At 66.7% G+C, this 57,671-nt stretch carries 39 protein-coding genes and 10 pseudogenes (1 of these 49 running past the window's edge); 24 read left to right on the top strand and 25 right to left on the bottom strand.

All coding sequences use genetic code 11. The features are described 5' to 3' along the window. The 4 genes and pseudogenes from AB0E02_RS31655 to AB0E02_RS31640 all read right to left on the bottom strand — a co-directional run. On the bottom strand, positions 1-651 hold part of the coding region annotated (locus AB0E02_RS31655) for a condensation domain-containing protein (protein WP_362145669.1) (this coding region is incomplete at its 3' end). Its footprint begins 1,581 nt before the window's first position; 651 of 2,232 annotated nt are visible. A gap of 14 nt (positions 652-665) precedes the next feature. Continuing rightward, positions 666-3,998 carry an amino acid adenylation domain-containing protein gene (locus tag AB0E02_RS31650; RefSeq protein ID WP_362145666.1) on the bottom strand — a complete coding sequence of 1,111 codons (3,333 nt, stop codon included), beginning with the start codon at positions 3,996-3,998 and terminating at the stop codon, positions 666-668. Positions 3,999-4,109: 111 nt separating this feature from the next. Further along, positions 4,110-4,334: an MbtH family NRPS accessory protein gene (locus AB0E02_RS31645; RefSeq protein WP_362145663.1), complete on the bottom strand. Its 225-nt coding sequence runs from the start codon at positions 4,332-4,334 to the stop codon at positions 4,110-4,112. Between the two features lie 296 nt (positions 4,335-4,630). Next, positions 4,631-5,105, bottom strand: a pseudogene (locus tag AB0E02_RS31640) (ATP-binding protein); the annotation flags it as partial. Between the two features lie 41 nt (positions 5,106-5,146). Between AB0E02_RS31640 and AB0E02_RS31635 the strand changes: the two are divergent. The 3 genes and pseudogenes from AB0E02_RS31635 to AB0E02_RS31625 form a co-directional block, all read left to right on the top strand. Continuing rightward, positions 5,147-5,341, top strand: a complete 195-nt coding sequence (locus AB0E02_RS31635) for a DUF6228 family protein (protein ID WP_362145660.1) — start codon at positions 5,147-5,149, stop codon at positions 5,339-5,341. Positions 5,342-5,354: 13 nt separating this feature from the next. Further along, positions 5,355-5,729, top strand: a complete 375-nt coding sequence (locus tag AB0E02_RS31630; RefSeq protein ID WP_362145682.1) for a VOC family protein — start codon at positions 5,355-5,357, stop codon at positions 5,727-5,729. A gap of 125 nt (positions 5,730-5,854) precedes the next feature. Beyond that, positions 5,855-5,989: pseudogene (locus tag AB0E02_RS31625) on the top strand (IS701 family transposase); the annotation flags it as partial. Between the two features lie 1,441 nt (positions 5,990-7,430). Here AB0E02_RS31625 and AB0E02_RS31620 read toward each other — a convergent pair. Then, positions 7,431-8,003 (bottom strand): hypothetical protein, encoded by a 573-nt coding sequence (locus AB0E02_RS31620; protein ID WP_362145657.1) that lies wholly within the window; start codon positions 8,001-8,003, stop codon positions 7,431-7,433. 823 nt (positions 8,004-8,826) lie between these two features. Between AB0E02_RS31620 and AB0E02_RS31615 the strand changes: the two are divergent. Further along, positions 8,827-9,783: pseudogene (locus AB0E02_RS31615) on the top strand (phosphotransferase). Positions 9,784-9,867: 84 nt separating this feature from the next. Here AB0E02_RS31615 and AB0E02_RS31610 read toward each other — a convergent pair. Together AB0E02_RS31610 and AB0E02_RS31605 are read right to left on the bottom strand one after the other, a co-directional pair. Then, positions 9,868-9,960: pseudogene (locus AB0E02_RS31610) on the bottom strand (type I-E CRISPR-associated protein Cas7/Cse4/CasC); the annotation flags it as partial. 289 nt (positions 9,961-10,249) lie between these two features. Beyond that, positions 10,250-10,494: pseudogene (locus AB0E02_RS31605) on the bottom strand (DUF4913 domain-containing protein); the annotation flags it as partial. 216 nt (positions 10,495-10,710) lie between these two features. Between AB0E02_RS31605 and AB0E02_RS31600 the strand changes: the two are divergent. After that, positions 10,711-11,274 carry a hypothetical protein gene (locus AB0E02_RS31600; protein WP_362145654.1) on the top strand — a complete coding sequence of 188 codons (564 nt, stop codon included), beginning with the start codon at positions 10,711-10,713 and terminating at the stop codon, positions 11,272-11,274. A 797-nt stretch (positions 11,275-12,071) separates the two neighbouring features. Continuing rightward, entirely contained in the window at positions 12,072-12,662 is a 591-nt protein-coding gene (locus AB0E02_RS31595; RefSeq protein ID WP_362145651.1) for a hypothetical protein, read from the top strand. A 1,480-nt stretch (positions 12,663-14,142) separates the two neighbouring features. On the opposite strand, the gene AB0E02_RS31590 is transcribed toward AB0E02_RS31595, so the two are convergent. The 3 genes from AB0E02_RS31590 to AB0E02_RS31580 all read right to left on the bottom strand — a co-directional run bounded on the left by AB0E02_RS31590 (position 14,143) and on the right by AB0E02_RS31580 (position 16,532). After that, positions 14,143-15,033 carry an acetylhydrolase gene (locus AB0E02_RS31590; protein WP_362145648.1) on the bottom strand — a complete coding sequence of 297 codons (891 nt, stop codon included), beginning with the start codon at positions 15,031-15,033 and terminating at the stop codon, positions 14,143-14,145. A gap of 417 nt (positions 15,034-15,450) precedes the next feature. Continuing rightward, positions 15,451-15,789, bottom strand: a complete 339-nt coding sequence (locus tag AB0E02_RS31585) for a transcriptional regulator (RefSeq protein WP_362145646.1) — start codon at positions 15,787-15,789, stop codon at positions 15,451-15,453. Beyond that, positions 15,786-16,532 carry a hypothetical protein gene (locus AB0E02_RS31580; RefSeq protein WP_362145644.1) on the bottom strand — a complete coding sequence of 249 codons (747 nt, stop codon included), beginning with the start codon at positions 16,530-16,532 and terminating at the stop codon, positions 15,786-15,788. The genes AB0E02_RS31585 and AB0E02_RS31580 overlap by 4 nt, the downstream gene beginning before the upstream one ends. Positions 16,533-17,082: 550 nt before the next feature. Here AB0E02_RS31580 and AB0E02_RS31575 point away from each other — a divergent pair. The 7 genes and pseudogenes from AB0E02_RS31575 to AB0E02_RS31545 form a co-directional block, all read left to right on the top strand. Continuing rightward, positions 17,083-17,631, top strand: a pseudogene (locus AB0E02_RS31575) (transposase family protein); the annotation flags it as partial. 378 nt (positions 17,632-18,009) lie between these two features. Beyond that, entirely contained in the window at positions 18,010-18,138 is a 129-nt protein-coding gene (locus tag AB0E02_RS31570; protein ID WP_362145641.1) for a hypothetical protein, read from the top strand. Between the two features lie 504 nt (positions 18,139-18,642). Continuing rightward, positions 18,643-19,008 (top strand): annotated as a pseudogene (locus tag AB0E02_RS31565) (histidine phosphatase family protein); the annotation flags it as partial. A 13-nt stretch (positions 19,009-19,021) separates the two neighbouring features. Further along, positions 19,022-19,306: a hypothetical protein gene (locus tag AB0E02_RS31560; protein WP_362145685.1), complete on the top strand. Its 285-nt coding sequence runs from the start codon at positions 19,022-19,024 to the stop codon at positions 19,304-19,306. Between the two features lie 13 nt (positions 19,307-19,319). Then, complete coding sequence (locus AB0E02_RS31555; protein WP_362145638.1) at positions 19,320-20,498, top strand: hypothetical protein; 1,179 nt, start codon at positions 19,320-19,322, stop codon at positions 20,496-20,498. Between the two features lie 169 nt (positions 20,499-20,667). Then, positions 20,668-21,090 (top strand): MarR family transcriptional regulator, encoded by a 423-nt coding sequence (locus AB0E02_RS31550; RefSeq protein WP_362145635.1) that lies wholly within the window; start codon positions 20,668-20,670, stop codon positions 21,088-21,090. Next, positions 21,087-22,379, top strand: a complete 1,293-nt coding sequence (locus AB0E02_RS31545; RefSeq protein WP_362145630.1) for an MFS transporter — start codon at positions 21,087-21,089, stop codon at positions 22,377-22,379. Before AB0E02_RS31550 ends, AB0E02_RS31545 begins: the two co-directional genes overlap by 4 nt. Positions 22,380-22,451: 72 nt before the next feature. Here AB0E02_RS31545 and AB0E02_RS31540 read toward each other — a convergent pair. Together AB0E02_RS31540 and AB0E02_RS31535 are read right to left on the bottom strand one after the other, a co-directional pair. Beyond that, positions 22,452-22,655, bottom strand: a pseudogene (locus AB0E02_RS31540) (Tn3 family transposase); the annotation flags it as partial. A 304-nt stretch (positions 22,656-22,959) separates the two neighbouring features. Further along, on the bottom strand, positions 22,960-25,338 hold the full coding sequence (locus tag AB0E02_RS31535; RefSeq protein WP_362145626.1) for a hypothetical protein: 2,379 nt from the start codon (positions 25,336-25,338) through the stop codon (positions 22,960-22,962). Positions 25,339-25,457: 119 nt separating this feature from the next. On the opposite strand from AB0E02_RS31535, the gene AB0E02_RS31530 reads away from it, so the two are divergent. Continuing rightward, positions 25,458-26,450 (top strand): hypothetical protein, encoded by a 993-nt coding sequence (locus AB0E02_RS31530; RefSeq protein ID WP_362145623.1) that lies wholly within the window; start codon positions 25,458-25,460, stop codon positions 26,448-26,450. A 1,329-nt stretch (positions 26,451-27,779) separates the two neighbouring features. Here the strand turns inward: AB0E02_RS31530 and AB0E02_RS31525 are convergent. The 4 genes and pseudogenes from AB0E02_RS31525 to AB0E02_RS31510 all read right to left on the bottom strand — a co-directional run bounded on the left by AB0E02_RS31525 (position 27,780) and on the right by AB0E02_RS31510 (position 30,995). Then, positions 27,780-28,412, bottom strand: a complete 633-nt coding sequence (locus AB0E02_RS31525; protein WP_362145680.1) for a DUF1963 domain-containing protein — start codon at positions 28,410-28,412, stop codon at positions 27,780-27,782. Between the two features lie 408 nt (positions 28,413-28,820). Then, positions 28,821-30,104: a hypothetical protein gene (locus tag AB0E02_RS31520; protein ID WP_362145620.1), complete on the bottom strand. Its 1,284-nt coding sequence runs from the start codon at positions 30,102-30,104 to the stop codon at positions 28,821-28,823. Positions 30,105-30,341: 237 nt separating this feature from the next. After that, positions 30,342-30,619: pseudogene (locus AB0E02_RS31515) on the bottom strand (HAD-IA family hydrolase); the annotation flags it as partial. A gap of 172 nt (positions 30,620-30,791) precedes the next feature. Then, positions 30,792-30,995: a hypothetical protein gene (locus AB0E02_RS31510; RefSeq protein WP_362145617.1), complete on the bottom strand. Its 204-nt coding sequence runs from the start codon at positions 30,993-30,995 to the stop codon at positions 30,792-30,794. A 1,287-nt stretch (positions 30,996-32,282) separates the two neighbouring features. Between AB0E02_RS31510 and AB0E02_RS31505 the strand changes: the two genes are divergently transcribed. Then, on the top strand, positions 32,283-33,500 hold the full coding sequence (locus AB0E02_RS31505; protein ID WP_362145614.1) for a ParA family protein: 1,218 nt from the start codon (positions 32,283-32,285) through the stop codon (positions 33,498-33,500). Further along, positions 33,497-34,585 carry a ParB/RepB/Spo0J family partition protein gene (locus tag AB0E02_RS31500; protein ID WP_362145611.1) on the top strand — a complete coding sequence of 363 codons (1,089 nt, stop codon included), beginning with the start codon at positions 33,497-33,499 and terminating at the stop codon, positions 34,583-34,585. Before AB0E02_RS31505 ends, AB0E02_RS31500 begins: the two co-directional genes overlap by 4 nt. A gap of 111 nt (positions 34,586-34,696) precedes the next feature. Here AB0E02_RS31500 and AB0E02_RS31495 read toward each other — a convergent pair whose 3' ends face one another. The 4 genes and pseudogenes from AB0E02_RS31495 to AB0E02_RS31480 all read right to left on the bottom strand — a co-directional run bounded on the left by AB0E02_RS31495 (position 34,697) and on the right by AB0E02_RS31480 (position 38,988). After that, positions 34,697-35,152: a DUF6193 family natural product biosynthesis protein gene (locus AB0E02_RS31495; RefSeq protein WP_362145608.1), complete on the bottom strand. Its 456-nt coding sequence runs from the start codon at positions 35,150-35,152 to the stop codon at positions 34,697-34,699. Between the two features lie 981 nt (positions 35,153-36,133). Then, entirely contained in the window at positions 36,134-36,406 is a 273-nt protein-coding gene (locus tag AB0E02_RS31490) for a hypothetical protein (RefSeq protein WP_362145605.1), read from the bottom strand. Positions 36,407-36,711: 305 nt separating this feature from the next. Beyond that, positions 36,712-36,960 carry a hypothetical protein gene (locus tag AB0E02_RS31485; RefSeq protein WP_362145602.1) on the bottom strand — a complete coding sequence of 83 codons (249 nt, stop codon included), beginning with the start codon at positions 36,958-36,960 and terminating at the stop codon, positions 36,712-36,714. 1,114 nt (positions 36,961-38,074) lie between these two features. Further along, positions 38,075-38,988, bottom strand: a pseudogene (locus AB0E02_RS31480) (IS982 family transposase). A gap of 67 nt (positions 38,989-39,055) precedes the next feature. On the opposite strand from AB0E02_RS31480, the gene AB0E02_RS31475 reads away from it, so the two are divergent. Further along, positions 39,056-39,445 carry a hypothetical protein gene (locus tag AB0E02_RS31475; protein ID WP_362145600.1) on the top strand — a complete coding sequence of 130 codons (390 nt, stop codon included), beginning with the start codon at positions 39,056-39,058 and terminating at the stop codon, positions 39,443-39,445. A gap of 137 nt (positions 39,446-39,582) precedes the next feature. Here AB0E02_RS31475 and AB0E02_RS31470 read toward each other — a convergent pair whose 3' ends face one another. After that, positions 39,583-41,283 (bottom strand): DUF2637 domain-containing protein, encoded by a 1,701-nt coding sequence (locus AB0E02_RS31470; RefSeq protein ID WP_362145677.1) that lies wholly within the window; start codon positions 41,281-41,283, stop codon positions 39,583-39,585. Between the two features lie 870 nt (positions 41,284-42,153). Here AB0E02_RS31470 and AB0E02_RS31465 point away from each other — a divergent pair. Further along, on the top strand, positions 42,154-42,513 hold the full coding sequence (locus tag AB0E02_RS31465; RefSeq protein ID WP_362145597.1) for a hypothetical protein: 360 nt from the start codon (positions 42,154-42,156) through the stop codon (positions 42,511-42,513). A 208-nt stretch (positions 42,514-42,721) separates the two neighbouring features. Here the strand turns inward: AB0E02_RS31465 and AB0E02_RS31460 are convergent, their stop codons facing one another. Both AB0E02_RS31460 and AB0E02_RS31455 read right to left on the bottom strand, forming a co-directional pair. After that, positions 42,722-43,930, bottom strand: coding sequence for an ATP-binding protein (locus tag AB0E02_RS31460; RefSeq protein WP_362145675.1), 1,209 nt, complete (start codon positions 43,928-43,930; stop codon positions 42,722-42,724). Between the two features lie 595 nt (positions 43,931-44,525). Next, positions 44,526-45,179 (bottom strand): hypothetical protein, encoded by a 654-nt coding sequence (locus AB0E02_RS31455; protein WP_362145594.1) that lies wholly within the window; start codon positions 45,177-45,179, stop codon positions 44,526-44,528. Between the two features lie 568 nt (positions 45,180-45,747). Between AB0E02_RS31455 and AB0E02_RS31450 the strand changes: the two genes are divergently transcribed. Continuing rightward, the gene (locus AB0E02_RS31450; RefSeq protein ID WP_362145591.1) at positions 45,748-46,566 is read left to right on the top strand and encodes a phosphotransferase; all 819 of its coding nucleotides are present in this window, start codon (positions 45,748-45,750) and stop codon (positions 46,564-46,566) included. Between the two features lie 188 nt (positions 46,567-46,754). On the opposite strand, the gene AB0E02_RS31445 is transcribed toward AB0E02_RS31450, so the two are convergent. Further along, positions 46,755-47,612, bottom strand: a complete 858-nt coding sequence (locus tag AB0E02_RS31445; RefSeq protein ID WP_362145588.1) for an SMI1/KNR4 family protein — start codon at positions 47,610-47,612, stop codon at positions 46,755-46,757. A gap of 1,245 nt (positions 47,613-48,857) precedes the next feature. Between AB0E02_RS31445 and AB0E02_RS31440 the strand changes: the two genes are divergently transcribed. The 5 genes from AB0E02_RS31440 (at position 48,858) to AB0E02_RS31420 (ending at position 56,941) form a co-directional block, all read left to right on the top strand. Continuing rightward, on the top strand, positions 48,858-49,910 hold the full coding sequence (locus AB0E02_RS31440; protein WP_362145585.1) for a bifunctional DNA primase/polymerase: 1,053 nt from the start codon (positions 48,858-48,860) through the stop codon (positions 49,908-49,910). Continuing rightward, the gene (locus AB0E02_RS31435; RefSeq protein WP_362145582.1) at positions 49,907-51,415 is read left to right on the top strand and encodes a phage/plasmid primase, P4 family; all 1,509 of its coding nucleotides are present in this window, start codon (positions 49,907-49,909) and stop codon (positions 51,413-51,415) included. Before AB0E02_RS31440 ends, AB0E02_RS31435 begins: the two co-directional genes overlap by 4 nt. Further along, complete coding sequence (locus AB0E02_RS31430) at positions 51,412-51,816, top strand: DUF6009 family protein (RefSeq protein WP_362145579.1); 405 nt, start codon at positions 51,412-51,414, stop codon at positions 51,814-51,816. Before AB0E02_RS31435 ends, AB0E02_RS31430 begins: the two co-directional genes overlap by 4 nt. A 1,097-nt stretch (positions 51,817-52,913) precedes the next feature. Then, positions 52,914-54,362 (top strand): hypothetical protein, encoded by a 1,449-nt coding sequence (locus AB0E02_RS31425; RefSeq protein WP_362145576.1) that lies wholly within the window; start codon positions 52,914-52,916, stop codon positions 54,360-54,362. Between the two features lie 1,886 nt (positions 54,363-56,248). Further along, positions 56,249-56,941, top strand: a complete 693-nt coding sequence (locus AB0E02_RS31420) for a DUF4232 domain-containing protein (RefSeq protein WP_362145573.1) — start codon at positions 56,249-56,251, stop codon at positions 56,939-56,941. A gap of 630 nt (positions 56,942-57,571) precedes the next feature. Here the strand turns inward: AB0E02_RS31420 and AB0E02_RS31415 are convergent. After that, the gene (locus AB0E02_RS31415) at positions 57,572-57,655 is read right to left on the bottom strand and encodes a hypothetical protein (RefSeq protein ID WP_362145672.1); all 84 of its coding nucleotides are present in this window, start codon (positions 57,653-57,655) and stop codon (positions 57,572-57,574) included. Between the last annotated feature and the right edge of the window lie 16 nt (positions 57,656-57,671).

Below are 57,671 nucleotides of genomic sequence, written 5' to 3'. Positions count from 1 at the left end.
GCCGACCCCTGCGAGGTAGGTGGGCCCCTCCAGGCCCTCCATGACGGCACGCCAGGCGTCCCGAGCGGCGGGGCGGTCCTGGTCCGCCAGCCATGCCAGGTAGGAGCGGTACGGGAGCGCCGCCGGCAGGCCGGTGTTGTCGCCGTCGTGCGGCTGGGACTGGAACAGCTCCCGCAGGAGCAGGGTCATGGACCAGCCGTCCAGTACGAGGTGGTGGTGAGTCACCAGGAGCCGGTGCCGTCGCGGATTCTGCCGGATCAAGGTGAATCGCAGCAGGGACGGCGCCTCGATGTCGACGCCTTGGGCCCAGTCTTCGCCGGTCAGTTCCGCGCAACGGGCCTCGGCTGCCGTCGGTGCAAGGTTGGTGAGATCGTATTCGTGCCACTGGAGCGGCGCGTCGCGCCGGATCACCTGGATCGGCTCGCCGGACTTCCGGCTCCGGAAGCTCGCGCGCAGATTTGCGTGCCGGCTCAGCAGACCGGCCGCGGCGGCGCGTAGCGCCTCAGCGTTCACCGTCCCGCTCAGCTCGATGGCGTACTGGGCGACGTACAGGTTCTTGGCCGAGCTCTCAAGCCGTGCGTGGAACAGCAATCCCTCTTGCAGCGGGGAAAGCGGCAGGATGTCCTCGATGATCGAGGGGGTCTTCGTCATGCTGTGCTAACTCCCTACCGGCCGTTCAGCTCGGCTTCGAGATCGTCGATCTCGCTCTGGCTAATGGAGGACAAGGCAACGTCGGACGGCGTGAGCCCGATAGTTCGCGGTCGGTTCGCGTGAGCGGCGAGAGCGCTGAGCATGCCCAGCCACGCCTCGGCCAATTCGGGTACCTCAGCTGCGGCCGGTGTGCCGTCCGCCCAGGTCAGGGTGGTGGACAGCGCTGCTGCGCCGCCGTGTTCCATGGGGCGGTCCCAGGCCACCGCATGGGCCTCGACGTGGTGGGTCATGGGCAAACCGTCGGCTGTGTCCGGCCCGATGCCGTACGCGGGATCGACCGGCCATGTCCTGCCCTGGCCGTGGGGGAAGTGCCCGAGGTAGCTGAACTTCAGCAATGGGCGGGGAAATGCCGCCAATTCCGCGCCTGTTCGCGCATTCAAATGCCGAAGGAGGCCGTAGCCGAAGCCGTGGTCAGTGATACGCCGCAGCTGCTGCCGTATCTGCCGCAGTGCCCGGTCCGCCGCGGCACCGCCACGGTGGATGCCACCCCAGTCAAGGTGCTCCAGGGGGAAGGACACGGGGTACGGGGCCGCGAACCGGCCGAGGGTACGGGCAGGGTCCGCGCCGCTCCGGAGGACGGTACGGCCGTCGCCTTCGAGATCGACGGCGACGGTTTCGCCGCCCGCTGCCTTACGGCGCTGTTGCCGTTCCGTGACCGCGAGTACCAGTGCCGCCAGCAACAGGTCACCGGTCTCCATGCCGAGTGCGGCGGGCACCGTGGTCAGCAGCGCCTGGGAGAGATCGGCGGGCAGTATGACCCGGTGTTCCCCGCCCCGGACCAGGTCCTGCCGCTGGGCCGGCGTCCCGGACTCTGCGGCTGTGGTCCCGGCCGCCGCACGTGTCCAGGCCGCCAGCTCGGCGGTCCGCTGCGGCTCTGATGCCTCCGTCGCGAGCAGCTGCGACCAGTTCCGGTAGGAGAGGCGGCCTACGGCGGGACGCGGCAGGGCACCCCCTGCGGCCAGCGCGTTCCACATCGTGCGCAGGTCAGCAAGGAGAATGCGCCATGATTCGCCGTCGATGGCCAATTGGTTCACGACGAGCGCCAGGCGGCCGGTGCGCTGTGCGCCCCGGTCGAACCACACCGCCTGAACGACCACTCCGTCCTTGAGGGACAGCCGGCTTCTGGCAGCGGCAATGCCCTGCGCGACGAGCTGCGCCAGATCCGCATCGTCGGCGCCTCGCACGTCGACCGGAGTGAGGCAGACGTCCGCGGCAGCGGCGCCGACCGGCAGAACAGTCGGATGCCACGGCTCGGCGTCGCTGGTCTCCACGCGCAGCCGGAGCGTGTCATGGCTGTCCACCAAGGCCTGTAACAGGTCCAGGAGAGCGGCCCGGGTGAGTCCGGCTGGCGCGCGCAACACGAGCGATTCGCTGTGCCGGTCGAGGGAATCGGCACAGCCGCGCATCTCCTCCATACCCGGCGTTGGGCGAAGGCGTCCCCCGAGGTCCGCTTCGCCGTACTCCTCCGGAGCCGTGTCCAGCAGCGACGAGAGGGCGGCCAGTCCGGCCAGGCTGCGCTGCTGGAGCACATCACGGGTGGAGAGTGACAGACCGGCCTGGCGCGCCAGGCCCACCAGTCGCACCGCGGCGATGCTGTCGCCGCCGAGGCTGACGAAGCCGTGCTCGGTTCCCACCATCGGTACGTCGAGCAGTTCCGCTACCAGTCGGCAGAGGATCTCCTCCTGCCGGGTGCGGGGGGCTTGGCCGGTGGCGACGCGACTCAGGTCGGGCGCGGGCAGCGCGCGCCGGTCCAGCTTCCCGTTCGCCGTCAGGGGAAAGGCATCCAGGGGGATGAACGCTGCGGGCACCATGTGCTCCGGCAGGCTCTTGCCCAGGTACGCGCGCCAGCCATGGGGGTCGGCGGTGCACTGCCCCCTCGGCCCCGCCGACATGACGACGTAGGCGACCAGGCCCGTGTTACCGGAGCTGGTTTCCCATGGCAACACGACCGCCTGGTCGACGTCTGGATGACGGGTCAGCGCGGCTTCGATCTCGCCGGGTTCGACACGGAAGCCGCGTATCTGGACCTGAGCGTCGGCACGGCCCACGAACTCCAGCTGTCCGGCGGCGGTCCGGCAAGCGAGATCGCCGGTCCGGTACATCCGCTGGCCCGGCTCGAAAGGAGAGGCCACGAAGCGGCCTGCGGTCAGGCCGGGGCGGCCCAGATATCCGCGCGCCAGCCCCGGTCCTGTCACATACATCTCGCCCACGGTCCCGATAGGAAGGCGTTCGAGGCGGGGGCCCAGGACATGGATGGTGAGGTCTTTCAGAGCGGTCCCGATGGGACTGCGGTCGACCGAGCCGGGTGTACGGCTGTCCAGTTCGGCATGCGTGGCGTGTACGGCGGCCTCGGTGATGCCGTACATGTTCACCAGCACCGGGGCGTCGTCCGAATGCCGTACATACCATTCGGCGAGTCGCCGCATGTCCAGCGTCTCACCGTCGAACACCACAAGGCGCAAGCTGAGTTCACGCGCTCTTTCCGACTGTTCCCGCTCCGCCTGCATCAGCTGGTAGAAGGCGGATGGTGTCTGGCTCAGCACTGTGACCCGTTCCGCCTCGAGCAGGTCGAGGAATTCCCAGGGCGAGCGGGTGACTTCGTGGCTGACGACAACCAGGCGTCCGCCGTACAGCAGCGGTCCCCACATTTCCCACACCGAGAAGTCAAAGGAGTAGGAGTGGAACATCGTCCAGACGTCGTCGGGCCCGAATGCGAACCGGCTCTCAGTTGTGGAGAACAGCCGCACCGCACCGTGGTGTGACATCACCACGCCTTTGGGCTTACCGGTGGAACCCGAGGTGTAGATCACATACGCCGGGTGGGCCGGCGACGCCGGCCATTTGCGGTCGGCGTCGGTGGGGTCCGTGTCGGGCTGCCGGTTCAGGGCTGCGGCCGTCGTTGGCGCACCGAGGTCCAGACATAGCGCCTTGCCCACCCGTACCTCGCTGCCGGTACTCCCGGTCACCAGCACCGCGGTGGGCCGGGCGTCGCTGAGCAGGTAGTCGATCCGGTCGGCCGGATAGGTCGGATCGACGGGCAGGTAAGCGGCCCCGGCCTTGACCACGGCAACGATCGCCACGACCATTTCCAGTGAGCGCGGCAGGACGATGGCGACGATGTCCTCCGCGCCGAGGCCCAAGCCGATCAGGTGGTGCGCGAGGCGGTTCGCCGCACGGTTGAGCTCGTCGTAGGTCAGGCGTTCGCCGTCGTGGACCACCGCCACGTTGTCCGGCGCACGGTTCGCATGGATCTCGAATAAATGCGGAAGGGCGTGCTGCGCAGTCATATATCCCCCGTAGCAACAAATGCCCCCGAAGTATCGGGTGTGCGTGAGACCGAGTCCCCGTTTCAGGCAAGCTCATTCAGAGCTGGCCTCAGTGACGTCTGGACTCGGGCGCTAGGCGCCGCTGTTCTCACTCATAGCGTTTTGCAGACTGACCGGCCGCATATCGCTCCAGTGTGTCTCGACATAGTCGAGACAGTCCTGACGGCTCGTATTCTCCAGCACGACCTTCCATCCCTCCGGGACGTCGATCGAAATGGGCCACAGAGAATGCTGACCTTCATCATTGATCAGTACCGAATAGTTCTCGTCAGGATTCTCGAAAGGGTTGGATGCCACGAAAATACCCCCCAGGGTCGCTTCTCCCGGAACGTCTAAAAGGCCCGGGAGAACAAAGGCTGTCGAGCCTTCCCGTAACACTTTCCGAAAACGGGAGGCTACTAAGAGTCCAAGAGGCGACAGACCACACTCCCGGCGGATGCGGGCATGTGGACGCAGCCTCATCTAATGCATGAACCCGTGCGTTGGCGCTCAGCGGGAACACTAGTCGAACATCAACTCGCTATGCAATGACGAACGTTGACTGAGCACTCGGTATCCCGACACGTTCCCGCCCCGCCCCCGCGAAGCCCGCTCCATTCACTGAAGGTCTTGTTCGAGGTCAGGATGATCGAGCCATTTTCGTAGCTCTTGGAGATCACCTGGAAGACGAGGTTGACTTCGGCTTGCTTCAGTGGTTGGTAGCTGAATTTATCAACTACACAGGGACTCGAAGCCGCAGGTAGGTATGAGGTTTGCTGTTGAGACGGCCGACTTCGGCGGCCCCGAGTGGGCGGGCCATGTCGTCGGGGTCGTGAAGTAGATGGAGGACCCAGCCCGGCAGGCGGCGACCGACAGCGCGACGGCGGCGCGGGTCTTGCCGACCCCGGGCGGCCTCGGTAAAGCCCCCGCGTTGGCCCTGGTCTCGATGAAGGCGAGGGTAGCCAGGTCTTTGATCTTTCGGGGGTCAAGTTCAGGCTGGAAGGTGAAGTCACGGGTCCAAGACCATATTCAGCCGCCCTCCACCAGCCTGACCCAGGCCAGCAGCAGGCCGCCCCACCGTTGGTCTTCAACTCGTCAGAAAGTGGGCCTTCATCCGTACGTGACTGTGCATGTTCGCGAGCACGCCGTCAGGTGGCCATGTTCATCTGACGTGGAGCATCCACGACCGACCGCCCGCCGAGGAGTGGCACTTCGAAACGATGATGGTGCACGCGGCAGGCCAGGACATGCAGCATCTTGCCGCTGAGATCATGCACTTCTTCCCAGCTAGTACTCCAGCCGTAGATCGTGATCAGACGTCGTGAGACGCTGCCCTTCGTGATCGCCAATCTGTGGTGTGTGGTGTTGGACTGTGCCGATGTCCTTGAGCTGTCCCGGTTCTACCAGTCGCTCCTCGGCGGCGTAGTGAACCAGCCGGATCCGAGGTGGTCGCTCGGCGACGGCTGGGCGACGCTCCACACCGACGGGCTCGTGCTTGCCTTCCAGCGGGTGGAAGACCATCAGCCACCACGGTGGCCGGACCCCGCTCGGCCCCAGCAGTTCCACCTCGACCTGGGTGTCAAGGACCTGGAACGAGCCCAGGAAGACGTCCTCAACCGGGGTGCCACACTGCTCGACGAGGGTGACGGAAAACGGAGTTGGCGCATCTTTGCCGACCCGGCGGGTCACCCGTTCTGCCTCGTCCGGGACTGACAGGGAGCCACCGAAGGGGTACTGCCACCGGTGATCATCGTGAGTTGTGTGGACTGACGACGAGACGGTGGCCGCAGGCCACAGCATAGAACCCGCCCGATTGGCGGGAGGCGTTCGAGGTGGCCATGAGCCGGATCGCGGGCCGGTTCAGCCGTGACGAACCCCGCCTGCGGGCCGGGCGGTTGGTGCTGGGCCGGCTGTCGGACCTGCCACGCAAACACTGCCGGACGATCGCGGAGTGGGCCGGGGAGGCCAGCCCGCACGGCATTGTCAACGGGTTGGGGCCGCACCCATCGTTGATCTAGATATCCAGCGGCGTTGGTCTTTCCCTCATCGTCCCCATGGTGCTTCCAGCCGCCAGGGGGGATCGGACGAGGACTTGAGGGAGGGCTCCAACGGGCTGTGGATTCCTGGTTCAGAACCTCGGCGAGAAGGCCTCGACCAAGAAGACCGCCGCGAAGAAGGCACCGGGGAAGAAGAGCTCTGGTTAAGCGCCCTGCATCGCCTCCCTGCCTGGCACCTCCGCGCTTCTCCTGCAGGCGGCTCTTCCCCACAACTCCAAGGACCGGCTGGAATGGTGGCGCGACCGTCGCCGCCACCGCGAACGACTCGCCCGCACCCGCCAGGTGCTCTCTGCGGTGCCCGAGAGGAACGCGAGTCGCGGGGGCTGTCGTCGAGGACCTGGGGGTGCACCGCGGGCGCGGCCAGCTGCGGGTTCGGGTCGTCGGCTGCGGACACCGGCCGCCTGGACGTCGCCCCCGACGCCCCTCGCCACCGCGGCCCACTGAAGCAGCAACTGCAAGGATCACGGCCCTCAGCTGACAGGGCCACTGTGAACGCCCTCGAGGACTTCCGTGCCGTAGCGACACGGTTCGACTACGTGCTTATGTCTTCCAGAACATGGTCGCCGTCGCGGCATCCGGCTCTGGCTCCGCTCGTATGGAGCCCCGCCCCGGGCCAAGACTGCCGATTGCCGGCAGTCGCTGCGCCGGGGCGCAGCACGAGGAAGCCCCGCGGCGAGTGAGCGGCGCCGCCGACCCTCCAGCGCACCCATCCACCGACCACAACGCCACCAACTCCCTGATCGTCGTAGAGGGTGTATAGGAGGGTTGTCGGGGTTTTACCGTGCTTACCACCGCAGGTCACCACGACATCCCAGAAGTGTTGCGCAAGGCCTGTGACAAGGCCCGATGCAAGGACCGGTGAAGGCACTGCGCAAGGCTCCTCGCGTGGTCGAATGCCAAGCACAGGGTCCCTTAGCGGGCCCTTCTACGGGGCCCTCTACTGGGCGCTGCAGCGGGCCTCGTAGGGGGTCCTGTTGCGTGTGCTGGGGGAGCGAGCGGAAGACGGCACCTCAACACCGATACTGCTGGCCCGCTCCCGCCACGCCTTTCGTACGGTCCCTTGAGCGGTACGCGCGGCCCGGTGTTGGCGCGGTGGCCCAGCACGTCGCCGAACGCGACCCAGCCACGCGTCGTCGACGCTGACTCCCTGTGGCGTTCGGCGCCGTGGTCCAACTCATCGTGCTGGAGCCGGGTCACCACAGGCTCCAGCGAGTCGGACCGGATACCCGGAGGCGACGTCGAGCATGTCGGCGTCGACGGCCGGGGCCGGCCGCCGTGGTGGCCATTCGCCGCGGCGGTGCAGACCGATCAAGGAGCCGCTCGTGGATGAACTCCCGCTCGACCTCCGCCATCGCGGTCAGTGCAGGCGCTGTATCTGAGCGAGCAGCCGTGCCTGTTCGCGCTTCAGGGACTCGAACGAGCTCCGTAGGTAGGTGTCCAACTCCTCACGCGGGAAGTTGCCAGCAATCGACACGTGATCGTCGAGCTGGGCGGAGTCGAACCCGTCTTCCTGCCAGCGGGCGATGATGGGTTCATAGCAGGCCACATGCGCGCACAGCTCCTTCAGAGGCTCGGGGATGGTGTCCTCGCGCAGCAGATCAGCATGGGAGACGATCGTTTCGACCATGCGCCGGTTGAGCGGCATGAAGACCGTTAACATCCATAAGCGCCAGGTGGCAGCCTGCTCCGCCGTGGCAGGGGCCGACAACGTCCACATGGTCCCGTGCCTGGCGGCAAACGCGCGCCAGGCACGGTCCCCGGCCTCCGACTGCGCATAGAGCGGACCGTAAAGCTCGCTGAGCTGGCGGTTGACCCGATCCAGGTGATCCTTGCGACGTGCCAGACGCAGATTCGTCAGGTAGGTCGCCCCGTAACCGGTGGCCGCCAGGAACACTGTGACCACCAAAGGGACCACAACACTCAGCTGCATGAGCCACAAGCTACGCATGGTGGAACAGCTGTGCACGCGAAACCTTGACCTTGCACGGTTATCGCCGCGACCTCTGTTCCGGCTCGGACGTCGGGAGGACCAGGACAACGGCCATCACCCGCTTTGGAATCGCAAGGCGCAACAGGGACAGCTGCCTCCCACGGGAGAACGATGATCAGACCGGGTACCCGCGCGCCGCCCGGCCGCCGGCCCTATCCCCGGCCTCACCTCAACCCGTTACTCGGCACGGAATCGGCCGTGGTGGCCCCCGCCTACCCGGGTAGACCGTTCCGCCGGAACGCTCCTGGATTCGCCCACCGCTCCCCGGTGGCCTCCTGGTGAACGCCGCGCCGCACATCTCCTTGCTCCTGAGTTGGGACAGAACCGGCCCCTCGGCGCCGGACCTCCACCCGCGCTGAGCTGGGGGAAGAGCCGCAGCCTGCCGACATGCCCCCGCGCATCATCTTCCACACTGCGGCCTGCCGTCGTGCCAACCGAGGGGCGTGGCTCTGCCGGCAACGTCATGCCGAAAACGCAGTCCACCATCGGACACCGCGCCGGCCAGGAAGCCCGATAGGGCGCCAAGTACGCCAGCGCCCTGCACAAGCACACCGCGGGGCCTGTCCGCCTCGAGGCCAGGTCCTCCAATTCCTCGCCCGCCACCTGGACGAGCGCATCTTGGATTTCTACGCGAGAACTGGAGTCCTTCATCGACGGCTTCAGGAGTCACTGCAACCTGTCCTCCTGATCAATGTCGATGAGTTCAGGCGTCGCCGTCACGGCCCGGTTTCGCGCGCCGTCGTCCGGATGATGAGGTGGCACGGTGACTAACCACGATGCAGCCTCGGCTGTCCGCCCTTTGACACTGGCTTGGGTGAGCCGGCACCTGGAGGCCGGCGAACGGATCGTCAGAGCTGAGGCGCTGCACGGCGGCATCACTGCCGAAATGCGGAGGCTGGTCATCGGCACGCCAGGCGGAGGCACCCGTGACCTGGTGCTGCGGAGTTTTGTCGATCCGTTCTACGTGGGCCACGCTGAAGATTAGCTGAGCAGGGAGGCTGGCGCTCTGAACGTGCTCGCGGGGACCGGCGTGCCGGCTCCGGAAGTGGTCGCGGTTGATCCGACCGCCGCGTATTGCGAGTATCCATCGCTCCTGATGACACATCTGCCGGGCCGGACGGTCCTCGACGGGTTGCAGGTGCGTGTCCCTCTGCTGGCCCGGCAACTCGTGGCGATCCACGCGCTGCGCCCCGCCGAGCGGCCCCGGGAGTATGTGGCGTTGACGACCGCCGATACCGTCGTGGTTCCTAAGTACGCCGACGCGGCGGCATGGGCCGCGGCGATCGACGTGATTCGCAAGCCCGCGCCGCCCTATGAAGGGCGATTCCTGCACCGCGACTTCCAACCCGGCAACGTGCTGTTCCATGTCCCGTCCCCAAGCCCGGCAAGTGCACAGATCACCGGCGTCGTCGACTGGGCAGCGACCTCCTGGGGCCCAGCGGACCTCGATGTCGCGCACTGCTCCACCAACCTCGCGCTGCTGCACGGCCCGGCGTGGGGAGTGCGGTTCGCTCAGGCGTATGAGGAGGCCGGTGGGGTGCTGGCTGCGGCCGCGAGCGAACGGCTGTACTGGCGGGTGCGAGACGGGCTGGCGTGCTCAGAAGAAGTGCAGGTGGTGACACAGGCATGGCGGGCGGCAGGGAGGACAGAGCAGACGACGCGAGCCGTGGAGGAGCGGCTGGATGCCTATGTCACCGCCCTGATGGACGCGCTGGGCTGAGCCAAGGCGGTCCCGGGCGCGCGTCCCCGACTTCTTCTCGCAGGCCACGTTCAGGGCTGTGGGCTGGTCAGCGGTCCAGTCCACGGTGTTCTCGTCGTCGACGGCGGTGTAGTAGTTGGATTCGTTCTCGAGGCGGTGGACGCTGATGGCGTGTGCGACCTGCACAGCTGCGTCCAGCTCTGCACGGCCGCGCACTACCAACTCGCCCGAGCCCAGCGTGCGGCCGGCCTGCCGGATGTCCCGCCAGAGCTCCCGTCTGTGACCGCGCGCACGGCAGTCACAGCAGCTGCGGTGAACGTCACTCACCACGAAGTCCGCCTCTAGCGCGCGGCTTGCCTGGCCACCGCAGTGTGCGACCTGATGGCCCTCCTCGACGAGGCTGACGAAGCGATGTACCAGCCTACCGACACCAGACGTTCGAACAGGTCTACCACTTCGCCTCTGTCGGCATGAATTCGTCGGACGTTCAGTTCTCGACGCGCTTCCAGGGGCTCGACACCAGGCCCGGGAGCCTGTGCTCGATGCGGTGCTCCCCCTTGGTGTACCCGGCGAACGGGCCGTGCGCGCTGCGCAGCTCGGTCATGCAGGGACGGTAGTGGTCCCGGTGCCAGACGCTGGGCCGGTGTAGCCGCACGATGCGGGGTCGGTCAGCTCCTGCCATGCCAGCCACAGGGCATGTAGGTGCGCCACGGCGTCGATGTGCTCCATCCACAGATGGCATCACCGGGCGTCGGCCGACGGCTCAGCAAGGTAGCCGCGGTCGAGCACTCCCTCCACCCGGCAACGGTGAGGGTCCACGCGGTGGTCGCGGAGGATGCGGTCATGCTCTGAGGGTGGCCCAGATCCGACAGCGTGTTGCCCTGCCGCGGCTGTCTCGGTTTCGTCACTGCCCCGCCATCACCCAGGGCGGGGCCCAAGGATGCGGGCATGAACATCATCACGTTGGCCGCAGGGCACGTCGGGGACGTCGGCAAGAAAGTCGGCTTCGACATGAGCGACGGCTGGGGAGCCGTCATCGCTGCGGTCGCTACGGGCGTCTTCGGTTTGGTGGTCGGGATTCTTGCGTACAAGGCCGGCCGTCGTCAGGTGAAGGATCAAGCGGCAGCAGACCACAGGGCGTGGCGCCTGCAGAACCGTTTCGACGCCTACCGTGGGCTTTTGGTGACCGCTGATGCCTTCGGTGAGGAGATGGACCGTTGGCGCATCCCCACCACACGCAACACGGCGGATCTGGGCAGGGCGTTGAACGCGTTGGCGTCTGCTGAGGTAGCGGTACGGCTTGCCGGCCCTGTGGAGATGCATGGGCCGGCGCGTGCTGTGTTTGCTGCTGCGGGTGCGGTGTATACCCGGTGCCGTCGGCCTGGTCAGGTGTTGCCGCAGGTGTTGCCTGTGTCCCCGCGGGAGTGGGCGAATCTGTCGCAGGCGTTTCTGGATGCGCAGAAGGCGTTCGTCGCAGAGGCTGCGAAGCTCCTGGACAACGGGGAAGTCTAGTCTCAGTTGGTCCAGGTGGTGGTGAAGCCGGGGCCGAAGGTGACCATCAGGCCGCGCGGGTGGGACGGCGTGGGGGCGGCGTAGGACGTCGGGCCCGGAGACGCCGCCGAGGTTCCCGGTCTCGGCCATGCTTGCCCGGGAGTGGACGAGCTGATCGAAGGCAAGGCCGAGCCCCTTCTCGACCGCGGTGAAAATAGCCGGCAACTGTCCAACGACCGCTGCCGCCAGACACCGGCCTCCAACCGCCGGCTCGTAGGACAGGCGACGAAACTCCCAAAATCGAACACGCGACCCCTTCCTTTCTGTGCCCCTAACTCGGGCACGATGGTTGGTCATGCCGGTCGCTTCAGTCGCTGGGGAGTGTGGCTGAGTCGGCCGGCGCGTTCGTCGGTCAGGCGTCGCAGCGCGCGGGCCCGGGTGGCGTCCAGAGCACGCTGCCGCGCCGCAGCCGCGATGGCCGGGTTCAGCCGGGATGGCGCGGCCTGGCGATGCGCCTCGATCGCGCGGCGGTAGCCGTCCGACGGCTCCGGCGCAGCACGGGCGCGGCCGGCTGCGGTCCGGGTCGTCGGCTGCCGTGGCGGGGTTGTCCTTTACGGGTGCGGGCGGCAGGACGTGCAGACTGCGGACGGTCGCGCCCGGTACCTGCTCGTTGGCGGTCGCGATCAACTTCGGCGTGCTCCAGCGCAGGTTCGTGCCGTACGCGGGGGCGTCGGGGGCGACGTCCAGGCGGCCGGTGGGCCGCATCGAACTTCACGGCATAAACGTGCCCGGCGAGCTCGGGCGCGGCCGCGGCGAGGATGGTCTTCCACCGGGCGAGGACGCGGCCGCCGGCTGCCGGCTGCCGGGGCGACCATGCCGCGTTCGGTCATCATCATGCCGATCGCGGCGCCGAGCCGGAGCGGTTCGCGGCCGTCGCGGCGTACGGCCGCGCCGGTGCGCCGCTTCGGCTTCGCCTTGCAGGCGGCGCCGTTCTTCTTCGCCGCCTGCCGGGCGGCGACCAGGGCCTGGCGCGCAAGGTCGACCCCCGCTCAGCTCGCCGGTCATGCGATCACCGCCCCGGTCGCCGGCAGGTCTGCCCTCCGCAAGTCACCGGCCAGCTTCCGCTGCTGCCCCGCCTGCCCAGGACGTTCACCCGCCAGCACGGCTACCGGCTCGCCGCCCGCGACTTCCCCGAGTGGGCGGACGTCCTCCAGGCCGTCGAGCGGGTCCGTGTCCGACGCGGTCTGTCCGCGGGGTGGTGCGAGAGCGTGGTGCAGATGATGCGGCTGGCGCTGGCCTCCCGGGAGGCCAGCGAGCAGCTGGTCGACGACTACGTCGTCGCCGAGCTGCCCCGGATGAGGCCAGCCGTCGCCGAGGTCCTGCGGGAGGCCAGGCTGCTGCGGCGTTGACTCGGCTCCGGACTCGCCCACAACGGCTACCGGCGTGAACGCCGGCGCATGGTCTCCTCCGAGCACTGCCTGGCCTGGAGCGGGGAGGCCAGGCCGCTGTGTGACTCGTGCCGGGAGTGGGCTCGTCAACCGGACCGGGAGAGTGGCCCCTGCCTGCGGTGCGGCCGCACCTGGTCGCTGAAGGACGGACAGTGCCGGTTCTGCCACCTGGTGCTCAACGAACACGTCGGAGACGGCCCGGCGGTCGAGCAACTCTGGTTCGGCGCCGGCCTGAGTCACGGCCTCTACACGAAGCAGCCCGGTGACTACAGCCAGGGCAGCCGCAAGAGCCGCCGGCGGGAACTGGAGCGTCGCGAAAAGCAGACCCGGCAGGCCGACCGTCGGCTGTCCCCGCACTTGATCAACCCACACCAGCCGCAGCTGTTCCCGCCCCCGGCGCGTGTCTGGAAGCGAGCCCAGCACACCCAGCTGCCGTCGATGACACCAGAGGCTGAGCAACTCGTCGCTGATTTCTGGCAGTTCACAGCAGACCAGCACTGGACCACCCCGTCTCGGGACATCAACGCCAAAGTCCTGCGGCTTCTCGTCGCCTGGCTCGGTATCGACGCCCCCTCCTCGAAGCCGACGTCCGCGCCGTCACCAGACTCGGCCCGAACTGGTCAGGACGTCGCGTCGCAGCCTTCCTCGACCAGCGCGGCCTGCTCGTTCCCCTGGAGCGGACCGATCCGGAGCAGGCCGCGCTCGAACGGCTCCTGCAGGGTGTCCCCGATCACCTGCGGGACGAGGCGGACGCCTGGGTCCGCGTGCTCCGCGGAGAAGGCCGCAAGCCTTCCCTCACGATGAACTGGGCCACCATCCGACGCTATGCGCACTTCAACGTCCCGGCCCTGCAGCAGTGGGGCCAGCGGGTCAGCAGTCTGCGTGAGATCACCCAGAAGGACATCGAGGACATACTCAGCAGCCGCACGGGAGAACAAGCCCGTTCCCTCCACGCCAGCCTGCGATCGCTCTTCCGCGCGTTAAAGCGCGAGCGCGTGATCTTCCGCGATCCAGCCCGCGGTGTCTCCGTGGCCTCCACCGTCAACGCACCCAGGCGCATCCCGTCAGACCGGCTCGTGGGTCTGCTGGACAAGGCACCGACCGCTATGGCGAAGGTCGTCGTTGCGCGCATCAGGTGCACGGGGACGGCAGCTTCGTGTGCCTCATCGAGCAGCCGGTCGATGCGGAGCGTCCGGGGCTGGATACTTCGACCACATCAACTTCCTCGGCCGCTACGCGTTCTTCCGCCCGCAGGAAACCGGCCGCAGGCCGCTGCGCGAACCCTCGGCACGCGAGGAGGACAACGTCCAGCGGGAGAAGCGCCGATCCCGCGAGGGAAGGGCTACGCGCGCGGGTGGCCGCCCTTGCGAAGGCCACGGCCGGACGGGGACGGCGTTTTCCGACGGCCGTGGTGGGACCGCACACCGCGCGGTCCAACGCTTCACCGGATGAACTTCACCTCCGGGAAGGCCTGGCTCGGGCCGTCGAGGAGGTGTCCTCTGCGGTGCCGCAGGTACTGGTCGAAGAACGCGAGCGGGTAGGCCTGTTGGATCCGTACCGCCCGGGCTGGATCGAGGGTGCCGATCATGTCCTGGATCTGCTGGTCGGTCATGCCGAGGATCTTGCCCGCTTGCGGGATCAGCGCCGCGTCGTCGCCGTACGACTTGTGGACGGCCCCCTCGGCCTGGACGTTCAGCCGCCAACCGCGCAGATGCCTCCAGAACTTGGCGACGTCCGGCATGCCGGCCCGGGTGAAGTCGGCGGTCATCATCATGAACGGCCGGTCCAGATCGGCGGTGATGGTCGGCTGCATCGGGCCGTCGATGCTGAGTCCGGCGCGCACGCGCTGGTCGGCGAGCATGGTGAGCGCGGTGGCGGTGGCGCCCTTCGACCAGCCGAACGCGCCGATGCGCTGCGGGTCGAGGGCACCGAGCAGGCCCTGGGGCAGGGTCTTGCCGTCGACGTCGGGGCTGCGCCCGGCGGCGAGCTGCTCCACGCAGTCGAGCAGGAACCGCAGGTCCGCGGCGAAGTCCCTCGGGAACATCGGGGGGAAGTCGGCTGGGACGAGCACCCGGCCGTCGGGGAACTCGGTGAACGTGTCGTAGGTGTGGTCGACGGTGACCACGGCGTAGCCGTGGCTGGCGAGTTCCTGCACCATGATGGTGTGGTCGCCGCGGTGGCTGCCCGCGCCATGCGAGTACACGATGACGGGCAGACGGTGGCTCGCCCGGTGCACGGGCGCGCCCACATGCCCGGCGGTGAGCGGGCCGAGGGCGGGGTCGAGGGGGAAGCCGACGGCCGCCAGGAACGCCCGCAGCGCGCCGTCGGTCATCCAGGGAGAGCGCGGCAGGTTCTCCGTCTTGCAAGCGGGGTACCAGACGCCGGCCATCAGCTCGCGGTGGTGCCCGGGACCGGCCGCGGGTCCGGACGTGAGGTGTCGATGAGGTGGAGTGGCACCGTGCCCACCGGGTACGGTCCGGTGGGCGCAGGCAGGGTGAGTCGGGCCGGTCCGGAGGCGGTAGGAGCCGCCCACGCGCGGGATGCCGCGCCGAGCGGCACGGTAGCCCCGAGGCCGGTGATGAGCGCTGCCGCGAGTATGCGACGGCGCGTCATGTCCGTTCGGGTGGTGACCGATGTCGTGGTCACAGGTCTTCCCCAGTCTCTTGGATGGTGTTGGGCATGCTGCACGCGTGCGCCGCGACCAGCGCGAGCCGGTCGCGGCGCACGGAGGATTCCCGGGCGATGCCGGTTAGGGCTGTGGGTCTGAGCTGCCCTGTTCGATCTGCTGGATGAGCCGCTTGAGTTGGCTGACTTCGTCACGGAGGGCCTGGGCACCGGCGGGGGTGAGGGAGAGCCAGGTGCGGGCGCGTTTGCCCTCGTAGCCCTTCTCGATGTCGATCAGTCCGGCCTTCTCCAGGGTGGCCAGGTGCTGGCTGAGGTTTCCGGCGGTGAGGCCGAGCGTTGTCCGCAGGAAGCCGAATTCGACACGGCGGGCCTGGTGGGCGACGGTGAGAATGCCGAGGCGGACGCGCTGGTGGACAACGTCGTCCAGGCCGTTGACGGGGTGCTGGTCGGTCTGCTCGCTCATGAGCGGGCGCGCTTAGCGGGCAGCTCGGCCAGACCGAAGCCGAGGGCGCCGAGCAGGAGGAGGATGCCTTGGACGCCGTAGTGGGGCAGGGATGACCAGGGCGAGGTGTAGGAGATCCCGGCCCAGCCGTCGGTGAGCGGCACCAGATCGATGGCCAGGTACACGGCGGTGAGCAGCAGCAGGGCGCGGCTGCGTTCCACCCAGCACAGCACCAGCAGCGGTAGCCCGATGGTTGTGGCGTTCCCGATGAGGCGGTGGAGGAGCACCGCCGCCCTTGAGGCGGGGTCGAGGTGCAGGCCCCAGAGGTCGAGCGGCTGGCCGGGCTTCGGCATTCCGTGGCGGATGGCCCAGAGCGTGGTGGCGGTCACCAGGCCGCCGAGGACGATCCCGGTGAGGATGTAGGGCCGGACCGGGGTGTCTACGCCGCGGTTGCGGGAGCGGCGGATGTAGAAGAACGCCGTCGCGGTGTAGGCCAGGGCTAGCCCGACGGGCCAGTAGACCGGCGAGCCCTGCGTGACCGCAGTGCATCCGGTGCCTGCCGTGGGGTCGCCGGCGGGGCAAGGAACGGACTCGATCCTGAAAGTGAGACGACTCGCCACGATTGCGCCCAGCGTGAGCATGCCGAACAGCAGGAGGGGGAACCATGCGCCGCGCTGTGCGGCACGGACCCGCCGGATCAAGTCACCGAGGCCGGCGAGGACTTCATGAGGCGTGCATTGCGAGGGCACCGATGCGTCTGTCACGCAGTCAGCTTTGCATTACAAACTAGTTATTACAAGAGACGTCCGTGCGGTCGCTTCGACCCCTGTCTGCTGACCCTGGAGGTCAACGAGGGCGCCGTTGAGGTGAGCAGCACCACCCTGCCCGCGATCGGGGCGACGGATCCCGGCCTAAGCGGTTACGTCGACGCCATCCCAGCCCTCGGCACAGGATGGGGAACCACCTGCTTCGACCTGATCCACTCCCCCGCCGGCGTCGGACACCGTCGCGCCGGACAAGTCCTCAGCTGTATTCATCAGCGCCCAGATCCGCTCGCATCGCCGCGTGCACGCGGGCCATGGCATCGAGGTACGGCTGCATATGCCCGCCGCCCTGAGGGTGGTTTCGGTTTGGGGCGGGTGTGCCCTCGATGACGAGGTCTCGCAGATCTCGAGCGTGCCTGTCGAATTCCTTGGCGGGTGTCAGCACCGGCTGAGGGGCCAGCACTGCAAGTTCGTATCGCGCGGCGTAGCAGGCGGCGTAGGCGGTGAATGCACGGCGACCAGGTTCCTCATCGGACAGGTCGGAGGCCAGGTGTCGCCGGCGACGGTATGCAGGGTCGTCCAGAGGCTGCGGCCCCTCCTCGCCCTCGAGCCGGTCTCACGCCCTGCCGATGCCGCGGACCGGCTGTGGATCGTGGACGGCACACTTGTCCCGGTCCGTGACCGCAAGGTCGGTGCTTCGAGCCGCAACCACTGGTCTCTGCGAACGTGCAGGTCATCATCGACGCCGACACACGCCTGGTCGTGGCCACCGCTCGCCCAGCCCCAGGCAACAAGGCTGACGCCCAGGTGTGGCGCAACTCCGGCCTGCCGCAGCAGTGCCAGGGCGTCACCGGCTCGGCGACGGCGCCTATATCAACACCGGCCTCGTCGTCCCACACCGCAAACCCCCTGGGCGGGAGCTGCTGGCCGGCGAGGAAGAAGACAACGCCGAGCATCGCCGGGTCCGTGCCCGCGTCGAGCATGCCTTCGCCGGCATGAAGCACTACAAGATCCTCCGCGACTGCCGCAACGCGGAGACGGTCTCCATCACGCAGTCCAGGCAGTAGCACACATGCACAACCTCGCCTTGACCGCATGACCCAACAGCCACCCAACCCGGTCAGACCTGCCTGATCACGGCCCTCTGCAACACGCTTTAGGACGAAGTAATCCCTAGCCTTCGGCGTTCAGCGCTCGCCGGGCAGCGAGCTGAAACTCGCTGCCCGGGGCTCGCTTCGCCTTAGCGGCTTGCCTATAGCGCGCGTCGCAAGCTTCGATCTGACCTGTTCCTGCATCGCGTGCGGCCTTATGCCAATCCATCCCCGCCCTTCGGTCCATCTGCTGTTGCCGTCGTTGTTGAGCGGTCTGACTCATCGCGCTCAGCCAGCCACCGCCCAAGCCTCCTACGGTGCCGATCATGGCACCGATAACTGCCGCCACCCTTGCGTCCATGAGTTGGCATTGAAACGTCCAGCGCGTGATGACACCAGACCAAGTAGAGCGGACGCACATCCAACTGCTCGGTCTACCTGAGCACCTCGTCCACCTGCCGCGCGTGCTCAAGACGCCCGGCAACACCACCGCCAAGCAGAAGGACACCCGATGAACCACCGTCGCTTCCGCCGCTGCGGCCAGGCACCCGGCGCCCTCTCCCCCGAGGACCAGGCCGTCGTCGATACTTTTCGCGCGATGCTCGCCGCCTTGCGTATCCCAGCGCCCTGGGCACCAGGCCGTTAGCAGGACGTCGTCATCAGGGTCGGCCCGTTCGTTGAACGCGTCCACCCCCGGCCAGGCGACGACCACGGCCCCGACCTCATCGCCTCGCCCTGGTTCCACCCCGACACCCCGCACGCCGCGGCCTACGCCCGCCGCTAGACCCGCAAGCGCTGGCTGCGCTGTGAGACGAGCACGATCCTCGATCACGGCCACTACCGGGTCACCCGCTCGCCCACCCTCGCCGCCCGCACGGCAGCCGCCGGACAGCTCGGGCTCCTTCCCGAGACCGACCTCGTCCGCACCGAGCCGCCTACCCCACCGCGATCGGCTCAGGGCCGCGCCACCGCAGCCTCGCTCCACCAACTCCGCTTTCCTGAACCTGAAGAGGGTGAAGATGCTCTTCCTTGTTCGTCACGCCGAATCGATTGAGAACGCCAGCAAGTACACCGGCTTCTACGAGAACCCCCGTCCGTGGACCGGGCCGGCCGCGCATGCCCTGTCCCGGGGCATTGTCGGCCTGACGCCCCGCGGCTTCCTCCAGTGCCTGTGGCTGCGGCAGACGCTGCGGGACCTGACCGGACCCGACCCGACGATCCGCACCTCGCAGTACCGCCGCGCCCTCGACACCGCCGCGCTTGCTCTGCCAGGCCTGCCCTACGAGGTGACCGCGCTCCTCAACGAGCAGCACTGCGGCGCAGCCACCTACATGACCAAACAAGAGCTGTACGCCACCTATCCCGAGGGGTCGGAGACCGGCAGACCCGCAAGCACCTGTGGACGCCCCCCCCCCCGGCGCCGGCGGGGAGTCCCTCGCCGGCGGCGTCCTGCGGCGGGCCACGGCGTTCGTCGACGGACTGCGCACCGCGTCCGCGGCGGATGTCGTGGCGTTCACGCACCACACCGCGATCCTCGCGCTGCGCGCGGTCCTGGAGCGCCGGTCGGTGACCGAAGTGGTCGACGAGGCCCGTGTGCGCAAGACACCCAACGCCGCTGTCCTGGTCTACGAGCAGGTCGACGGCCTGTTCCACGTCCGCGGCACCGTGCAACCGGACTGCTGAGGAGGCTGCGGCCATGAACTTCCTGTACATCAACGGGCCCGTGCACAATGGCCCCTTCACCTTCGCCGAACGGCCGGGCAAGGCGGCCGGCCTTCGCGCGGCCGCAGCACTCAACACCCTCCTTGACGCCGGGCCGGCCCCGCATCTGTGGAACACCGTCACTCTGGCCGGGGACCTGCGCCACCGTGACGCCCCCGACCGCGACACCGTCGGCCGGCAGGAGCGGGAGGAACACGCGATCGCCGCCAAGTACGCGCCGGGCGCGGCCCCGGCCGGTGGCGTCCTTACCGACACCGCGCCCGTCGTGGCCGCCCTCGCGCTGGAGATGACCGAACGCCTCCTGCAGGACGGTGTCCTGGCGGTCGCTCCCGTCCCGGTCCATCTCTGCACCCGCTGCGGCCACATGGCTGGCGTCGTCGCCCACACCTGCCGCGCGTGCGAGCACCCGAGCTTCCGTCCGCAAACGCGGCAGTTGCTGGTTTGGGACAGGCTTCCCGGCGCACCAGTGCTCGCCCGTGATGACTTCCACGCCCACCGGGCCAGGACACCAGGACATCTGCTGTCCGTCGCTCAGAACGTCCCGGAGCGGCTTATCCTTTCCCGCACCCGTGACCACGGCATCAGCCTCGCACCCCTCGGGCTCGACGGCCTGGTCCTGGACCCGCGGGCCGGCGTGCACATCGCCGTACTGGCCGCTGCTGCCCAGTCCAACACCGGACAGCCGGTGATGACGATCACCGAGAACGCCGCGGCGAACGTCGCTGCCTACGGAGCCCTGTTCCGCAGGCACAACGGAACACGGCTGCGGTACGCGGTGCACGGCCGCATCCCGTACGACGACACCGCGGCGCTGCAGCGGCTGTGCGAGGTGCACCGCGTCAGCCAGGCGCTACGAGAGCTGTTCCTCACCTGGTTCCTGCCGCTGTGCTCACTGCACATCCGAACGGGCATCACCGCGGCACAACTCCCGGCCCTGCTCGAATTCTGCCGCCGCGCCCACCTGGCCCGGCCGGACACACCCGGGAGTGACGGCCTCGCCGAACTGCGGCGCCGCGTCGCGGCGGGTGATATGCGCTGGGTCATGGACGTCCGGACCCTGTCCCGGGCCATCCCCGAGTACCCGGTCATCCATTCCCCGGAGGCGATCGCCGAAGTTACCAGCATGCTCGCGCCGGGCGATCGCCGGCGCTGACCGCGGGCAGGGCGCCTTCCCGGAATCGGGGACCATTGGTGCAGCCCTTCGCGCTGAGCGGTTAATCACGACTCGATTATCACAGCGCTGTTATATTAGCGCTGTGACACCTTCGGATCCCACAGCGCTACCCGACCCATGGCACTCCCTGCATGAGCTTCTGGCAGTTATGGATGCCGAGATCGAGCAGGTCTACGTCGAGCGTGGCATCGAGGGGGTGCGGCCGCGGTTCGCCTATCCGCTGATCCGGCTCGCCCACACCGGACCACTGACCATTCGCGAGCTTGCGCAGTCGCTGGACCGCTCGCACTCCGCGATCAGTCAGACCATCGCCGCCATGCGCAAGGAGGATCTGGTCACCTCCGAGCCAGGGCCTGACGCCCGCACCCGGCGGATCGACCTGACCGAGCGCGGCCGGTCGCTGGTGCCGTTCCTGGAGGCGGAATGGCGCGCTACCCACGCCACGGTCGCCGAGCTGGACAGCGAGATCCCGTACGCGATGACCACCGTCGTCGAAGAGGTGCGGCGCGCGCTGGCGCGCCGGTCGATGCGGCAGCGTGTCCTCCACCACCTTGTCGAGCCACCGCGATGAGGGGGCGTGTCCGTGTCCGGTTTCTCGACGCCCGCCCGCTGCGTAGCAGTCAGCCGTTTCGCGACCTGTGGATCGGTACCTCGGTCTCTCAAGTCGGTGGACAGATAGCCAATGTGGCGGTGCTGGCCCAGGTCTGGGACCTGACCGGCAGCCCGGTGGGCACCGGCGCCATCGGGCTCGCCACCGGCCTGCCGATGGTGCTGTTCGGGCTGCTCGGCGGCACGTTGGCCGATACCGTTGACCGCCGTGCGGTGGTGCGGGCCACCACCTCAGGCCAACTGCTGGCCGCTGCGGCGCTGTGTACCCAGGCCCTGGCGGACAACCGGAACGTGCTGCTGCTGCTCGCCCTGGTCGCCATGGGGACGAGCTGCAGCGCTCTCGGAGCTCCTGCCCGGCGCACCTTCCCGGTCCGGCTGTTGCCGGGCGACCAGGTCGCGGCCGGTCTTGCGTTGACCAACGTCTCCTTCCAGGCAGCGATGCTGGCCGGGCCCGCGATAGCCGGGCTGATCATCGCCCGCTGGGATTTCCCTGCCGCATACGCAACCCAGGCCGCGGCCATGGTCGTCTCGATGCTCGCGGTGATCCGCCTGCCTGCCATGCGGCCCGAAGGCGCCGACGCGGCAGGCGGCAGGCGCCGGCCGGAGCGTGGCGGTTGGCGAATCGTCCTGCGCCGCCCGACGCTGTGGGGCTCGATGGCCACCGACCTGTCCGCAACGCTGCTCGCCATGCCCATCGCGCTCTTCCCGCTGGTCAACGAGATCCGCTTCGGGGGTAACCCGCAGACCCTCGGCCTGTTCCTCTCGGCCGTCGCGGTCGGGGGGATCACGGCCGGTCTGCTCTCCGGTACGGTGACGCGCTGGCGCCGTGGCGGCCTGGTGCAGCTGTCCGCAGCCGGTATCTGGGGCCTGGCCCTTGCCTGTTTCGGTCTGGCAGGGCCGTTGTGGCTGGCGCTTGGATGCCTGGCAGTGGTGGGCGCTGCCGACACCGTGTCTGTCGTCACCCGCAGTGCCCTGGTCCAACTGGAGACCCCGGACGCGTACCGGGGGCGGGTCTCCTCGGTGGAACACGTCATCGGTGTCGCGGGCCCCGAACTCGGCAACTTCCGTGGTGGCCTGTTGGCGTCGGTCACCTCCGCCTCCTTCTCCCTGGTCTTCGGCGGACTGTCCGCCATCCTGGCGATCGCCGCCGTGGCCGCGACCAACGCGCCCCTTCGCGCCTACCGCACACCGCCTGCTCCCGCGAAGCCGACCGTCCCTGGGGCCGCCGACGCGGCGGCAACCGCCGGTTAGGTTTCCTGACTCACCTACTGCCTTGAGCCCGGTGGCAGGGGTCGTCAGCGTCCGGTCCCCCCTCACCGAGTGTCATTCCTCGTCGGCGGCGTCCGGATCGCGCAGCGACCGCAGGCCCCCGGGCACGTCGGCGAGTTGGAAGGAATACCGGCCGAGCATGTTGGTCTGAGGGCGGACGAACGGGGAGAGGCGGGCCCCGTCCTCGTCGCGGACGTCGAACCCGTCCTCGCGCAGCTGAGTGACGGCGGCGTCCATGTACCTCGTGCTGAAGAGCACCAGGGCATTGAGCCGGGCGGCGGGGCCGCACAGGAAGACCTTGGCCACTTGACCAACGGCGCCGCCCCGAACGCCGACGGGCGAGGTGAACAACTACGGGACGTGTCAGCCGCCGCTTCGCTGAGTGCCGGTCACAACGCCAGCGCCTTTTACTGCGAGTTACTGCTTACTGCGAGCTGCCCAAATAACAAGGTCGGCCTTCAAGGCCCAGCAGGTCTTGAAGGCCGACGTCATCAAGTCCCGATCACCAACAGCACACCGTGAAGGGCCCTCGCATGCTCAGGTGCGCTGCGCGTGGATCACGCTACTCCTGCGCAGTGCGCCGTCGGCGCATCCACCAGGTCAGACCGACCCCCACAGCCGCGAGAGCCGCAGCGGTGGCCGTGATCAGGCCCACTGGCGTGTTGGATCCGGTGTCGGCGAGTCCACCGTGCGGGCCCTTCGCCGGCGGTGTGGGCGGCAACTTCTGATCGATGGGAGGTTGGGACGAGTTTCCCGGGGCCGGGGTGGGTGGGGTGGTCGGGTCGTCCGGCTTCGTCGGGGTCGGTGTGGGCTTCGGCGTCGGACTGTCCCCGCCACCTCCGGTATCACGGGCGCTGCCGGAGCCGCCGAGGTAGACGGTGTCGGTGTCGTTGTACGTCACCGGGGCCCGCTGGGACTGCTTCGTCGTTTTGTCCAGGCGGGGGTGTTCGACACTGAACTGCAGGCGGGTGACGTTCCGCTTCGGAGACTTGGAGAAGTCGACGCCGCCAACAATGTAGACCTGGGTACGGCCGCCTGCAGGAACCTCGTACTGGAACTCACCCTTGGTGAAGATCTTCCGGTACTTCTTGAAAACGCCCTCGCGGGTCCAGTTCTTGTTCGCCCCGCGCAGCGGCCACTTGGAGACGTCGTTGCTTCCGATGATCTTGTGGAAGTCCCCCGGTGCGACGGCATCCTGCTTCTTCACCCACTCCGCGGCGACGCGGGAGGTGTAGACGCGGCGCAGGTCCGCGTACTGCGGTGCACTGTTGATGGTCTTCTCCACAGCGGGGACGATCATCGCGTCCACCACCCGTTGCGCCGCTTTCGTCTCCGCCTCGTTCGGGCTGCAGATCGGCGTGCCGGGGCCAGGAGTGACGGTGGTCTGCGCCGTTGACTTCAGCCGGAGCGGGGCATCCAGGATGTAGATGCCGCCGTCCTGCTCGCGCACCTTGGCGGGCTTGGGCTCGATCCAGTTGCGCAGGCCCGGCAGGCATGGGTAGCCGCGTTGCTTGGGCAGGGCGGCCCAGAACCGTTTACCCAGGTCAGTCTTGGGGTCCATGGCCTTGTAGAAGTCGTGCTTCATCTGAAGGTCGGCTTCCAGCAGCACACGGCCGGCGTCGGTCTTCCCGAACTTCGCGTCCATGATCCGGTCGGGCTGATCCGGGTTGAGGTTCACCCAGAACTTCTCCGGTGTGAGCGCGAGCCAGGTGAAGAAGGCGTCGGAGGCCAGCTGTGCCTTGGCCCGTCCGCCCCAGCCGGGGGTTTTGTCGGGATGGGGCATGTAGTCGGCCTTGAACGAGTAGTCCAGCCCTTTGCCCTTCACGGGCGCGCTGACGTAGCGGAGTTCGAGGGTGGAGAAGTCGATGCCACCCGGTCCGCCTCGTGGCAGCCCGCCGCGGGTGTCGAGCCTGCGGGCTGCGCCTTGCCTGATGCGTGCGTCCTCCGGGGAGTCGGCGGAGCTGCGAATCGGGTCGGGCAGTGACCCCTTGGGGCGCTTGGTGGGGTCCGGGTTCATGATCCAGTCGCGCTCGGTGTACGGACCGGACTTGTACTTCGAGAGCGCCTGTGAGCGGTGGTCGAAGTAGCCCATCCGACCCTGGCCGCCGAGCTTCTTCTCCACGGCCTTGATGTCGTCGACGGTGTCCTGATCGGGCTTGTCGCCGAAGATGTACCGGATGCGGTAGCCCTTGTACTTGGGGTCCTTCAGGACGGCTTCGTCCTCTTCGAGCTGCTCTTTGATGCGTTCGCCGTTTGACTTGAACTCATAGATGATCTTTTCGCGGTGATTGACCGCGTCGTACTTGCGTGTGAACCCGCGGCCCTTTTCGGTCACGCCGGTGATGTCTTCCTGGCACAGCCAGAACTTCCCGCCGAGCTGGTAGTCCTTGACGACCTTCCCCTCGAAGGCGTCGCCGCGGCGGTTGACGTACTGGTTCGAGATGTAGAAGTCGCGCCAGTAGGCCCAGCCGCCGCTTCTGATCGGGGACTGCTTGAACGTGGCCCAGGCCCGCTCCTTGGACCCCTCGGGGTATTGCTTGTAGTCCTTCGTGAGCGCATCCAACTCGGCATCGGTCGGGGCGCGAAGCCCATCCAGGCTCCTGAGCGGAGTGTCGAACTCATAGGAGTCCCACTGCGACTTGGGGCGCTGGTTGTAGGGCAGGTTCCCCGGAAGGCCGGCCGGGTCCGGATGCCTGACCCGGCGGTTCAGCCAAATATCGTCGCAGCGACCCTTTCGTGGAGCGGCATCGGCCTCGTCCTGGCCGTGCGCAGGCAGGCCGGTCAGTGTCAGCACGCTCGCCGCGGACAGCGCAACGACGGCGCGACCTAAGAGTGCCCACCGTCGCCGAGGCGCGGGTATCAGGTGATTCACGTAGCTCTGTTCCCCCATCGTGGGGGCACGCTCACGAACTGTGCGCGGCGATCGCGCCCCCCGTGACATGTACGCCGCAGGAACACCCTAGGGCCTCACCCCGACCGATGCGCAGACGATTTGACGTCAACTCTCCAGCTACCAACGGGGGTTGGCTCCTTGTTAGATCCCTCACCTAGGGTGACGCCATGCACCCCTACACAGCAGGCAAGGACGCCCCCGAAGACTCCGAAGAGCACCGCCTGTACCTCTGGGTCCAAGAAATGCACGAGCTGATGGACCACCTACACGCATCATTCGCCCCGCAGGATTGGAAGCACGACTACACCAGCGCGTCAGCGACCGCACTGGAAAAACGCCTGATCACCTACTGCACCGGCGAGAACCACGACCGAGACGCGACCCGGATCGAGGTGACGGCGGCCTACTTCGGCGAGGTACTGCTGAACGAGGCAGGAGGCCGATGGGGTTGGGACAACAACGCGGGCGAAGGACCAAGCGGCCTTCCCGTCATTCTTCCCGACCCTCCGCTCGACCTCGCACCGATCGTTCCCCTGGAACTCGCCCACCGAGCCCTCGCGAAGCGCACGGGAAAGGTCATGGCCGCTGAGATACGCCGGGTACGCAAGGCGGTATACCCGCACTACGGGCGCACACTCGAATCGCATCCACCGCGGCTGCCCACACCCCGGGTGGAGAGTCATGACCTGGAAGCGGTGACCTTCCGGATGGCTATGGACGACTGGCTCGGACAGTGCATGCGCGACTTCCGGGACGGGTGGATCGAAGAAGCCGGCTATGGAGACCGTGAGTTCTGGGCGTTCACGCCAGCCTCGCTCGACCAGCTTGAGGCGATCCTCCGGGACCGCTGCCCCACCTTGGAGGCATTCAACGACGTCTGCAGCAGCCGTTTTTGGACCGTCGCCGCCTGGTACGTAGGCATGGTCGTGACTGAGGAGAAGGCCGCGACATGGCAGTACCGGGCCATCGATCCCGAGGCGGCACCGGGCAGCATGTACGCCGCCGACGACTACTGGACGGGAAGCATCTTCGTCAACCAGCGTGACCGCATCGGCGGCCACGCCGAGCACCCCATCGATATGCTGCGCGCAGTCCTGCGAGACGGAGTAAGCCTGCGGCAGTCGTACGACCGTTTCCCAGCCCCTCATCTCCCCGAGTAGCCCGGCCAGATCCCAATCGTCAGCCCCTCCCCCTCCCCCTCTGTTGTCGACGGAGGACATGCACCGTGGGGAGCGACGGGCGCGCTTTCCTGCCTGGTACCTGCCGGAGCAGGCACGAAGGTAGGCCTCTCAAGGGGGATATGCGGTTCTTCGGGATGACTGCGCGGGGCCGCCATGCGCATTGCCGTTGTGGCTCCCAGTGTGGGCAGCCCCATGGACGGTCACAGTGCCCCGTGGGCTGTCGTGAGTGGTGCCTAGGGTGGGGGGTTATGCGATTGGTCGAGATGGAGATAGCCCTGCACGATTGGGAGACCATGCGGTGCGGGTGTGACTGCTCGGCGGGGCACCTGGCCCAGGACCTGCTGCAGCTCGCGGGTAGGGGGGGCCGGACAGGGATCGGGCCCGGTTGTCCTTGAAGAACATGTCTGGTCTCCAGTGTGCCTGTGGGAGCCGGCTCCTGCGGTGGCCTCCGTTTCTCTGGCCGCTCTCGCGGACGACGTGGCACCGGCGGCTCGGGAGGACTTTTTGGGCCTCTTGCAGCACTTGGTGGCCGGCGAGGGCACGGATGGTGATTCCGCTCGACGAGGTCTTGATCTTCCGGACCTGTGCCGGAAGATTGCCGCGCGAGGTCTCTGGCTCCTCTATGAGGAGGTGATGTCGAATCGGTCCTTGGGGGTCGCTGGCACCGCCTTCGAGATCCTCACGGTGGTGGAGCCCGACAGGGCTCGTTTGCGGCGCATTCGCGAGATGGCGGCCGATTGGTTGCCCGTGTGCTGTCGGACCGGGTTGTGTGATGACAGATCTGCGGGCTGGTGAGCGCTGAGTTCGCCCTGGCTGTATCGATCACGAGCGTCGTTAACGGTTGCCGGGTCTGCGGCTGGCATCGGCAACCTTCAGAACGCCAGCGAGGACCTCGGCTCCGCCGCCGTCTAACTCACCGACGCCCTGAACCGCACCGCCGGAGACCGGAGTTCGCTTCTGGCGCGGTGCGCGGACCCACCTGCGGAACGCCACCCAGATCGCCTGCTTGAAGGTCGTGCCCGTGCCCTTCTTCGCAGTCGACGCCCCGACACACCATGCCAGCGGCCTGTCCGGGGCGGTGGAAGGCCGCGACCCTCGGCCGCTGGAACGCCCCGTACAGCTGCCCGCGCCGACGACGGCGATTTCGACCTGTGGCTCTGCCCCGGGGCAGCCGCTCTGCTTGGCGGCTTGGGCGACTGCCGTGGGCTCATACGACACCGCAGCCGCCCGCAGCATTCTCCGGCGCACGAGGCACCGCGACCGGAACTGAAGCCACTCGCCACCAAGTTCAAGATCCCCGAGGGGGACTCAGCACTGCCACAGGAACAACGCTCGGCCACACGACTCGCAAGCAAATGCATAGGCACTGCCCGCGCCGCCGAAATTCATGGCGGTGCGGTGATCCGGGCCTTCTTCCAGCTGGACGATGAACGGCATGGTGCGGGCGCACGAGGGACAGGACGGGGTCTCGTCTGCCTGAATCCAGGCGGGACGCCCTCCAAGCTGACCAAGAACAGACGACTGGGGGCGTTCACTTCTCGCTGCCCACGCTTCGCGGGCCAGATCGTAGTCATCCTCAGATTCACGCTCCAGCACCACGGCGCGAACCGCGCCGAGCACGAGCACTGCCTCCTCGTCATCCTCGGGCTGAGCCAGCGGCTCAAGGACATCCAGTGGGAAGAGCAAGGCCCGGTTCCCTCCCGAGTTCGGATCCCAGTCGTCGCACATACCCGGGTCGTTCTGGCACGCGAACAAGGCAAGGACTCCTCGTCTGCCGTCCCCGCCCCCTCCTCCGACCTCGTCCAAGACGACCTGGGCAAGGAACTGCATCGGGCCTTCGCATGAGGTGCAACACGGCCACTCAGTGCCCGGTGGAGCCAGGGGCACTCCGCCTGTCCGGGTTACCAGCGCGTCTGGCGCAGACGGACCGGCTTCGATCATCAGAGTCGTCATTGCCGGAACTCTAGGTCACACTGCTGACATTCCCTTCAAGCGAGCACGTGACCAAGGTGGCTTACGGTTCACGCACCGCGCTCAACCTGCAAAACCTTGCCCCACCCCAGATGAGCGCGCCTCACTCCTGGAGCAAGCGGGCCAGCAGATCGACCGGCCCGCCCTGCGCCTGCCGCTGGTCGCTGGTCGCCCGCACGCTGCAGCCCCGACCTCGCGACCGGTGCCGTGATCGGCGTCCCCGGCTGACCGGCTGACCACCAGGACCCGAACGGCGCTGCTGGTAACCCGGGCTTTTGAAAGTCGCTGAATGGCCGATGCTCCTCAGTTCAGCTGATCCTCATTCAGCGCGAGCTGCTCAGGGATACGAGTCCGGGGTCGGACGATGTCCGGCTCGGGTTAGCGGGTCTCCCCCAGGTAGCTCAGAGCTTGGCGGAAGTCATCGAGGGCGTGCCTGAACTCGTGGGCGGCCGTGTGAAAGGTCGACCGGTCGATCAGGATCCTGGCCAGTGTTCGCGTTCCGTCCACCGGGTCGTGATGAGCCAGTCGGCGGGCCAGACCCACTCCGTCGTCGAAGAGGGAGCGCACTCGGTCCGCGAACAGGTGGGTGCGGTTCTCCCAGTAGACGGCAGAGTGGACGGTGAAGACCCGATGCAGTCGAACCAGTTCGGCCAGATGCTGATCCGGATTCTCGGTGGCTTGCACAGCAAGGGTGTGCACTGCTTCACGGAGAGCATGACGGCTGTCGAAGCAACGCAGCTTGGCCTCGGGCGACCACGGTATGGGCGCCGTCCCTGAAGGGAGAGGCGGTTCATCGGACGCAGGCCGATCGCTTTCCGCGCCGGAGAAGGACAGCAGCACCGCCCAAAACGGCGCCTGATAGCCACTCCAGGACTTCCGCTCCCCGGTATCGGCCAACTCCGTCAGCAAGGCGAGTGCCTCTTGCCTGACAGTGGCCGCCTCCTCGCCTCGGCCGTAGGTGTCGAGCATCAGGGCGTACCCGATGAGCGAGTAGAGATGGCATGCCATCGGGCCGCGGTCATTCGCAGCTTCGGCCGCTTCCATTCTGACGAGCGTCTTGAACGCGGCAAGTGCTTCGCCGGACCGGCCGGCATTATGGAGAGCGGCTATCCACTCCAGTAGGGACCAGGCGAGAGCCCCTCCGCCAGGCCCTTCAGGCAGCAACGCTGAGACCAACTCGGTCATGGCATCGGCAGCCTCGGCATATCTTCCTTCCTCGGAAAGACCGGCAGCCCACTCACGTAGTCCTTTGACCACGGGGTCTCCGGACAGCTCGGCCTGCGCACGGCCAATGGCGAGCATCTCGGCGCGCATGGCGAGCCCCTCGGCGCGTCGCCCCAGGCTGTACAGCTCCCTCTGGCATGTATCGAGGGCCCCATACAGAACATCCGCACGGACAGTTTCGGCTGGATCGATGGACCGCGCCGCAGCCACCGCCTCCTGGCACAGTGCGAGACGGGCTGCATGTTTATCGCCGGCGCCACTGTCGTAGCTCAGACGCTGCAGCGCCCTGGCCAAGAGAGGCAGGTACGCGGCGGGGCTGACCTGAGCGAGGACCCGGTAGGCGTCGACTTCCTCGCGCAGCGTGCGGCCTCCCGACGCGAGCAGCACATCGCGCGCCCGCACGATGGCGTCCTGATCGACTTTCCCCGAGCGATTCATGACGGAGATTCTGGGTGCCCAGGAGAGGGGCGAACAAGGCTGGTCACCTGTGCCGTTCCTCCTACGGAAAACCTCTCTGACCTGTCATGATGGGGATGACATCACTCCCCCGGAGTTCCCGCCCTGCACGCCGCGGGCGCAACACAGTGCGTGGCACTTGGAGCTCGGACCGGCCTGAAGTGCTTTCTACGAGATGGACATGTCGTGTCCGCGGCCCTGGACAAGGGTTGCGCGCGCTTAGGTGGTGACGGTCGCCAGCAGCTCGGGCAGGTGGCGCATGTCGTCGAACACGACGGTGCCCGGCCCCTCCAGCCGCGAGGCCAGGGTGAGGCCGCCGCAGTAACCGAAGGCCCGCATGCCGGCGGCCCGAGCTGCATGCACCCCGTATGCGCTGTCCTCGATCACTGCGCACCGATCGGTGGTATCCCCATGGAGCGTGCAGCGTGCTGGAAGAGGTCAGGTGCAGGCTTGCCTCGACGGACGTCGGCCGCACTGAAGATGCGGTTCTCGAAGTGGTCCACCAGATTGGCATTGAGGGAGCGCAGGTTCTGCGCGGCGGTGCTCCGCTGATGTTCGTGCTGATGCGCCAGCGGCATCATCGTTTGGCCAGCTTACGCAGCCAGGACTGGGCTATGCCGCCGAAACAAGAGCGACTTCCCCTTCTGCCAGGGCGAAGTGGCGCAGGTTTCAGACGTCACGCGGATACTGGTCGGCCCACGGATCATCGGCGATGAGCAGGTGCTCCGGCGTGAAACGGGTGTCCGCGATGAACCGGAAGGCCACCGCGTTGTGGCCGTGCCCCTTCCCGTCGGCTCCGAGCGGGGCGACGTGGTCGCGCCAACTGGTCTCGTCCCAGTCCAGAAGGCTGGTGATGGGCGCCTCCAGGCCCAAGTGACCGTGCGGCGGACGTCGCGGGCGGGAGTGAAGCGCAGTCCGTCGTCGAGACGGTGTTGCAGGCCGAGCTGAAACCCCAGACGAAGTGCTATGCGTCCCTTCATGCCTTTGATCCGGGCGCGGTTGGCGTTGTTCTCGCGCGGAACGACGTGCACCTTGCCCTTGCTGCGGTGTGGTGATAACGCCGTTATCACCTGCTCGGGAGTCCGGTAGTGGTCCACCGGGTGTCAGCGGCCCTTCGACTCTTCGACCGATGTCTCCTCGTATCCCGTCCACACCTGCCCCCAGGAAGGGCTGGCCGTTGCCCCATCGCGAACGACCTGCGTCTCCTCGTCCTCTTGGCCGCTATCCCTCTGCTGTCTCCGGACAGCTCTCGAAGTTCGCCCACACGCCAGCATCTGCTGGCGGCTGCAGGAGACGGGCCCAGCCTCCTGGGATCTCAGCTCTCAGAGCCTCGTTTTCGTTGGGGCTCGAGGGCATGGATGTTGTCTTGCTGGCTCTCGAGAGATTCGTATACGCAAGCTCCACGAGAAGCGCTCAAGGTCTGCCTCGGCCCACCACTCCCCCATCGCGCCGTTGCTGCACTGCTGTGAACACCTGACAGGGGGCTCGCTGTCTGATCTCGCATTCCGGCTGCGCGCCACTGCGTGGCTGCATCTGCGTCGGGACGGTGCGGTGCGGTGCGGTGCGAACTAAGGCTCGTCACGTCTCCCCGTGGGCGCTTCTGCACTGTGATGGCGATGGGACTGCGCGTTGCGAAGTGTCCGTCGTCCCCGCCGAAGGTATGTCGGTGATAACGGCGTTATCACCCGAGCAGGATCGTGAGAGGGCTCGATGGGCCAAACAACTGATGTGGTGCGCGGGTGGTGCTAGGTCCCGTCCTGCCGTTGCGCATGTCGGCCGTATGCCACTCCCCCCGGCCAGCGAATGCTCAGTCATCTAGGCGGGTTGTGACCGCAACGTCTGGCGATCTTGCTGCGATCAGTAGCAGCGCGGTGGGAGGGACGTGGAAAGGACAGCGCTGATCGATGGGCGAGACATGAGCGAGCAGGCAGCTCTGGGTGATAACGGCGTTATCACCCTGTCCCCCGGCAAACCGTCCTCCTTCCCTCTCGCGTGATTGCTGCTGAAGCAGCGTCACGGCAGCGCGCCTGTTACGGGAAGCGCGTGCTCGGTGTTTAGGGTGTTCTTGCCTGCTGTTGTGATAGTCCGTCCGGATCACATTTGGCAGACACTAACGTCTCGATGCAGAAATCGATCTTTGACGTTAGTAAGGTGCTCCCCATGACGTCACCTCAAGGCGGCCGCGAAAAGGTCGTATCCAAACTGACCGCCGCGCTCCGGCAAGACCTCAAGGTCCGTACGGCCCAGCTCGGCATCGACATCCAAGACGCTGTGGCTGAAGGCATCGCGACTTGGCGTGGGCTCGGGGCCAACCCTCCGGTCGTGGAAACCAGCGGAGCCGAGTCCTTCTCGACGTGGCTTCCCGAAGGCCAGTGGGATCAGTTCCGCACCGATGTGAAGGCCCGCGGGGTGTCCATCACCCAAGGACTCGCACAGGCCGTACAGCTGTGGTTGGACACCAACCCCTCCCCCACCATCGCTCGCCCGACGGTTGTCCAGCGAAAGATCATCTGCAACCAGAAGGGCGGTGTGGGCAAGACCGCCATCGCCGCCGGCGTCGGCGAGGCCTTCGCCGAAGACCCCAACCAGCTCTACCCGGTGCGCGTCGCACGGCAGATGACCGAGACTGGCGTCGACGCCGAGCTGGACGACCTCACGGGCATGGGCCTGCGTGTTCTCCTGGTTGACTTCGACCCGCAGGGCCACCTCACCAAGCAACTTGGTCACGATCCCCTGCCGATCGAGGGTGACAGCCTGGCCAACCACATGTCCGGGGAAGGTAAGGCCGATCTGGGCGACCTGATCGTCACTGTCGACGACGAACGGTTCGGCGGACGCCTGCACCTTCTTCCGGCCTGCGCTGACGCGTTCCTCCTGGATGTCAGGCTCTCCCGCGTCCGCATGCGCGAAGCCGCCCTGGAACGCGCCCTCGAACCCGTCGAGGCCGATTACGACGTCATCGTCGTCGACTGCCCGCCCAGCCTCGGCATGAGCATGGATGCCGCCGTCTACTACGGTCGGCGCCGCGAAGGCGAACCTCTCGGCAAGTCGGGGGTCTGCATCGTCGTGCAGGCCGAAGACAGCTCCGCCGACGCCTACGACCTCCTGGTCACACAGATCGAGGACCTGCGCGCCGACATGAAGCTCGAACTCGACTACCTCGGCATCATCGTCAACCTCTACGACGGTCGCCGCGGATACATCGCGACCTCCTCCCTCGAGCAGTGGAAGGCCATAAAGGATCCGCGCGTCATCGGCGTCATCCCCGACCGACGGGAACAGCGCGAAGCCGTACGCATGAAGCAGCCCTTGCTGTCCTACTCCCCCACCAGCGAACAGGCCGCCAACGTCCGCGCCCTGGCAAGGGAGATCGCATGAGCCGCGCACGTGACCGGCTCGCGGTCTCCTCATCCTTCTCCCACGCCTCCCAGGTCAGCGCACGCCGCCAGGCCATCGCCGCCGCCACCGAGGCACCCACCGCAGGAACCGAAGCAGCCCCTCGCCCCGAGCTCCCCCTGAAGCTCATCAGCGAGAACCCGGACAACCCCCGGGAGAAGGTCGGCGACGTCTCCGACCTGGTCGCGACGCTCAAGGAGATCGGCCTGGTGCAGGCCATCACCGTCGCGACCGTGGAGGCCTACCTCCGGTCCCGCCCCGAGCGGGCCAAAGACCTGGAGTCCGGCGCCGAGTACGTCGTCGTCGACGGCCACCGCCGCTACGCCGCTGCCCGCGAGGCCGGCTGGGAAAGCATCAAGTACACCGTCAACGACGACTTCGTCGCCACCGACGAAAGCCTCTTGGAAGCTGCTTTCGTCGCCAACCTCCAGCGCGAAAACCTCTCCGACCTCGAGGAGGCCGCCGCGCTGGAAAAGCTTGTCGAGCACTACGGCTCCCAGCGCAAGGCGGCTCAGCGACTCGGCGTCACCCAGGCTTTCATCTCGCAGCGCCTGTCCCTGCTGAAGCTCGACCCTATTCTCCAGGCTGACCTGGAGTCCGGCGAGCGGAAGGTCGAGCACGTCCGTGGCCTAGCCGGTCTCTCTCCCGAGGACCAACGGAAAAAGGCCGACGAGCGTCGCGAGGCTTCAGCCAAGAAGGCGGAGCGTCGCGGTCCCGCACCGGCCCCCCAGCCTGCTACTGATAACGCCGTTATCACTCCAGCTCGGGCAGCCAGCTCCACACAAGCGGACAACGGCGATATCGCTTCCGCCACAGAGGTCGGCGGGGGAGCCGGTGATAACGCCGTTATCACCCAGGCCCCCAGCAACACCGACGCCGTGGCTGCTGTACCGGCAGCCCGCAACGCGGCCAGGAAGGCTGCCGTCGAAGACGAGCAGTACGAAAGCGAGACGATTGACTGGCAGGACGCCACGTCGGTCGCCGCCGCCATCACGCGGTCGATGCCGGAGACGGAGATTGCACGACTGCTCAAGCTGCTGGGGGAGAGGTACCCGGTAACACCGTAGTCTTCCGGTCGTCTTGTGGTTGGTATTGCAGAGGGCGGGCCCATCCTCCGGAGGATGGGCCCGCCCTCTGCAATACCGAAACCAGACGATTGCCGACGCGGCCGAGCTTGATCACGGCTTGATCCGCTGCGCTCGTTCGTGCCGAGGGCGCGCTCGCTCCTCCTTGAGCCCATGTGCCCTGGCATAGGCGACCAGATCCTCCGCACTGCCGACGAAGGCCGGCCCACAGCCCTCCGGCAGTCGCTCGATCACCATCGCCACAGCTTCCCAGGGGCTTTCTGTGCCGGCGATTCGCGGGCTGCTTGGGCTTGGCCCCTCGATGTAGTACCGGTCGTCACCCGCTGTGCCGGCATAGGGGATATCCCAAGTTGGTCGACCCTCCGTACACCTGCTGAAGTGCAGCTCCCACATACCCATCCACGGGTAGAGCTGACGCAACTGAGGCTCGGCATGCGCGGCTCGGACCAGCGCGATGAAGGCCTCTTGGAGAGTGGTGGCTCTCGGCCGAGCTGGTTCGCCGGCCGTGGTGAGGTGTTTGTGCCAGGCGGCTGCGACGAGGTCGGTCATAACTAGATTCCGCAGACAGCTTTGTGCACCGCGGCTCCACCGGGCCAAGCTTGCTTTCAGGAGGGGCAAACGGCGCCGCACAGCCTCAACTGCGAGTCGGGGCATGGCTGTCCGAGGCCCAGCGTGGCCCAGTGCATCGGTAAGAGTGATAACGGCGTTATCGCCCTTGCTCCGGGACACCGGTTCCTGAACACGTGGCCGCAGCTGTTACTTCTCCACGAAGAAAGGAGACGGGCTCTGCCTAGGCCCACGGCTCACCGGGCAAGACGGCTAGTTGCCTTCGGCGGCTCGAGGCGGAAGGTAACAGGGCATCTGACAGAACCGGAACGGTCTGCCAGCTGTTCTTGCGCCTGGTGACGATAGTGCGAGCGGGGGCCGCGAGGACACCTCGACGAAGAAGGCAGGACGGGGGAGGCGAGCCGTCGTAAGCAGGCACCTGGTCGAGATCGCGCTGACAAGTGGTTGCCAGAAAGGGCTGCGGTGACGGCCTCCAGATGCGGGCGGCCACTCTGCAGCATCTGTCGGCAGCCCTTAGGTGCGTCTCCAGGTGGCCGGTCACACGCAGAACGTGCTCAGTGACATAGATCAGGTGGCGCGTAATAGCCCTGCGCACAGGGATCGGAACGGGAGCTGACCTGTTCGCTGGTGCTGGGCAAGCTTGGCCGGCGGCCACCATGGCCTTCTGGGCCCGATGCGGCTGCCCCTGCCACTGACGCCGGGATCGGCTCGGAGAGGTATCCCGCCACGTGGGTGATAACGGCGTTATCACCCCGGTCTGCTCACGAAGCCTAGGCGGCACCCGGCTGCGCGCCGACGGCCAAACGCTGCGGCGTGCAAGCCTTCCTCAAGTGATAACGGCGTTATCGCTCCTGCTGCTCCAGCCAGCGCCTCGCCTGGTGATATCGCCGTCATTCCCCAGGCGGCCAGCAGCGCCGATCCTGTGGGCTGCTGTGCCGACAGCAGCCACGCGGACAGAGGCCGTCAGGCGGGCCACAGCCCGACTGCGGCGACGCCGGTAGGTGTCCGGGCTGGTGCATGCGGCCTTCGCGGCATCAACGTCGAGCGGTGCCCCGGCGCGGTAGTGCTCAGCGATGGGCGAGCCTCATCGGCGGTCAGGACGCCTTCTTCCATCGCTTCCAGCACGAGCTCCAGCAGCTCCAAGCGCGCGGCGGTGATCTCCTCCTCGCCGGAGGTGAAGAGGCCGGTGTTTGCCACGGATAGCCAGATGGTGGTGGCCCAAGCGGAGTCGTCCACGGACGTAGGTCGTCAGCGCTCACCAGGTCCTGGCCGAGCCGTTCGCGGTCGGCAGCCAGCTCCCGGCACACCCGACGCAAGGCATCAAGGGCGAGGTTCGCTGCTGGCCGGCTCGGGCGGTGGTGGATGCGTCCGCTGCGCGCCGTCTCATACAGGGCGGCAATGACCGTGTGACCGACGTCGTCCCAAGTTCGGCCGCTGAAGGGCCGAACCTGCCCACGAACGATTCGCACGGCGGCGGGCATCATGGCCTGCACCACGATCCGAGCGGCCAGCGTCGCCGATCGGTCATAACCGGCCGGGCTTCAGCAGCGCGCGCAACACCGCATCGGACAGCGCGTCGGAAGTGACCGATCCGCCGGCCGCAGTGCGGCGAGCAACTGCTCGGGGCCCAAGGTCCGCACCCACGGATCGGTCACGGCCGCGACCTCGACGGCCAGGCAATCGGCCATCAGCCACTCGTAGACGGCACCGCGCACTTCGGGGTCGGCACACAGTGCGGCCCACTCGTTGTCCAGACGACCGAATATCCCGCCAGCCTGGGTCACGTTCACAGCACCGCTCCTTTCGCAGCTCGTGCCGTGAATGCTCCTCAGCAGGGACTGTCCGAAGGCATGCCCGCAGCCCTAAAACCAGAGGTGAGAGGCATGCCCGAGCGTGAGGAGATCGGGCATGCCCAAGGTACGCCTGTGAGCTGCGTGACCGATCACTCCCGACAGCTGCGGGGTGCAGGACATGCCTGCGTTGAGGCTGGAGCGCCGGAGCTGTCTTCCGCCAGTAGCGCTGTGGCGGACCGGCCGTGGCCGATGATGCCGAATCGGTCACGACCGATGGCCGATCCACGGCGCATCGGTCATCGGTCATCGGTCATCGGTCACAACGCTGGACCGGTCATGACCGGTCCACCGGGTGGTCATCGGCCATGAAATGTCTGTCGCTCGGGTCGGTCACGGTCGAGACCAGGCCCGGGACAAGGGTCGGCCGGTTACCTGAGACAGAGGGCAGCTACATGCCGACACGGAGGGCGCGACTCGCGAGGCGGGGAGCCTGAGCCGTGGTCGATCCTCACGAGAGCGGGAGGCTTATCGTCCATGCACGCCGACCAGGCGGAGCTGGGCCTTCGTCGATAGCGCACTCGGGAACGGTCGGGTCCGGCGAGACTTGTGGCAGCGTCTACGCTCACGGACCACTGGGGAGCGAGTGACCGACGAACCACAGCGCCGGGCGCGGCTTCGACTTTGCACGCCAGCACACGTAAGAGGCGACAGCAACCGGCGCAGCCGATTGGCATGGGCTGACGTCGTAGCGGGAGCTCGCCTGCTTCTTACATAAGAGACTCAACTGGATCGCGAAGCCACTCAGGAAGCACTCCGGAACCTGTTCGACAGACGGACGAGAGCCATCGCAGCCCCCACAGAGGGTGCCTCAGGTGGCATGCCCTCGTGATCCAGCAGCATGCAAGCACCGATCTCGTTCGAGACACGCCACGCCAGACCTTAAATGACAAGTGGAGTGCCTGCTGAACTCTGTGCCAGTAGGCAAGGGGCGTCAGGCTGGAATAGGTGCTTCGGACTCTGTGCGACCGGACCATGTCGTGTCAGCCCGCAACCCGGGCGCTCAGACCACCAGAAGTCACCCTGCCGCCGCTGGATGATCTATTCCAAGGGGTCAGTGATCGTAGGCGATCACTGAGCGTAGGAGGGTTTGTCCGGTCGCGTCGTTGTGCCAGATCGCGGCGGTCAGCGCGAGGATGCGTGGCATGACGCGGGCTATGACGCCTCCGGTGTGCGCCCTCGGTGCCGTTCGAGGTCAAGCTGTCCCTTGAAGGTTTCGTTGATCGATTCGATGACCTCTCGCAGCGGCTTGAACAGGGCTGCGCCAGGCCGTTCCTGTTCACCTCTACGGGCAGGCCGGAGCAACTGGACTCCAAGCTCGGACAGTTCGCGTTCGAAACCACGACCGGCCGAAGTAGTTCTTGTCGCCGATGAGAGTCTGTCGGGGGCGCTCTCGCAGAAGCTCGTATTCGGCTGCCAGGAGATCAAGGAGGGTCTCGTGTTCGTCGGCCTTGGCTCCGCGGTCAAGGCGAAGGCGATGGGCAGGCCCTGAAGGGGGCAGACCAGGTGCAGGCGCAGGCCCCGGAAGAGGCGGCTGTGACTGGCGCAGTAGCCGTATTCGGCCCAACCTGCCAGGTCGGAGCGTTTGACGGTCTCGCGGGAGCGGCCGCATTCCACCGGAGTGGAGTCCACGACCCATACGTCTTCGCTCCACACCGAGGTGGTGGTGGCCAGGATCCGGTTGACGCTTCGCATCAGACCGGCGGCCTTGCGCAGCCTCTTGTTGTAGCCGGGCTCCTGGGGCAGGTAGGGGAAGAGGTGGCGCGGGTGGGCACGGGTATGGCGGAGGCATTTGGCCTTGGAGGTGTAGCCGAGTGTGGCCTGCATCGTGGCGAGGGTGACCAGTTCGGCCTCGCTCAGGCGGGGCGTAATGCCGACCGGCGGTCGCGCCAGGTCGGGATGCTCCTTCAGCATGTCGTCGGTCGTCGCATAGAGTGCTGTCCCGAGGGTGCCCACGTCGTTCGTCACAAAACGATCTTGGACACCCTCGTCTCGTCTCCGTAGGCCCCCTTGGACCACCCCCCAGGAGGAACCAGTGTCATACCCGCAACTGCTCACCTCCGAGGAGAAGCTCGCCGACGCGAAGAAGCTGTTGAGCCTCCCGCGTATCGTCGTGATCTGCGGCTCCACCCGCTTCATGACCGAGATGAACGAGGCCGATCTGCGGGAGACCAAAGCCGGAAAGATTGTCGTCAAACCGGGCTGTGACATGAAGTCGCCGCACGAACTCTGGTCCGATCCTGTCGAGGCCAAGGCACTGAAGGTTCGACTCGACGATCTGCACCGGGCGAAGATCCGGCTCGCTGATGAGGTGCTCGTAGTCGGCGACTACATCGGAGACAGCACCCGAGCCGAAATCACCTATGCCCGGTCGCTGGGCAAGCCCGTGCGGTTCACGCACCCCGAAGTCGACCCTGACGCCTGATCGCCCGCTGCCGCCTCGACAACCAGGTCCGGCAGCCCGCCGCCTGACCGTCTCGCGGTTGCTTCGGCCGCCGCCCACCCCACACCCTCCGCAGGCATCCCTTGGAATTGATCATCTAGGCGACACAGTGCAGTCAACTAGGAATTGCGGACGGAACGCAGGCGTCCGCGGCCCCGCTCACGCTGCCGTTCGGCGAGGATCGCCTTTGCCTTGATGACGTCACGCTGACCCGTCTTGGGAGATACCTCGTTACGGCGAGCTGCTTCGGCGCCGGAGAGCTTCTTGCCGGACGCCTCGGCATCGAGCAACCACTCGACGACTCGTTCGATGCGCTGCTCCTCGGTCAGTTCGCGCACCGGCACGTCCATGCGGGGCTCGGGAAGACGGGCGGTAGCTTCTCCGGTCTCCGTGACCGCGGCCTCCCACACCCGGGCTTGCCCAGCAGATCCAGATGCGGCCGAACGGGCAACATCATCGCGGAATGCCTGTTGCGGCAGATGTCCGATGCCCGAAGGGCTGTCAGCCGCCGAAGCGGAAGGCGCCGGTACGGGCTCAGCTGGCGGATCGGTCATGACGGCGGGGGAGGGTTCTGCCATGACCGGGAACTGGTCGGACCGCGTGGCGTGACCGGTCCAATCGGTCACCGCGCTGTCGCCGACGGAAGCGCTGACCGATGGATCGGTCATCTCTCCTGCACTCTGGATCCGGCGCAGCTCCCGCACGACCGGTCGCAGCTCCGCTTCAGTGAGTGGGCCGCCCGTGGCCGTATCAACGATGCCGTAGACGTCAGCGACGAAGACGCTGAATTGGCGCGAGTTGGGCGAGCTGCCGTACCTACGGACGTAGTCCTCATACGCTGCGGCGAGCTGGGACAGTGTCACACTGGGCGCGACCGGAGACGCGTCCGTCGTTTCCTCGGATTGAGCTTGCGCGACAGCCTCGTCCGGTGGGGGAGGGGAGTCCACCTGAGGATGAAGCGAAGCCTCTCCGACCGACTCGACGGCGTCCCGGCCCCCATCCTCCTGGCGCGCTCCGCCTGCCGGAGCAATCACCATCGGTGTCTCCTCCGCCTGCAGGGCGGTGAAGAACTGCAGAGGTTCGTCGATGCCTGCGGCGGCCAGCCCCGCCGGTGCAGTCTGAGCCAGCGGCACGCCGTAGCGGGCCAGCTGTAGCGGCATCAGCGAGTTGACAGGGGCGCGGCGCCGCCAGCCGCGGCCGTAGCGGGCGCGCAGCTGCGTCTGGTAGACGAGGCGTTCCTGCTCCAGCTGGATGACCTCGTCGTAGGAGCGTAGTTCCCATAGCTTCATGCGCCGCCACAGCAGGAAGGTCGGGATCGGCGACAGCAGCCACCGGGTGATGCGCACGCCCTCCATGTGCCGGTCGGCCGTGATGTCGGCGATCCGGCCGACGGCGTGCCGGGCGGCCTCGACGGCCACCACGAACAGCACCGGGATCACCGCGTGCATGCCGACGCCCAGTGCGTCCGGCCAGGCCGCCGCGCCGTTGAAGGCGATGGTGGCGGCGGTCAGCAGCCAGGCGGTCTGCCGCAGCAGCGGGAACGGGATGCGGATCCAGGTCAGCAGCAGGTCCAGCGCCAGCAGGACGACGATGCCGGCGTCGATGCCGATGGGGAAGACGACCGAGAAGGCGCCGAAGCCCTTCTTCTCGGCCAGCGCGCGCACCGCCGCGTAGGAGCCGGTGAAGCCGATGCCTGCGATCACAGCCGCACCGGCGACGACCACACCAATCAGGACACGATGCGTCCGGCTCAGGACGACGCGCTGCTGCGCCTTGACCAACCCGGCCTTCCGCCCCTGCTCATGCTGCTCCTGCAGCATCGCCATCCCGCGCTCCCCTCTGTGATCAGGGCAGCAACTTTCTCACGCATCGCCTTGTCCTCCCCAGCCGATCCCCGGGCCGAACGACATGGGTACGCCTTCAGGGCATGCCCCTCCCGCTACAGGGCCTGCCGACGCCGCGTACACCCTCAGCAGGAACGCCCTGACCAGCCAGGTTCTCAGCGAACGGTTGCGGCGGCCCGGCTCACGCCTCGGCGTGCTGAGCTCACGCACCACCGGGCTCGGCGAACGATGCTTATCGGTGATTCGCCCCTTCCAGGCTCTGTCGAGCACCGCAAACTCTGTCGAGCATTCCAACTGAATGCTGTGTAACGGACTTGGCGGCTTCCTTGGCTCTGCGGCAACCGGCCCGCGGTGCCGCTGGTGGATCAGCGAGCGGCACCGCGGGTCGGTCACGGTGACCGCTGACCCAGCTCAAGCTCCAAGGAGGCGTTCTCCTGGCGTTTCTTGCTTCACCGGCCGTCGCCGAGTGTTTCCGGCACGGGGACGGTTTCGGTTGTGGGCCGGTGCCGAGGTAGCGCATACGCTCCGCCTTTGGGGTCGCCCCACCGGTCCTTGCTGAAGGGACGACATCGGCGGGCGGCTGCGCCGTCTGCACCGCTCGGCCCCACCGACATCCGGTCCTGGCGAGCGGGGGAGGGGTGGGTGACGGCCATCCCCACCTACGCGAGGAGCGGGGCTGCGGGGTTAACAACAGCCATTGGTTGAGGCCCGTGGCTGGACCATTTGGGCCCGCTGGCGAGACGCCATGGCACCCCTGACTGATAAACACCAATTCGCTTGTAGGACTGACGTGCCACCCCAGTAGGATGCACACGCCAGTACGAAAATCACACTTTGGGGGGATTTGTGACGTTACTGAAGCGTGCGGCAACGATGGCGGCGACTGGCGCACTTCTGGGGGGATCGCTCGTAGGGCTCAGCGCCACCAATGCCGTGGCTGCAAGCCACTGCGGCGGCGCCTACGTGCTGAAGAACAACTCGAGCGGCTACGGTTCCTTCTCCGGCAGCACCCCGGTCTACGACGACCCGTATTCGGACTGTTCCTCGAGGACCTACAGCTCCGGAACCCGGTTCTATTACTGGTGCTACCTCAACAACGACTACGGGAACCGGTGGATATTCGGTCGCGTTGACGGAGCGGACACCACTGGCTTCGTGTACTCCGGGAACATCACCGGTAGCACCGGCTCTCTGCAGCACTGCTAAGGCAGAGAAGCTGACCGTCGGGCCTCACAGGGCGGTTAGCCGGCAGTGCAGCGCATGGAAGCCTCCGACCATGTGGTCGAAGGCTTCCATGCTTTCTTCGTTGCCCTTCGGATGCGCCCAACGTCAGAGGCCCACGGCGCCATGCTGTCGACCTTCAGTACATGAGCAGTGCATAGGGAGGAACCCTGGCCAGCGTTCCAACACGCCCTCATCCCGCCGGCAGTCTGACGAGTACTTTCAGGCCTCCGCCCTCTCGTGGTTCGGCGGTCACCGTCCCGTCGTGCGCGCGCACGACAGATCGAACGATGGACAGTCCCAGCCCCACTCCGCGGTCGCTGCCCGTACGCTCAGTACGCAGGCGCCTGAAGGGTTCGAAGAGGTTGTCCACCTCATAGGCCGGCACGATCGGACCAGTGTTGCAGACCATCAGTGAGACATAACCTGAGTCGATCGAGGTCGACGCATCGACCCATCCGCCCTCAGAAACGTTGTAACGCACAGCATTTTGCAGGAGATTGAGCGCAACACGTTCAAGCAGGACACCGTTGCCCAGAACGCGTGCGGACTGCCGCTCGCCTCGGAGTTCTACGTCGGCTGCGTCTGCCTCACCACGCACGTGATCGATCGCTAGCGAAGCGACCTCAGCCAGATCAACTGGCTTCTTCTCGGCAAGCTCATTCTCACTACGGGCAAGCAGCAAGAGTCCCTCAACAAGCTGCTCACTGCGCTCGTTGGTGGCCAGAAGAGTCTTGCCCAACTGGAGAAGGTCCGGTCCGGCACCCGGGTCGGACATCTGCACCTCAAGGAGGGTGCGGTTGATTGCGAGCGGTGTACGCAGCTCGTGAGAGGCGTTCGCGACGAACCGCTGTTGCGCATTGAAGGCGCGGTCGAGCCGTTCGAGCATGTCGTCGAAGGTGTCCGCGAGCTCTTTGAGCTCATCGTCCGGTCCGTCCAGCTCGATGCGCTTATCCAGGTCAGAGCCTGCCACGCTGCGTGCCATGCGCGTGATCCGGCCGAGGGGGGACAAGACCCGCCCTGCCAAGACGTACCCAAGGGCAAAGGCCAGCACGGTCAGGCCCATCAGGACCAGTAGAGAGCGGTGAAGCAGCGCGGTCAGTGCCGAGGTACGTTGAGTGTCCAGACAGGTGTCGAGAATGCCGTTGAACTCGGCGATGTTCTCCGCTTGACGGAGCTGTGGGCAAACGTCGCTGGACAATCTCAGGTCGTAGCCACCGAGAATGTGGAACGCTGTCCCACTGTGCTGCAGGGCCTGGGCCGTCAGCAGATAGATTATGACAAGAAGGACTATACCGGCCATCAGGAACATGCCGCCGTACAACAACGTCAGCCGCATCCGGATGGTGGGCCGCAGCTGGGAGTAGTCCCTGGACGAACGCGTGCGTATGGCAGTCGATATCTGACCGTTGCGCGGGGGGTGCTTCGGCCGCGGCGGCAAAGTAGGTTGACGTGCCTCAGAGTTGCGAGCCATGACCCCAGCACCGGTAGCAGGAGCTGCGGGCAGCGTTGTTCAGCCCGGCGTCACATGAATATGCGTCAGCGGCTTCTCGGCGCTCGACGTTTAAGCAGTCGATGCCCGTGACCAGCACACCATGGCCCCTGTCTCTCACTACGCGCACGGTGGCACGTGTCCCTTCCTCTGGAGTGATGTCGTCACCTATCGTGCACGCAACGCACGTAAACAGGTAGTAAGGCCCTCAACCAGGGGCTGCCTTCCCCCATAGCGCCCGCTCATGGGGCGGGGGACTGGGGCGGGACGTCGGTGACGGTGCGCCATTCGTGCCGCTCAGCCCGACCAAGGCCCGGACGCAATGATCGGGGCCAATATTGGCGGGGGTGCTCGGCTACGTCTTCTACCTCCACCTCGTCGTCGTCTCCGCCGGCCATTCCCGAGGCTTCCGCGCGCGTCGGCAGCATGCCCGTCACCTGACGTGAACTGCAGTCCGCCCGTCGGCGTCACTGGTTGTCACCGGACTGGTGCTTGATCACTGAGCTCATGCGTCCCACTGGTCGCAGTATTCGATGTGGATCTCGCGGGCATTGCCGAGAGTGCCATCGTCCGAATGGAGTTCCGTGCAGAAGTGCGGATAGCTCGGGTGCACTGGCACGTAGTTAGGGCCGTTGTGGGCGACGTCGTGGAAGTGCCGAGCGGTCTCTCGGAACACTTTCGCGCTGCCTGTCATGAACAGGGTCTCGGCCTGCAGGTGCTGGTGAAACAGGTCGCGATTCTCCTGGAAGTGACGGGCCGCGTAGTCGGACACGGTTCGATCCCCGTGCTCTGCTTCGGGCAGCCTCACAGTATGCAGACGCCCGGCTCCGAGCCGGCCGCGCACCTGCTTCCAGCGTGAGGGGGCGAACTGGAGTGAATGGTGCAGGAGCACGAGGTCGAGCTGAGGACCGGCAGCATCCGGCACCTCTCGGTCCGGCAGGCGGTTGGTCCGCAGAGGCAGATGAATCAGCGAACGCGGCGAACGTGCGGCCAGCGCCCACAGCGCGCCAATCCTTCGGGCGGCATCCTGATCCAGATAGACATCCAGGTGCCGATCGTGATCAATCAGCACTGCACGTGTCAGCGGCTGGGTCGGCCGGATAACTCGGAACTCGGCAGCTCCCAGGCGGGCACGGTGTATACGGACGGGAAGCTTCATCTGGTCTCCGTTGTGGTGCAGCAACTGACTTTGCGAGCACGGGGGCCGGACGCCAGCAAAAACCTATCTGTGCAGCACAGCCGGCCCAGGGCGGATCGATAACGTCGTTATCAACCCTGACGCAGCCTCTCGATCCGTGCTCCGTGCCCGTGGGGATCACGGGCACGCAGGCGCCACCAGGCCATCATGATCGCCCAACGCCCGGTCTGAGCAGGCAATCGGACGTGCCGATGCCAACCCAGACGAGTCCGAAACGGCCGGTGGCCGAGCCCCACCATGCGCCGTGAGGTCGTGGAGGCGCAGGAGCGGCCCCGGACAGCCGTCGCTGCGGCACACGACTTCAAGTCCGTCCCTACTCAACGCCCATGTTGCTCTGGTGCTCTCGGTGGCGGGCCGCAGACGGCAACCGCAAGGAGACCGCGGGCGACAGGCACTTCATGCGGTAGGCCAGAGATGCCCGTCCAGGGCACTTCCCTACACAGGCATTCCGAACTCGCCGACCACCTCCGTGCCGCTTACCGGTGCTTACAGCGGCGGCGCCTGCGTAGCTGCGGGCAAACTCGCGTCCATGGCTTCCGTTCAGTGGAGTACTCACACCATCGAGCTCCGGTCCGACAGCGTGACCAAGAGGTTTCGATGTGACAGCCGCGAAGAGAGCAAGCGGGAATGGCGCGCACTGACCCTCCTCGCCGCGTACGCGCCGGGTTTGGCTCCCGTCCCTCATAGCGCGGACCTTGCGGCCAGGGAGCCGGTCGTGGTGATGTCGCGCCTGCTGGGGGAGCCCCTCCGAGGCCAAACGCTCAGCGATCAGCAGCTCAGCGCCCTGACCGCGGCAGCGAACGAGATGTACGCGGCAGCGCCCCCGGACGTTCTCGCTCAGCTTCCCGCCCGTCCCGGCCAGCAACATCAACTCATCATGCAGATCCACGCCTGGTGGCCGACGGCCCGCCCACGGGCGAGCGAGGAGGTGGGCAAGGCCATGGACCAAGGCCTTGCATGGCTCTCCCGCTCAGGAATGGAAGAAGGCCATCAGACACACCTCCCACCGGTCTTCGGCCCTGGGGATGGCAACCTCGCCAACTACCTGTGGGACGGCTCTCGCGTACGAGTCGTCGACTTCGAAGACAGCGGCCGCAGTGACCGCCCCTTCGAACTCGCAGAGATCACCGAACACGTCGCCAGCTGGGTCGACCACCCCCTCGACACCAAAGCGTTCCTGGCACGGTTCGACCTGAACGCCGCAGAACGAGCACGCCTGCTGGACTGCCGCAGGCTGCTCGCACTCGTGTGGTTGTTCCTCTTGGCCAACGACGACCCCCAGCGCCCGCGCAACCCGCCGGGAACAGCCGAGCGGCAAGCCATCCGGTTGTCCCGACTTCTCGCCTGAGCCCCCTGGCCAGCCCAGTCCGTTTCAGGCTGAGGCTTGAGCACGGGCTCGTGATCCTCGTTCTCCACATGCATAGGTATGGGGTTATGGAGAGGGCTCGGCTTCGACTGCATGGTGGCCGCGGAACCGTCTCGGCGGGGCCGGAAGGCAGGTCACAGATGGCGTGCTCTCATCCGTGGTCACTGCACTTATCCCTCTGACTGAGGGGACCAGGACGAGGTGCCGTGGATGGTCTGGGTGGCCTGCACGGCACATCCCATGCGGTCAACGGCTGTGAGAACAGCGTGGCGGGCTCGTGCACTGTCAGCCGGGGGGAAGGCCACGCGGAGCTGGTGTCCGTACGCCGTCTCGTAGGTCAGCTGCCAGCCGGTCTCGGTCGCGACGAAGTGGTCCTGCCGATTGCCGTCGTATTCATACGAGCCCCGGTCTGCGGTGGGGGCGAGCGCGGCACGCAGGATCTGCAGTCGTTCGGCGTAGGGGAGAGCTCCGTCACCGAGGCGAAGGTAGATGTGGTCGCGCGGGATGGCTGCATCGAACCAAGGAGCGAGGTCCGGGTCGTGGGGGAGGAGTTCGGAGGTAAGAAGGCCACTGAGCCAGGATTCAAGGAACGTGGCAGCCCCGCAGTCGAAACGTTCGTACTCGTCGTCGCGTGACCAGATCACGATGGACCAGGAAGCGGGCAGGCCAGCGGTCAACCAGCACAGGCGTGTCCCGATGTCAGTCACTGCCCAGGTGAGCAGCCCGCCCTGTTCAGGGAAGAGTGGGTAGGGGTATTGCTCGGGCCAACTTTCCCGCATTGGTCCGTAGTCGTCCAGGAGGTCTGCTGCGAGGCGGACGGGGTTGTCGTCACCGAATGGGGTGCACAGGCACAGGGCGCCCCAGAAATCGCCGCGGCCGTAGATCTCCACCAGTTGCTTGTAGTCGTGCGGCAGTGCGGTTCCCAGCAACTCCTCCGCGCTGGCCCAGTCCCCGTGCCCGTCTATCGTCTCGGCCGGCGGCGGCACTCGTTCAATGATGCGAGCAAGCGGACCGTGTGTGTCGATCATGGGCTCACCTTAGAAACGACGTTCAGCACAGGTGCAGGGACATCTACTTCTGAATGTGGCGACGTGCTTCTCAGCGTGTCCGCCCCACGCGAAGAGGTCCTGGGAAACGGAACGCGGCTGGCCGGTGGCCGAGTCCCCTCACCGCCTGGCTCAGCCTGCGGGCGGCCCATCCAGCCGGCATCGTCGAGGCCATGACTCTTGGACGGTGGCTGGCACGTCGGTAGCCGTCAACCACAACCAGCGAGACACCTGGGGACCAAGGGCAGCGGCGAGTGTCTTCACCGCGTTGGTCACACCCCGTATTCCTCCTCGTCGTCTCACCAATCTGGACGGCCCGGGCGGCGGCAATGGTCGGGACATCCCTCGGGCCGCCCTTTTCGACTGCGCGCATCGTTTCGACGGCTACCGACGGAGGGCAACTGCGAAAACGATCCCTGGGGGCGGGGGCGAGTGCTGGGTCGGTGCATCATGTCCGGCCGTCAGGCCGGACAGAGCAGAACCTTCGGTCTCGATGGCCGTATGCACCAGCACGGGAGCGACTGAACCCAGGAGTGAGCGACTGAGACGGTCTTGGTCGCTGCTTCAGTCGCTTGGGAACATCGCAGCTCAGCATAGGGATGTACCCCAATCAGCGACTGAAGCGACTGAAGGTCCGTATCTATGACACGCGCGCGCGCTCGGGAATGTCTTCATAGTCCCGAACTTGAGTCGCTTCAGTCGCTGATTGGGGTGCGATCCCCCTCTGACCTGGTCTTTTACCAGTGCTGGACGGGCAGCGACTGAAGCAATCAGAGTCGCTGCCCGTCCAGCACTACCCGGCTTGGGCCCCTCGTGCAGCGACTGAAGGCTTTCTGCCCGGCGACGGTGGACCAAGTGGCCTGCCTTCCGTGTCCGAAGGAGTGCAAAGCCCGTGCAACAGCGACTGAAGCGACTGAGACCTGGCACTGGCTTGTGGCACGGTAGAGCACGGAGCCAAGGGTTCGGTCGCTCAGTCGCTTCAGTCGCTCTTGCCAGTAGCAGCGACTGAAGCGACCGAACTCAGGAGAACGGGCGCGCCACGCCGCTTCCTTGGAGTTGATACGTAGATCTATTCGCTACTCTGTGGTCGACCCAATTCAAGACTTCAGTCGCTTCAGTCGCTGCACCTTCGGCAGATAGCATCTGACCTGCAGGTTTGTGCAGCGACTGAAGCCAGACCACGACAAGCGCAGAAGGCCGACCATCTCTCTCACGCCCAGTCCGGACATGCTCACCGTCGCCCAGTGGTGCGCGGCGGCGGGCTGGCCTGTGCATCCCCTCACTCCCGGACGCAAGACCCCGGTCGGTAACTGCCGGGCATGCACCGAGACGGGGCACAACCACCTCGACTGCCCCTGCATCAGGGACGGCCGCTGGTGCCACGGCTTCCATGCGGCAACGACTGACCCGGACCGGATCCGCAAGTGGTGGTCGCCCCGCCCCGCCCCAGGCGTCGGTGTGGCGTGCGGCGCCGCTGGGCTGATCGTCATCGACATCGATGCCCACACCCACTCTCTCCCTGGACGGGACCGGCTCCTTCCGGGTATTCCCATCCACGACCATGTCGACCTGGCAGGGCTGCGAAACGGCTTCCACACCCTGGCAGTCCTTGCTGCTCTGCGCGGTGTCCCGGACCCGGCCGAGGACCAGGAGACCCTGCGCGTGCGCACCCCCTCGGGAGGCATGCACGTGTGGTACCAGGCCGGATCCGGCCGCACCTGGCTGTGCAGCAGCGGAAGCAGCACGGGCAGGGCCCTGGCCTGGCAGGTCGACGTCCGCAGCACGGGTGGCTACATCGTCGCCCCTGGCACCACGACCACCGACGGCACCTACACCCCCCTCGGTACCTGCCGTACACCGTCGCCCCTGCCGGACTGGCTGGCCCACGAGCTCACCCGCACCGGTCACCTCGACGAGCCAGCCCCGGCAGCGCGGGCCGTCACCGTGGACAGAACCCCCTCCCGAGCCCGCCAGGCCGTCGCGGCCGCGGGCGGCGGCCGCGACGCCGCCACCCGCACCCTGGAGACCGTGCTGGCCGAAGTCGCCGCCTGCGCCACAGCGGCTGAGGGGACCGGTTTCTCCGACAAGCTCAACCGCGCCGCCTACACCGCCGGCGGTCTGGTGGCCGCAGGCCTCCTCACGCATACCCGCGCCGAAGAAGCCCTCCTGGCAGTAGCCGAACACGCCAGGCCCGGCCAACATGGGCGGGCACTCCCCATCATCCGCAGCGGCCTGAACGCCGGTGCCCGACGCCCCCTCTTCCCGGGAGGCCGCCCGTGAACCCCGCAGCCTTCGACCCGGCCGAGGTCGCGCGCCAGATCCTTGCCCAGCCACCCACACCCGTTCCGGCCCAGACCACCCCCGCGGTCCGAGCCGACCGGGCGCCGTTCCGCACCACGGACACCGGAATCCTTCCCGACTCCCTGACCGACCGCGGCATGGCCAAGTCGTTCGCCCACCTGTATGCGGCCGACTACCGGCACGTCAACGGGCTGGGCTGGTACAAATGGGCCCAATACCGCTGGGAACCCGACGAACACGAGACCGTGGTCTGGGCCGCCGGTGACATGGCCGAGTCCCTCGCCCACACCGACCCCACCGGCCTGCACACCGACACGGAACTGCGTCGCGAACGCCGCCGCGCGATGTCCACCTCCGGCATCAAGTCCATGCTCCAACAGGCCCGCTCCGCCCACGGCATGCTCCTGGACGCCTCCCGCCTCGACGCCGACCCCTACGTCCTGTGCACCCCCGGCGGCATCGTCGACCTGCGCACCGGCATCATCCACACCCCCAACCCCCACACCGACTTCCACTCCCGCTCCACCTCCACCGCCCCCCAGACGATGCCCACCCCCCGCTGGGACCGGTTCCTGTCCGACACCTTCGGCGACGACGCCGAAGGCCAGGAGATGATCCGGTACCTGCACCTGCTGCTGGGCTACTCCATCACCGGAGACGTCGGCGCGCAGATCCTGGCCTTCCTCTACGGCCTGGGCAAAAACGGAAAGAGCGTCCTTCTCGACGTGATCGTCAAGCTGCTCGGCGACTACGCCGACGCCGCCCCGCCCGGCTTCCTGATGGCCAAGCAGTTCGAAGGGCACCCCACCGACCTGGCCGAACTCCACGGGCGTCGTGTCATCGTCTGCTCCGAGCTCAAGGCCGGCGACCGCTTCGACGAATCCCGCGTCAAACTCCTGACCGGTGGCGACATCATCAAGGCCCGCCGCATGCGCCAGGACTTCTTCTCCTTCGTCCCCACCCACAAGCTGTTCCTCCTGGGCAACCACCGCCCCGAGGTCGGCACCGGCGGATTCGCCTTCTGGCGCCGCATGCGCCTGATCCCCTTCGAACGCGTCGTGCCCGACGCCCGCAAGGTCGACAACCTCGCCGACATCCTCGTCCGCGAAGAAGGGCCCGGCATCCTCACCTGGCTCGTCGACGGTGCCCGCCGCTACCTTTGTGGGGAGAAGGATCTGTCCGGTCCTGAGCGGGTACGCGTAGCAACAACCGCATACGCCGAGACCGAAGACCACATGGGCAGATTTCTGTCCGAATGCTGCAAGATCGACCAGGGCCTGCGCGCCGAGCAGAAGCACCTCCACCTTGCCTACACCCGCTGGTGCGAAAGTGAAGGAGCCACCCCCGTATCCTCCCGAGCCTTCGCCGGCCGCGTCCGCGAAACCCTCGGCCTTCGGTCCCCCAAGGAAATGGCCACCTCCAACTCCAAGAAGTACTACCCAGGCATCGGCCTCATCGCCGACATCACCGAGGAGAACGCGTGAGCGCCCTAATCGACCCCGAGGACCTCACGCACGAAACCGACCTCGTGTGGCTCGAGGACACCACCCACCTCGACTACGTACGCCAAAGCCTGGACCGCGTCTCCAGCCGGCGCCGCCAGCCTCCCTATCACCGCGACGGCCGCCTCGTCGGCTACGCCGTCCTCGGCCCCACCGCGAAGGCCTCCCGAGCCTCCGGCACCTTCCTGCGCCGCGTCTTCTGGCTGGCCCCCCACGACCGCGACGAGCAACCCGATGGTCTTTACGCCACCGGCGCCCCCTCCGAAGCGGTCGACCCCCGCACCGTCAGCCCCCGCACCAAGGGCTACAAGACCGAACGCTCTGAAGGCGGACCGGCTTCCGACGCCATGCGGGAAATGGGCATAACGCTCCCAAAGGCGTGAAACTTCCTCGCGGAAGAAGCCTGGTTGATCTTGTCCGACCTGCTCAATCACGGGTACCACAACGCTGCCCTAGCGAGCGGCCAAGACCGGCCCGGTCGGCAGCGGGTTCGTCCTGACTGTTCCCGACAAGGACCTCGACACCAACCTGTGGCAACGAAGGGCTCGCAGCGACTCTGGCGCCCGAGGGCCTGGTGGGGCTGCACCTTCAGGGGCTGGACCTCGACGGCTACGAGGTGATGTTCGAGCAATGCCCTGCTGTGTAACAGTGGTGGCCACTCCCAGTGTTGGCAGCCCCGGGGCGCCGCCAGCATGCCTTACAACTGCGGACAGGCGCTCACCTGTGTGTCTGCTGCCCTCAGGAGAGATGGGGCGGCTGCTCCGTCACTGGACCGGTATGCCGGCCCAGCCAGCCGCCTCTGGGATCACTCTGCCACCTGGTGCGCACGGGCTGCGGGCGTTCTCACGAACTCTTTTTAGAAGCGGGCGACCAGCCACTGTTTCGTACACCGGTGCCAGCGGGAAACGCCGTCAGCGGACCTGGGCAGGGTCCCCACGAGGCTGGCCGCATACGGATGGTTGTTGATCGTTGTTTTTCGTGCGCTGGCCTACGTGGATGGAATCCCATGCAAGGCCTCACCATGCCCGACACCACCACGGAAGCCCTCCATGAAGTGGGTTCCGCCTCGTCGGCGTTGTAGCCCGCTGGCCGCGCCTCGGGCCTACAGGATCTGTTCGACCGCCCAGAGGCGTCACCAACACATAAGGCGTCACCAAAACATCGCCCCATCTGGCCGTCGCACGACCTACACCTCCGGCCTATGTCCCCGTATAGGCGTTTTAGCAGCTAAATCAGGATTCTGTGAGCTGTGGTCACGCTGACGGTTCGTCTTCAGGTTGCTTTCACTTGGCGGGATTCGCGCCACTGGGCCCTTTGGCCTCGGGGAAGATCGTTCGCTCCGGGGATATTCCGTCTCTCGGAATGTATCGAGTCGGTCTCAGGGAGATCCCCGAGGCGCTTTGGGCTTGACGGGGAGTCAAGGAGGCAGTGGGAGCTGAGGTAGGGTCAGGCGTTTAGTTCCTGTAGACAAAGGGGGAGCATGTCGTACCAGCCTACGGGCCAGCCCAACGTGCCATTCCAGCCGCCTCCGGGCGGCTTTCCTCAGCAAGGGCCGCCCTTGAGTGGATATGCCCCGCAGCCCTTCGCGCCGCCGCCACCACCCAAGCGCAACACCGGGAAAATCGTCGGTTTCATCGCTCTGGGGATCTGTTTTCTGCTGCTCGGCGGGGGAGGGGCCGTCTTCCTCTTCTCCAGCAAAGGATCGACCCCAATCAAGGGGGTTTCGCCCACGCAGCCGGTTTACGAGGCGCTCAACAAGGCTCTCGCCAACAAGGATGAGGACGCCTTTCTGAAGCCCTTCCAAGGTGATGCGCTCAAGACGCAACAGCGGAAGGTCTTCCGCAACCTGGTAAAGGTGCCGTTCAAGACGGCACGTTTCGAACGCGTCGCCCGAACCGCCGGTGGCGAGGTGGAAGGCGTCAGTTTCGTCCACCAGATCAAGGGTGTGGACGTCGCTCCGGTATACGAAGAGTACGCGTTCACCTTCACCAAGGATGCGGCCGGCGCTCAGGTGGTCACCGACGTCAAGGGGGCGGACCATCCTTTCCCGGATACGAGCGGCGCGTTCTATCCAGCGCCTTGGGACGTCTACGACGACATGGCCGTCGAGCAGTTGGGCCGTGTGGTGGTCATCTCCGACAAGGCGCATGCAGCCGACACCCAGCGCTTCACCCCCTACATCGCGAAAGCGGCCGACGACGATGTAGCAGCGTGGGACCGCAGCTCCGCCGGCGAGTCCATGGTGTCCAAGGGGGCACTGGTCGTTCTGGAGCCCAAGCGCGATGTGTACTCCCGGTTCTACCGCGAAGGGGAGGAGAATGACGCGCTGGAGGCGGGTGCCAACCTTGTTCTTCCCAGGCATGGGGCTGATAGCGAGGACAAAACACAGTTCGGTGGTTCCCGGATCGTCATGGACTCATCCCTGAGTCGATTCACCAGTCGCGACTGGCGGAGAGGTGTCAAGCAGATCAGCCGCCACGAGATCGGGCACGCCATGGTGGCTCCTTACAACAGTGCACGTGGCGCGCTGCCCGTCGAGGTCGACACCTGGGTCTCCGAGGGGTTCGCCGGATACATGGAGTCGCGTGACAATCCGGCGCAGACGCAAGCCGACAACAGAAGCACGCTCCAGGGGTATCTCATGGACTACGCCACGACCCCGGAGAGCGACAGGGATTCCTTCTACGCACAGGATGCGAACGAACGGCACCAGAACTACGTGCTGGCGCGCCTCGCCATCCGTTACATGGCCGAGAAGTACGGCGAGAAGGGCACCTTCAATTTCGTCACGGCCGAATACCGGGACCCCGGATACCACAGTCAGAAGGCACATTTCCAGCAGTACCTCGGCGTCGACCGTAGTACTTTCATGGAGAAGTGGCGGGCCTTCGTCCGCAAGGAAGTACCGGGAGTCCGCGGAGAGGGCTGAAGGACGGCCCGCGACGAGCCTCTGAGGCGGAGCGGACAGTTGCCCCTATGAGGAGAAATCGTTCATCGGGGCAACAGTTCCCCTCCGCTCGGCCGCTCGTGTCGCTTGAACGCCCGGCGTGAGCGGCTTGTGGCACAGCAAGCTCCTCATCAGCGATGTGCCGGCAACGGTCCTCGCTGACGTTTCGCCGGAGTGCGCTGATGCCCTGGTGGCAGAGCTGCGGGAGGCGGGTGCTGCCGCCGAAGCGAGGCAGAAGCCCGTCTGACCGGTGGGGGGCCAGCCACCTGTTGAGCAGACTGCGGGATCGGCGGGATGACGAACCGGGTCCGGCACGCCCACATGCCGGACCCGACAAGATCAGTCATGTATGGCTGCGCAGAACCCCTCGACGGACATCGGCGGTCGCGGCTATTCGTCCACGGGGATGTGGCCGTCCCCGTCGACGTCGTAGCGGCTCGAAGACCTTGCGCGCCGTGTCGAGAGAGAGTTCGCGATCGATCCAGGTACCTGAGGTCTCGCAGTTGGGGCGGCTGGTGCCAGTCCCCTTGTGGAAGGGGCCGGGCTGCCAGGCTGGTCCGGCGGTGGGATGGTGCGTCGCCGGTCCGCCGGATGTCTTGAGAGTCTGGCAGCGTGATGATGCCCTCTGCAGAGCCGCGACCCGAGGTTCAGATCGTGCAGGCGGAATCCCTTGGAGCGGACCTGCTTGCCATCGTGGTGCGATGTCTGACGACCACGCGGCTGGGCTCCCGCTTCCGCTGCCCGGGCCAGTAGGGCCGAACCGTTGACCTGACCGTGACGGAGATCCGACGCTATCCCCGGGTAACGGTCGCCGAAGTAGACCCGCCCCACGCTGCTCGTCTCGTCCTCGAAGGCGCTGGCGTGGAGGAGCTTCGTCTTCAGCCCTGGAATGTTCTTCGCGGGAGCACCCCGGGCGCGCGATGGAGCGGCGGGTCGGTGGGAGAAGGTGTTTCGCTGCAGGTGGCGTCGGCTGGGGGCTTGAGGCCGCACGTGAGCTGGCGCAGTTGTACGACGACATGGTGAGGGTCTACGCCGCGATGCGGTGGCAACAGCTCCAGTCACAAGGCCTCATCGCCCTTTGGCGGCGACCGCGCAACCACCGCTCCAGCTGACTTGGCGCCGAAGCCCGGGCACGCTGCCCACAGACAGCGCCTCTAGGCAGGAATGAGGCGGTAGCGGGTGTGTGAGCTCCCGCACCGGCTGCACGGCGGCGCTAGGTGACGGGCGCGAAGTCCCGTATTTCCACTAGGAGGGCCTCGTCAGCGCTTGATCCGGTCTTGCCGCCCTGGCGGCAAGACCGGGGAGGACCGGTTCGCTGAAACGGCTGAACATCTCGATCCATGTTCCAGCGGTGGGGATGTCGTGGTCACTGCTGCGGAAGACGACGGAGCTCAGCACGACGCGGCTGGTGTCCTTCGCTCGGTCGGCGGTCCGGGCCGATGGCACGCCAAGCATGGATCGAAGTAGTGACACCCAAGCTGCAGGGCTCAGCGACCCGGTGAGCACGACGCCAGGTGGACCAGGCACTCGGCTGTTGCCCCGGACGTGGATGACCAGACAGCTGGCCTGGGAGGCTGTCGTCAGGCCGTGCGGGGCCGGCGCCGACGCGAACACTTGCACTCAGCCACGTGAACGCGAACGGTGCCGTCGGTCGGTGGGGGCCATGGGCGCAGTGAGCCTGTTCGCCGGCGTGCGGGCGCCAATACGCCGGCGCGGAACTCCAGGCTGCCCGTGGCCGGGCGTCACCGGTTCGCGTGGTGTGTTTGTGGGACGTGAGTGAGGCGTTTCCGGAACGTCAGTGGGCCGGGGAAAGGTGGTGTCCATACCGCGGGAACGGCTCCCGCACGAAATACAGGGGGAACCTGATCATGCGTACTTCCCGGATCCGTACCGCCACCCTGGCTGCTGTCACCGCCGCGTTGGCGCTGGGCCTGACCGCCTGCGGCGGCGCCGACGGCGGCTCGACGGCGGCGAGCAACGACGCCGCCGGTGTCGCGAAGAGCAAGTCTGCGTCCAACGGTGACGGCAAGGGCGGCGCGGAGCAGGCCAACAGCGGCGGTGACACCACCAAGGAGGGCGCGCGTTCGACGACCGCCGTGGGCGGGACGGACGCGGCCGCGGGCAAGGGCACCACGGCCGGCGCCCAGCAGTGCCGCGGCGAGGAGATGCTGCTCACCGCGGTGCACCGGTTCGCCGGCCAGCAGGGCGACCACCTGCTGGTCACCGCGTCGAACAAGGGCCCCAAGCCGTGCTGGGTCACCTCGTACCCGGCCGTCAAGCTCGGCAACGATGGTGCCGCGCTGCCGCACTCGAAGAAGGACAACCCCGGCGGCACCAAGCACCTCACACTCCGGCCCGGCGGCACGGCCTACAGCGCGGTGAACCTCTTCGACTACGGCTCGAAGCACCACACGGCGCAGTCCTTCGCCCTCGCGCTGCGCGGCCCGGACGGCCGCTACGGCCCCTTCTACTCCGTCGCCCTCAAGGGCAACAAGCCGCAGTTCAGCTGGAACGAGGCCGACGTGCTGAACTGGAACACCAAGAAGCCCTACGACTTCTGACGACCCACCAGTCAAGGACGCATCGTCTGGGACGCGCCGCACCGCGCGTCCCGCACTTGCCGGCACGGCGTCGGTGTGCCGGCGCTCGTATCGGGCGGTTCGGTTGAGGGAACGGACCAGTGACAGGACTCAGGTGCTTGCGTCTCGTCCTGGTGGGCACAGCTTCTTCACCCTGTAGGGACACAAAGCCGGGGCACGAACAGCAACGGCCGGGAGAAACCTTGCAGGGCACGACGAAGGCCCGGACGCCTGGTCCGGGCCTTGCTCGCTCGAAGTCCTCTAGCTGGCCGGACGCCAGTAAGGGGGTAGGTGGCTCTCCTTTGCTTGCGTTCTCTCCGTGCGTGGCTGTTGACCCGGTGCGAAGCGTGTACGGGCGCCAGCACTCGAGCCTCGACGCCCATGTGCGCATTACATGCCAGCTGGTTCGCGGCCGGAGGAGAACGTGGACCAGGCGGACGACGGCCTGAGGGCCGCATCGCCCCGTATCCACGAGCCGGTGAACTGCACCTGGTTCTCAGCCCAGTCACCCGACCGCTGTCACGGCAGCACCGGCCACAACGAACCCCCACCAGGTACCCCAATGCCAGCGCAGGGCGGTGGCTGTAATGACGGAGACGTTCTCGACCATCGTCACCTCCATCGCATGTGGATGGCGGTGAGTTGTTGTACTCGTTGTGGTGTCAGTGTTGTGGCTCTGGATCTTTGGTTGTTGATCCATGTTCCGAGCCGT

The sequence above is a fragment of the Streptomyces sp. NPDC048196 genome, from assembly GCF_040652715.1.
Classification (GTDB): domain Bacteria; phylum Actinomycetota; class Actinomycetes; order Streptomycetales; family Streptomycetaceae; genus Streptomyces; species Streptomyces siderophoricus.
The sequence above is the reverse complement of the archived record's forward strand: the minus strand, read 5'-3'. Positions and strand labels throughout refer to the sequence as shown.

Excerpts from the sequence above, each read along its gene's own strand:
- AB0E02_RS31420 (WP_362145573.1), top strand. The coding sequence starts at position 56,249 with ATGCGTACTTCCCGGATCCGTACCGCCACCCTGGCTGCTGTCACCGCC.
- AB0E02_RS31520 (WP_362145620.1), bottom strand. The coding sequence starts at position 30,104 with ATGAATCGCTCGGGGAAAGTCGATCAGGACGCCATCGTGCGGGCGCGC.
- AB0E02_RS31470 (WP_362145677.1), bottom strand. The coding sequence starts at position 41,283 with ATGCTGCAGGAGCAGCATGAGCAGGGGCGGAAGGCCGGGTTGGTCAAG.
- AB0E02_RS31590 (WP_362145648.1), bottom strand. The coding sequence starts at position 15,033 with ATGACCGACGGCGCGCTGCGGGCGTTCCTGGCGGCCGTCGGCTTCCCC.
- AB0E02_RS31425 (WP_362145576.1), top strand. The coding sequence starts at position 52,914 with ATGTCGTACCAGCCTACGGGCCAGCCCAACGTGCCATTCCAGCCGCCT.
- AB0E02_RS31500 (WP_362145611.1), top strand. The coding sequence starts at position 33,497 with ATGAGCCGCGCACGTGACCGGCTCGCGGTCTCCTCATCCTTCTCCCAC.
- AB0E02_RS31495 (WP_362145608.1), bottom strand. The coding sequence starts at position 35,152 with ATGACCGACCTCGTCGCAGCCGCCTGGCACAAACACCTCACCACGGCC.
- AB0E02_RS31535 (WP_362145626.1), bottom strand. The coding sequence starts at position 25,338 with ATGTCACGGGGGGCGCGATCGCCGCGCACAGTTCGTGAGCGTGCCCCC.
- AB0E02_RS31530 (WP_362145623.1), top strand. The coding sequence starts at position 25,458 with ATGCACCCCTACACAGCAGGCAAGGACGCCCCCGAAGACTCCGAAGAG.
- AB0E02_RS31450 (WP_362145591.1), top strand. The coding sequence starts at position 45,748 with ATGGCTTCCGTTCAGTGGAGTACTCACACCATCGAGCTCCGGTCCGAC.
- AB0E02_RS31635 (WP_362145660.1), top strand. The coding sequence starts at position 5,147 with ATGTTCGCGAGCACGCCGTCAGGTGGCCATGTTCATCTGACGTGGAGC.
- AB0E02_RS31505 (WP_362145614.1), top strand. The coding sequence starts at position 32,283 with ATGACGTCACCTCAAGGCGGCCGCGAAAAGGTCGTATCCAAACTGACC.
- AB0E02_RS31595 (WP_362145651.1), top strand. The coding sequence starts at position 12,072 with ATGGTCTTCCACCGGGCGAGGACGCGGCCGCCGGCTGCCGGCTGCCGG.
- AB0E02_RS31600 (WP_362145654.1), top strand. The coding sequence starts at position 10,711 with ATGAACATCATCACGTTGGCCGCAGGGCACGTCGGGGACGTCGGCAAG.
- AB0E02_RS31585 (WP_362145646.1), bottom strand. The coding sequence starts at position 15,789 with ATGAGCGAGCAGACCGACCAGCACCCCGTCAACGGCCTGGACGACGTT.
- AB0E02_RS31440 (WP_362145585.1), top strand. The coding sequence starts at position 48,858 with ATGCTCACCGTCGCCCAGTGGTGCGCGGCGGCGGGCTGGCCTGTGCAT.
- AB0E02_RS31555 (WP_362145638.1), top strand. The coding sequence starts at position 19,320 with ATGAACTTCCTGTACATCAACGGGCCCGTGCACAATGGCCCCTTCACC.
- AB0E02_RS31650 (WP_362145666.1), bottom strand. The coding sequence starts at position 3,998 with ATGACTGCGCAGCACGCCCTTCCGCATTTATTCGAGATCCATGCGAAC.
- AB0E02_RS31525 (WP_362145680.1), bottom strand. The coding sequence starts at position 28,412 with ATGATCGAAGCCGGTCCGTCTGCGCCAGACGCGCTGGTAACCCGGACA.
- AB0E02_RS31455 (WP_362145594.1), bottom strand. The coding sequence starts at position 45,179 with ATGAAGCTTCCCGTCCGTATACACCGTGCCCGCCTGGGAGCTGCCGAG.
- AB0E02_RS31550 (WP_362145635.1), top strand. The coding sequence starts at position 20,668 with ATGGATGCCGAGATCGAGCAGGTCTACGTCGAGCGTGGCATCGAGGGG.
- AB0E02_RS31620 (WP_362145657.1), bottom strand. The coding sequence starts at position 8,003 with ATGCAGCTGAGTGTTGTGGTCCCTTTGGTGGTCACAGTGTTCCTGGCG.
- AB0E02_RS31545 (WP_362145630.1), top strand. The coding sequence starts at position 21,087 with ATGAGGGGGCGTGTCCGTGTCCGGTTTCTCGACGCCCGCCCGCTGCGT.
- AB0E02_RS31445 (WP_362145588.1), bottom strand. The coding sequence starts at position 47,612 with ATGATCGACACACACGGTCCGCTTGCTCGCATCATTGAACGAGTGCCG.